This window comes from Thiomicrorhabdus arctica DSM 13458 (assembly GCF_000381085.1).
Lineage (GTDB): Bacteria > Pseudomonadota > Gammaproteobacteria > Thiomicrospirales > Thiomicrospiraceae > Thiomicrorhabdus > Thiomicrorhabdus arctica.
Genome location: NZ_KB905899.1, coordinates 1,730,140 through 1,787,810 on the forward strand (window position 1 = coordinate 1,730,140; position 57,671 = coordinate 1,787,810).

General features: G+C 42.4%; 51 protein-coding genes (1 of these 51 running past the window's edge). 28 read left to right on the forward strand and 23 right to left on the reverse strand.

What is annotated here, in order from left to right; all coding sequences use genetic code 11:
• The 8 genes from F612_RS0108060 to F612_RS12985 form a co-directional block, all read left to right on the forward strand.
• Positions 1–203, forward strand: partial view of a phosphoribosyl-ATP diphosphatase gene (locus tag F612_RS0108060; protein WP_019557256.1) — the 3' portion only. It extends 136 nt beyond the left edge of the window; the window shows 203 of its 339 coding nt (coding positions 137–339); the start codon falls outside the window, past its left edge; it ends in the stop codon at positions 201–203.
• A 65-nt stretch (positions 204–268) separates the two neighbouring features.
• Positions 269–589, forward strand: coding sequence for a histidine triad nucleotide-binding protein (locus F612_RS0108065; protein ID WP_019557257.1), 321 nt, complete (start codon positions 269–271; stop codon positions 587–589).
• A 250-nt stretch (positions 590–839) separates the two neighbouring features.
• Positions 840–1,088 carry a twin-arginine translocase TatA/TatE family subunit gene (gene tatA, locus F612_RS0108070; protein ID WP_019557258.1) on the forward strand — a complete coding sequence of 83 codons (249 nt, stop codon included), beginning with the start codon at positions 840–842 and terminating at the stop codon, positions 1,086–1,088.
• A 92-nt stretch (positions 1,089–1,180) separates the two neighbouring features.
• A complete protein-coding gene (gene tatB / locus F612_RS0108075; RefSeq protein WP_019557259.1) occupies positions 1,181–1,696 on the forward strand; it encodes a Sec-independent protein translocase protein TatB in 516 nt (171 codons plus the stop codon).
• Between the two features lie 24 nt (positions 1,697–1,720).
• Positions 1,721–2,791, forward strand: a complete 1,071-nt coding sequence (gene tatC / locus F612_RS0108080; RefSeq protein ID WP_019557260.1) for a twin-arginine translocase subunit TatC — start codon at positions 1,721–1,723, stop codon at positions 2,789–2,791.
• Positions 2,792–2,936: 145 nt separating this feature from the next.
• Positions 2,937–4,691, forward strand: coding sequence for a thioredoxin domain-containing protein (locus F612_RS13340; RefSeq protein ID WP_083917313.1), 1,755 nt, complete (start codon positions 2,937–2,939; stop codon positions 4,689–4,691).
• 98 nt (positions 4,692–4,789) lie between these two features.
• Positions 4,790–5,479 (forward strand): zinc metallopeptidase, encoded by a 690-nt coding sequence (locus F612_RS0108090; protein ID WP_019557262.1) that lies wholly within the window; start codon positions 4,790–4,792, stop codon positions 5,477–5,479.
• Positions 5,480–5,807: 328 nt separating this feature from the next.
• The gene (locus F612_RS12985) at positions 5,808–8,249 is read left to right on the forward strand and encodes a methyl-accepting chemotaxis protein (protein WP_019557263.1); all 2,442 of its coding nucleotides are present in this window, start codon (positions 5,808–5,810) and stop codon (positions 8,247–8,249) included.
• Positions 8,250–8,336: 87 nt separating this feature from the next.
• On the opposite strand, the gene F612_RS13255 is transcribed toward F612_RS12985, so the two are convergent.
• The 4 genes from F612_RS13255 to F612_RS0108110 are packed head-to-tail and all read right to left on the reverse strand — an operon-like array spanning position 8,337 to position 9,696.
• Positions 8,337–8,723: a cation diffusion facilitator family transporter gene (locus F612_RS13255; protein ID WP_019557264.1), complete on the reverse strand. Its 387-nt coding sequence runs from the start codon at positions 8,721–8,723 to the stop codon at positions 8,337–8,339.
• Positions 8,620–8,865, reverse strand: a complete 246-nt coding sequence (locus F612_RS13410) for a cation transporter (protein WP_083917318.1) — start codon at positions 8,863–8,865, stop codon at positions 8,620–8,622. Before F612_RS13410 ends, F612_RS13255 begins: the two co-directional genes overlap by 104 nt.
• Positions 8,795–9,010: a hypothetical protein gene (locus F612_RS13345; protein WP_019557265.1), complete on the reverse strand. Its 216-nt coding sequence runs from the start codon at positions 9,008–9,010 to the stop codon at positions 8,795–8,797. Before F612_RS13345 ends, F612_RS13410 begins: the two co-directional genes overlap by 71 nt.
• Positions 9,011–9,018: 8 nt before the next feature.
• Positions 9,019–9,696, reverse strand: a complete 678-nt coding sequence (locus F612_RS0108110) for a ComF family protein (RefSeq protein ID WP_019557266.1) — start codon at positions 9,694–9,696, stop codon at positions 9,019–9,021.
• A 159-nt stretch (positions 9,697–9,855) separates the two neighbouring features.
• Between F612_RS0108110 and bioB the strand changes: the two genes are divergently transcribed.
• From bioB to bioC, 4 genes are all read left to right on the forward strand, one after another.
• Positions 9,856–10,875, forward strand: coding sequence for a biotin synthase BioB (gene bioB, locus F612_RS0108115; RefSeq protein WP_033394625.1), 1,020 nt, complete (start codon positions 9,856–9,858; stop codon positions 10,873–10,875).
• 65 nt (positions 10,876–10,940) lie between these two features.
• A complete protein-coding gene (gene bioF / locus F612_RS0108120) occupies positions 10,941–12,134 on the forward strand; it encodes an 8-amino-7-oxononanoate synthase (protein ID WP_019557268.1) in 1,194 nt (397 codons plus the stop codon).
• A 61-nt stretch (positions 12,135–12,195) separates the two neighbouring features.
• Positions 12,196–13,002: an alpha/beta fold hydrolase gene (locus tag F612_RS0108125; protein ID WP_019557269.1), complete on the forward strand. Its 807-nt coding sequence runs from the start codon at positions 12,196–12,198 to the stop codon at positions 13,000–13,002.
• A 42-nt stretch (positions 13,003–13,044) separates the two neighbouring features.
• Positions 13,045–14,025 (forward strand): malonyl-ACP O-methyltransferase BioC, encoded by a 981-nt coding sequence (bioC, locus tag F612_RS0108130; RefSeq protein ID WP_019557270.1) that lies wholly within the window; start codon positions 13,045–13,047, stop codon positions 14,023–14,025.
• 53 nt (positions 14,026–14,078) lie between these two features.
• Here the strand turns inward: bioC and F612_RS0108135 are convergent, their stop codons facing one another.
• Positions 14,079–15,671, reverse strand: a complete 1,593-nt coding sequence (locus tag F612_RS0108135) for an FMN-binding glutamate synthase family protein (RefSeq protein WP_211209476.1) — start codon at positions 15,669–15,671, stop codon at positions 14,079–14,081.
• 478 nt (positions 15,672–16,149) lie between these two features.
• On the opposite strand from F612_RS0108135, the gene F612_RS0108145 reads away from it, so the two are divergent.
• The gene (locus tag F612_RS0108145) at positions 16,150–18,549 is read left to right on the forward strand and encodes an HD domain-containing phosphohydrolase (protein ID WP_019557273.1); all 2,400 of its coding nucleotides are present in this window, start codon (positions 16,150–16,152) and stop codon (positions 18,547–18,549) included.
• Between the two features lie 8 nt (positions 18,550–18,557).
• Complete coding sequence (locus F612_RS0108150) at positions 18,558–19,730, forward strand: DUF3095 family protein (protein ID WP_019557274.1); 1,173 nt, start codon at positions 18,558–18,560, stop codon at positions 19,728–19,730.
• A 210-nt stretch (positions 19,731–19,940) separates the two neighbouring features.
• Here F612_RS0108150 and F612_RS0108155 read toward each other — a convergent pair whose 3' ends face one another.
• The 4 genes from F612_RS0108155 to F612_RS0108170 form a co-directional block, all read right to left on the reverse strand.
• Positions 19,941–20,453, reverse strand: coding sequence for a DsrE family protein (locus tag F612_RS0108155; protein WP_019557275.1), 513 nt, complete (start codon positions 20,451–20,453; stop codon positions 19,941–19,943).
• A 145-nt stretch (positions 20,454–20,598) separates the two neighbouring features.
• Complete coding sequence (locus F612_RS0108160) at positions 20,599–23,274, reverse strand: cation-translocating P-type ATPase (RefSeq protein ID WP_019557276.1); 2,676 nt, start codon at positions 23,272–23,274, stop codon at positions 20,599–20,601.
• A gap of 14 nt (positions 23,275–23,288) precedes the next feature.
• Positions 23,289–24,050 (reverse strand): hypothetical protein, encoded by a 762-nt coding sequence (locus F612_RS0108165; RefSeq protein WP_019557277.1) that lies wholly within the window; start codon positions 24,048–24,050, stop codon positions 23,289–23,291.
• A gap of 86 nt (positions 24,051–24,136) precedes the next feature.
• Entirely contained in the window at positions 24,137–24,682 is a 546-nt protein-coding gene (locus tag F612_RS0108170; protein WP_019557278.1) for an HdeD family acid-resistance protein, read from the reverse strand.
• A gap of 281 nt (positions 24,683–24,963) precedes the next feature.
• Here F612_RS0108170 and F612_RS0108175 point away from each other — a divergent pair, with 281 nt between their 5' ends.
• Complete coding sequence (locus F612_RS0108175) at positions 24,964–26,340, forward strand: APC family permease (RefSeq protein WP_019557279.1); 1,377 nt, start codon at positions 24,964–24,966, stop codon at positions 26,338–26,340.
• 107 nt (positions 26,341–26,447) lie between these two features.
• Here the strand turns inward: F612_RS0108175 and F612_RS0108180 are convergent, their stop codons facing one another.
• Both F612_RS0108180 and F612_RS0108185 read right to left on the reverse strand, forming a co-directional pair.
• Positions 26,448–27,170 carry an LrgB family protein gene (locus tag F612_RS0108180; protein WP_019557280.1) on the reverse strand — a complete coding sequence of 241 codons (723 nt, stop codon included), beginning with the start codon at positions 27,168–27,170 and terminating at the stop codon, positions 26,448–26,450.
• Positions 27,167–27,565: a CidA/LrgA family protein gene (locus F612_RS0108185; protein WP_245539515.1), complete on the reverse strand. Its 399-nt coding sequence runs from the start codon at positions 27,563–27,565 to the stop codon at positions 27,167–27,169. Before F612_RS0108185 ends, F612_RS0108180 begins: the two co-directional genes overlap by 4 nt.
• Before the next feature lie 251 nt (positions 27,566–27,816).
• Here F612_RS0108185 and F612_RS12990 point away from each other — a divergent pair, with 251 nt between their 5' ends.
• The 4 genes from F612_RS12990 to F612_RS0108220 all read left to right on the forward strand — a co-directional run bounded on the left by F612_RS12990 (position 27,817) and on the right by F612_RS0108220 (position 32,652).
• Complete coding sequence (locus F612_RS12990) at positions 27,817–30,264, forward strand: methyl-accepting chemotaxis protein (protein ID WP_019557282.1); 2,448 nt, start codon at positions 27,817–27,819, stop codon at positions 30,262–30,264.
• Between the two features lie 284 nt (positions 30,265–30,548).
• Complete coding sequence (locus tag F612_RS0108200) at positions 30,549–31,343, forward strand: RMD1 family protein (RefSeq protein ID WP_019557284.1); 795 nt, start codon at positions 30,549–30,551, stop codon at positions 31,341–31,343.
• A 104-nt stretch (positions 31,344–31,447) separates the two neighbouring features.
• The gene (locus F612_RS0108205; protein WP_019557285.1) at positions 31,448–31,777 is read left to right on the forward strand and encodes a DMT family transporter; all 330 of its coding nucleotides are present in this window, start codon (positions 31,448–31,450) and stop codon (positions 31,775–31,777) included.
• A gap of 278 nt (positions 31,778–32,055) precedes the next feature.
• A complete protein-coding gene (locus F612_RS0108220; protein ID WP_019557288.1) occupies positions 32,056–32,652 on the forward strand; it encodes a DUF4136 domain-containing protein in 597 nt (198 codons plus the stop codon).
• A gap of 47 nt (positions 32,653–32,699) precedes the next feature.
• Here F612_RS0108220 and F612_RS12995 read toward each other — a convergent pair whose 3' ends face one another.
• Entirely contained in the window at positions 32,700–33,140 is a 441-nt protein-coding gene (locus F612_RS12995; protein ID WP_019557289.1) for an NfeD family protein, read from the reverse strand.
• 41 nt (positions 33,141–33,181) lie between these two features.
• On the reverse strand, positions 33,182–34,093 hold the full coding sequence (locus tag F612_RS0108230) for an SPFH domain-containing protein (RefSeq protein WP_019557290.1): 912 nt from the start codon (positions 34,091–34,093) through the stop codon (positions 33,182–33,184).
• Positions 34,094–34,423: 330 nt separating this feature from the next.
• Between F612_RS0108230 and F612_RS0108235 the strand changes: the two genes are divergently transcribed.
• The 3 genes from F612_RS0108235 to F612_RS0108245 all read left to right on the forward strand — a co-directional run bounded on the left by F612_RS0108235 (position 34,424) and on the right by F612_RS0108245 (position 37,224).
• Positions 34,424–34,969, forward strand: a complete 546-nt coding sequence (locus F612_RS0108235; protein ID WP_019557291.1) for a cytochrome P460 family protein — start codon at positions 34,424–34,426, stop codon at positions 34,967–34,969.
• Between the two features lie 66 nt (positions 34,970–35,035).
• Positions 35,036–35,755, forward strand: coding sequence for a response regulator transcription factor (locus F612_RS0108240; protein WP_019557292.1), 720 nt, complete (start codon positions 35,036–35,038; stop codon positions 35,753–35,755).
• Complete coding sequence (locus F612_RS0108245; protein WP_019557293.1) at positions 35,755–37,224, forward strand: sensor histidine kinase; 1,470 nt, start codon at positions 35,755–35,757, stop codon at positions 37,222–37,224. Before F612_RS0108240 ends, F612_RS0108245 begins: the two co-directional genes overlap by 1 nt.
• A 10-nt stretch (positions 37,225–37,234) precedes the next feature.
• Here the strand turns inward: F612_RS0108245 and F612_RS0108250 are convergent, their stop codons facing one another.
• Positions 37,235–39,526 carry a primosomal protein N' gene (locus F612_RS0108250; protein WP_245539516.1) on the reverse strand — a complete coding sequence of 764 codons (2,292 nt, stop codon included), beginning with the start codon at positions 39,524–39,526 and terminating at the stop codon, positions 37,235–37,237.
• A gap of 243 nt (positions 39,527–39,769) precedes the next feature.
• Here F612_RS0108250 and F612_RS13230 point away from each other — a divergent pair, with 243 nt between their 5' ends.
• From F612_RS13230 to F612_RS0108285, 6 genes are all read left to right on the forward strand, one after another.
• On the forward strand, positions 39,770–40,291 hold the full coding sequence (locus F612_RS13230; protein WP_157760477.1) for a hypothetical protein: 522 nt from the start codon (positions 39,770–39,772) through the stop codon (positions 40,289–40,291).
• 511 nt (positions 40,292–40,802) lie between these two features.
• A complete protein-coding gene (locus F612_RS12445; protein WP_019557297.1) occupies positions 40,803–41,378 on the forward strand; it encodes a TRAP transporter small permease subunit in 576 nt (191 codons plus the stop codon).
• Positions 41,378–42,745 carry a TRAP transporter large permease gene (locus F612_RS0108270; RefSeq protein WP_019557298.1) on the forward strand — a complete coding sequence of 456 codons (1,368 nt, stop codon included), beginning with the start codon at positions 41,378–41,380 and terminating at the stop codon, positions 42,743–42,745. Before F612_RS12445 ends, F612_RS0108270 begins: the two co-directional genes overlap by 1 nt.
• A 204-nt stretch (positions 42,746–42,949) precedes the next feature.
• Entirely contained in the window at positions 42,950–45,076 is a 2,127-nt protein-coding gene (locus F612_RS12450) for a putative bifunctional diguanylate cyclase/phosphodiesterase (RefSeq protein ID WP_019557299.1), read from the forward strand.
• 264 nt (positions 45,077–45,340) lie between these two features.
• On the forward strand, positions 45,341–47,476 hold the full coding sequence (locus tag F612_RS0108280) for a putative bifunctional diguanylate cyclase/phosphodiesterase (protein ID WP_019557300.1): 2,136 nt from the start codon (positions 45,341–45,343) through the stop codon (positions 47,474–47,476).
• 521 nt (positions 47,477–47,997) lie between these two features.
• Complete coding sequence (locus tag F612_RS0108285; protein ID WP_019557301.1) at positions 47,998–49,824, forward strand: DEAD/DEAH box helicase; 1,827 nt, start codon at positions 47,998–48,000, stop codon at positions 49,822–49,824.
• 181 nt (positions 49,825–50,005) lie between these two features.
• Here the strand turns inward: F612_RS0108285 and F612_RS0108290 are convergent, their stop codons facing one another.
• The 9 genes from F612_RS0108290 to soxC all read right to left on the reverse strand — a co-directional run bounded on the left by F612_RS0108290 (position 50,006) and on the right by soxC (position 57,344).
• The gene (locus tag F612_RS0108290; RefSeq protein WP_019557302.1) at positions 50,006–50,521 is read right to left on the reverse strand and encodes a GlcG/HbpS family heme-binding protein; all 516 of its coding nucleotides are present in this window, start codon (positions 50,519–50,521) and stop codon (positions 50,006–50,008) included.
• A 245-nt stretch (positions 50,522–50,766) separates the two neighbouring features.
• Positions 50,767–51,087, reverse strand: coding sequence for a GIY-YIG nuclease family protein (locus tag F612_RS13140; RefSeq protein ID WP_019557303.1), 321 nt, complete (start codon positions 51,085–51,087; stop codon positions 50,767–50,769).
• A gap of 30 nt (positions 51,088–51,117) precedes the next feature.
• The gene (gene moaC / locus F612_RS0108300) at positions 51,118–51,615 is read right to left on the reverse strand and encodes a cyclic pyranopterin monophosphate synthase MoaC (protein WP_019557304.1); all 498 of its coding nucleotides are present in this window, start codon (positions 51,613–51,615) and stop codon (positions 51,118–51,120) included.
• A gap of 3 nt (positions 51,616–51,618) precedes the next feature.
• Entirely contained in the window at positions 51,619–52,824 is a 1,206-nt protein-coding gene (locus F612_RS0108305) for a molybdopterin molybdotransferase MoeA (RefSeq protein ID WP_019557305.1), read from the reverse strand.
• A 58-nt stretch (positions 52,825–52,882) separates the two neighbouring features.
• Complete coding sequence (moaE, locus tag F612_RS0108310) at positions 52,883–53,344, reverse strand: molybdopterin synthase catalytic subunit MoaE (protein ID WP_033394631.1); 462 nt, start codon at positions 53,342–53,344, stop codon at positions 52,883–52,885.
• Between the two features lie 23 nt (positions 53,345–53,367).
• On the reverse strand, positions 53,368–53,616 hold the full coding sequence (gene moaD, locus F612_RS0108315; RefSeq protein WP_019557307.1) for a molybdopterin converting factor subunit 1: 249 nt from the start codon (positions 53,614–53,616) through the stop codon (positions 53,368–53,370).
• A 66-nt stretch (positions 53,617–53,682) separates the two neighbouring features.
• On the reverse strand, positions 53,683–54,684 hold the full coding sequence (moaA, locus tag F612_RS0108320) for a GTP 3',8-cyclase MoaA (protein WP_026329690.1): 1,002 nt from the start codon (positions 54,682–54,684) through the stop codon (positions 53,683–53,685).
• A gap of 244 nt (positions 54,685–54,928) precedes the next feature.
• Positions 54,929–55,996: a c-type cytochrome gene (locus F612_RS0108325; RefSeq protein WP_019557309.1), complete on the reverse strand. Its 1,068-nt coding sequence runs from the start codon at positions 55,994–55,996 to the stop codon at positions 54,929–54,931.
• Positions 55,983–57,344 carry a sulfite dehydrogenase gene (soxC, locus tag F612_RS0108330; protein WP_019557310.1) on the reverse strand — a complete coding sequence of 454 codons (1,362 nt, stop codon included), beginning with the start codon at positions 57,342–57,344 and terminating at the stop codon, positions 55,983–55,985. Before soxC ends, F612_RS0108325 begins: the two co-directional genes overlap by 14 nt.
• Positions 57,345–57,671 lie beyond the last annotated feature (327 nt).

The following is a 57,671-nucleotide window of genomic DNA, read 5'->3' on the forward strand; positions in this document are numbered from 1 at the left end:
AAACCATTATGGCTGCAAAAGATCTCGAACATGTCAATAATCTAGAAAACAAAGAACATCTGGTTTACGAGATAGCCGACCTCTGGTTTCATACCATGGTATTATTAGCATCGCAAAATTTGTCTAGTGAAGACATTACCAACGAATTGCAACGGCGCTTCGGATTATCTGGCCACGATGAAAAAGCCAGTCGTGACCAATAACATCCACTGGTAGCCTATGAGCTACCTGATTAATAGGCGTTTATTCAGCCATAAGGAATTCACCCATGACAGAAGAAAAAAGTATATTCAGTAAGATCATTGACAAAGAAATCCCTACTGATATTGTGTATGAAGATGAAAAATGCATCGTCATCAATGACATCCACCCCAAAGCACGAGTACACTTATTGATTATTCCAAAAAAGCCGATTCCTAGCTTATTTGAATTAATGCCTGAAGATAAAGATTGCATGGGACACATGATGTTGTTGTTACCACAATTAGCTCAAACGCACGGATTAGATGGTTTTAAAACCCAAATTAATACCGGGGAGTCAGGTGGACAAGAAGTGTTTCACATCCACATTCACCTACTTGGAAATTAACATCGGATTAATTGTGTTAATCTTAAGAGTAAATGAATTAAAACACTCTAAAATACCTTTCTAATTCTGATCAAATCTGTATCAACCGTCAAAAGTCATAATGATTTTGGAGGCATTAAAAAGTATTTTTAGTGCACCCTAATCGGCTAATTTGATATGATTAGCAGTCTTAAAAATTCTTGATCTGAATGTGACGCCCGAAAGCGCCATTAAGATCTTAAAAACAGTTATAGAAAATGGAGTAAACCCTATGGGCATCAGTATTTGGCAGTTACTAATCATTCTTGCAATCGTATTAGTTCTTTTCGGCGCGAAGCGTTTGAAAAATGTAGGAGGCGATTTAGGTAGCGCAATTAAAGGCTTTAAAAACGCCGTGAAAGATGAAGAGAAGAAAGACGACGATTCTGCTGAGAAAACGTTAGAACAAAAAGACGGTGATAATGTTTTTGATGTTGCCGCAGATGAAAAGGTCGCTGAAGAGAAGAAAGACAAGGCATAAAGAGGTCGGCACTTGCTCTTGAACATCTGCCGTTATTTTTGTTTTAATCTAGCAATGCGTTCGCTCGCTTAACGTCTATGTAGGTCTGTTGTATGTTCGATATAGGTTTCCTTGAAATCATGGTGATTTTAATCATCGCGCTTCTCGTCATTGGACCGGAGCGTATGCCTGAACTTGCCCGCAAAATCGGTGGTTTCATGGGGCGTATGCGTCGTTTCATCAACTCGGTAAAAGAAGATGGTCAGATGCAAGAAACCATCAAAGACTTTAAAGATTCAATGAATATTGAAGAGCAGCAACAACAGATCTCCAACCTTAATAAAGAGCTCAAGACCAGTCTGGACTTCAGTGAAGACCTTAAGGATGAAGCGTTTCAACGCCCTACTTTTGGTGGAGAACAACCGCCTGTCGAAACGGATACTGGTGGACAATTCAATCGTGCACCTACTCAGCCAAATGTACCAACACCCGTTGTTGCAAATACAATAGAAGATGTTTCCGCGACTGAGCCTGAGTCTGCATCAGGAGAGACTCCCGTAGAACCCAAGACCGTTTCTACAGAAGATTCAGTAGCGGACACATCCTCCTCTGAAACCAAAAAAAGCTAAGCTTTGACATATGAGTAGCCCAGCATGAGCAATACAGCGCTCCCGCCTAAAGATCAAGAGATGACTTTAGTACAGCATCTGCTTGACCTAAAGACCAGCTTGACACGTGCAATTCTTGCTATCATAGTATTGTTCCTGTGTTTATTTCCATTTGCGAATGACATCTACACCTATATTGCGGAACCGTTGACACGCTACCTGCCGGAAGGCAGCAGCATGATTGCAACGGCTGTTGCCTCTCCTTTCTTAACCCCGTTTAAGTTAGCCTTTATTTTAGCGATCTATATGGCCATGCCCTACTTGCTTTATCAAGTTTGGCGATTCATTGCACCTGCACTGTACTCACATGAAAAACAATTAGTTGCACCCATTCTATTCTTTAGCTCCTTCTTATTTTATGCGGGTGGTGTGTTTGCTTACTATGTTGTATTTCCACTGGTCTTCGGATTTTTATCACAAAGTGCACCGGAAGGTGTCACCATTGCCACGGATATTTCACTCTACCTAGATTTTGTCATCAAGATGTTCTTTGCTTTCGGCATGGCGTTTGAAGTCCCTATTGTCACGGTTTTGTTAATTCTGACGGGCATGACATCCGCTGAGAAACTTAGCCATTCACGGCCCTACATAGTGGTTGGCGCATTTGTCATTGGAATGTTACTAACGCCGCCGGATATCATTTCGCAGACGATGCTGGCCGTGCCAATGTGGCTATTATTTGAGATTGGTTTATTGGTCGGTGGATACGTGTTTAAACGTCGACAGAAAAACAACGAAACTCATCCAAATGATACTGACCCTGATGGTCAAAGCAGTACAATGAGTGAGACTCAGCCTGAATATGAGTTCGATGATCGCTATGCAGATCAAGTGGATGATGATTTAGATTGGGATGCGGAGTTTGATAAGGTCGACTCTGAGATGAGTATTCTGGAAAAAGAGTATCTGAAATCACAAGAGGCGAAAAAGCGAGATGAAGCATCTACTGACTCTAAAGATCCACTCACTGAAAAAACGGATTCAAAACCAGATACAGCGGACGAACGTTCTAGCGATACAAAAAGTGATTCACCTCTCCTTAACGAGAACAAATAGCAACAGGCTCAACAATCCTCTTAAAAAATATCTATTTTCAAAGCGACCAGGCCTGGTCGCTTTGAAACGGCGTGTCAACAAACACTGTAGAACACCACAACCCCTACTTTTACACGCTCCGAACCGCTTCAATCCTTTAAATAGAATGGTATTATTGTTCGCCATCGGTTGTATCTTAGGACACCCGCTTTCTGGTGAAGCATCGACTTTACCCCCAGCTCAGACCAATCAACTCTATCAAAACCCAAGTCCTTATCTAGCCATGCATGGACAAGACCCCGTTGAATGGTATCTTTGGAGTGCTGCTGTGTTGAAAAAGGCTCAAAACGAGAACAAACCCATATTCATCTCCAGTGGCTATTTTTCCTGTCACTGGTGCCATGTGATGCAACGGGAAAATTACCATAATGTGAAAACTGCGGCCTATCTCAATCGGCATTTCATCTCCGTAAAAATTGATAGAGAACTCAATCCTGAGCTCGATAAAACCCTGATTGAATTTGCTGAAAAGACCACTGGCCAAGCAGGTTGGCCACAGCACGTCATACTCACTCCAGAAGGCTATCCTTTTGCGTCATTTATCTACCTTCCCAACGCTGTATTCAACGCCACGTTACAACGCGTTGTTGAAATTTGGAATAAACAACCGGGTAAAATCCGTACCTTGGCCAAACAATTCGTAGAGCCAGCAAGTCATCCTCATCCATTTAATGTCTCGCGCTCTATGTTTTTACAGCAACTATTACAGCAACTATTACAGCAATTAGAACGTGCAAAAGATGATTTAAGCGGTGGCCTGAAAACAAATGCGAGTAAATTTCCACAAGCACCCCTTCTGCAAACTGCATTAAGTATAGAACGCTTACCTCACTCCATTGAAGAGTGGTTATTGTTCACTCTAGATCAAATGCAGTCCCAACATCTTTTTGATCATATTAATGGTGGATTTTACCGTTATACCGTAGACCCAGAGTGGCAGACTCCACATTTTGAGAAAATGGCCTACACCAATGCCTTATTGGCTGATCTTTATCTACAAGCCGGACAACGTTTTAATCGCCCAGATTATCTCCAGACAGCCTTAACCACACTCAGCTATCTGCAAAAACATCTATACAACCCAGTCACTCAACTTTATCAAAGCAGTCAATCAGCCATTGATGCCCACAGTGTAGAAGGCGGCGATTATTTATGGCGTAAATCCCGACTTCAACAAGCACTCACCAAACAGGAGTTCTCTGCAATTGACCAGGCCTGGTCGCTTTCTAAACCCGCACCTTATGATCGGTTAGGTTGGCACCCCACTCCACTCACAGCCAAAAATAGCCTTTTATGGCCGACCATCCGAGCGAAGCTACAAACCAACCCGTCACAAATCCCGATAGACAGTAAAAGCATACTGGGATGGAACGGTTTGATTTTATCAGCGTTAAGTAGAGCGTATGCCGTTTTAAAGGATCCCATTTATCTCAGGCAGTCCAACCAACTGGCTAAAGTGTTGATGCATCAGATAATGCAAGAGCACCCTCCTCGCGCCTTATCAGTCGATGGGTTGGATATGGGAGAAGCGAACCTACAGGATTATGCGTTTATTTATCAAGGCATCACCCATTGGCAAAAACTGACACAGCAAACGACTTATCAAACGGATATGAGCCAACTTGAAAAGACCATCATCCAACGATTCTATACAAAATCAGGCTGGCAATATCAGTATGCGCCTCTTCTACCAGGCCAACAGGGTGAATGGCTGATGGCTGATAATGCGATACCAAGCCCAACTGCCATCATCAGCTGTCTTGAGCCACAATCTGTTCAATTTGCGGGTAAAGCCTTGTTGGGGAACCCGTTGAGTTATGCAACGTATCTCAAAACATTAGACTGTATTGAACGCCGTTAATAAAAGTCAAATACCGTAGAATAGGCTTTTCTTTTTTGACTTATTGGTAAGCTTATTTTTTCTCACCGCTTACCACGCAGTAATATGGACTTTATCGCATGGGCTTTTTAATCGTTGGTTTTATTTTGTTGTTTATTCTCACATCGCTTCCCAGCCTGTGGACTAAACATATCCTTAATAAGTACCGCACACCACACCCTGATATAGCAGGGAGCGGTTTACAGTTTGCCGAACACTTGGTTAATAAACTGGGATTAAAAGGTGTACGTATAGAAGAGACGGATCAAGGCGACCATTACGACCCCATTGAAAAGGTGGTACGCATTTCAACCGCCAATGCCCATTCAAACTCCCTAACAGCCATTACCACTGTCGCCCATGAAATTGGACATGCTCTACAGGACAAAGAAGATTATCCCGAGCTAAAGCAACGCACCGCGTTGATTGAGCGTGCAGCAATGATGCAAAAGTTCGCTGGTTTTGCGTTAATGCTCACACCAATTCTGATTCCCTTAACCCATTCGCCAATGGTCGGAATCATGACGTTTGGTGCAGGCTTTATCGCCATGGGTGTACCCGTCATTATCCACCTAAGCACGTTGCCGGTTGAGTTTGATGCAAGCTTTAAACGAGCTCTGCCTTTACTCGAAGAGGGCGGTTATCTTAGTAAAAAAGACCATAAAACAGCCAAGACCATCCTATTCGCTTGTGCGATGACGTATGTGGCAGCCTCTTTGTCGAGTCTATTTAATTTATGGAAGTGGCTTAAAGCCATTAAAGCACGCTGATATCACCACCCCCAAGCTATGTGATAAGTCTACAGATCACCTGAAAAATAGAAGGAATTATGGAGCAGAAACAGCTAGCAGACTAGGGTTCTATACTACAAAACCATCCCATAACTGGAAATATTGGTGCTTTATTAAATGCCAACAATGAAACGGTCATCATTAAAACTTTAGTTAGACTTAATAATATGAATAGCGAAAAATAGCTTTCACTCTGCCACTATATTCATTCTTTGGTATTATTCATGCTTAGGTTTCAAACATGCCTGACAGCAGTCGATACGCAAAATCAACTCAGAACGGCTCCCATAAATACAGGTGTACATCAATGTTAAACAAGCTGACCATTAAATCTAAACTATTGTTACTTGCTATAGTGCCTCTAATCACTTGTCTGTTTTTTGCCGGCAAAGATTATTTAAACCAATCTGAACTATTGTCAGAAGTGCACCAAAGTCAGATCCTCTTTGCGAACAGCATCGAACTCACTAATGTAATCAATGACTTGCAGTTAGAAAGGACCTATACGGCTGGTTATGTGGGTTCTAAAGGTAAGTCCAATGTAAATGAATTACAGGCTCAACGACAAGTCACTGACATAACAATGCAAAAATACTTAGATTCATTGGGTGGACTGTCCAGTGAAATGGAGCCTACGTTAGCATCAAAGATTGAGGCTCAAACAGATAAAATCGTTAATGCCTATTCAGCAGTGCAAGATATTCGACCTAAAATTGATAACCTATCGACTAAAAAAGGGGGCAAACTCTTTTCAGAACTCAATATCACTATTTTGGATTTGTTAGTCATTTATGGTCAAGGCGCCTCTAGCCCCGCCCTCTCGTCGACCTTTAGCAGCTTATATTATTACATTTCTGCTAAAACTCTCAACGGTGTCGAAAAAGCGGTTCTAAACAATGTATTTACGCGCGGTTCTTTCAACAAAACACTGGCCTTTAAATTTAACAAAGCCCTGTTTTCTAAAAATGTCTATCTCAATAACTTCATGATGAATACGACACCAGTAAACGTTAAATACATTAACCAAATGCTCAACGATGATGCTTTTCAAGAGGTCAAAAAATTCGAACAACTTGCTTTAGACAACCTGAATGGTTCGGCAATAGCCGTAGACTCAGACCAATGGCAAGCTCAAATGGATAATGCGCTGAATTTACTCGATCAGGGAGAAAAACACCTATTAACGCAAGGCGTTAATCTCACTGACACACTTTATCAATCTGCTAATAATGCAGTGTTAATAACCATAACGATTATCGCGATCAGTTTGATATTGGTATTCATTATGATGATTTCAATCATCAGAAGTATCCAAAATTCTGTTGCGGCATTATCGGATGCCATGAAAGCCGTCGAAACCGATGGCGACTTCTCCGTACGAGCCACAATCAATGGTTCTGATGAGCTTGCCGTTCTTGCGAAAACATATAATCAGCTACTCAGCTGTTTAGATGAGTCCATCCAAGATATTAACCGCGTATTGGGTGCGGTTAGCCAAGGAGATTTTTCTCAATCAACCGATGAGAATGCCAAGGGAAGTTTACTACTACTGCAGTCTGGCACCAATACGGCCACCGGCTCTGTTTCCATGATGATGACCGAATTAAATAAGGTCATGAATGCGATCGCTGACGGTAATTTTGCGATCCGCTTAAGTGAAGAAGTGCCTGAGTCCTTTAGAAGTAAAGTTGATTTGGCGATGGAGACACTTGAACAGTCCTTTAGTGAAATCACCAAAAGCATTGCTGGATTAGCGAAAGGTGACTTCACTCAACAAATTCACCTCCCTACTGCAAAAGGCGATATTAAGTTACTAATCGATGATGTCAACTTGTCCATTTCTGAAATTCTTGCGACCTTTGATGAGATTAACAGCGTTATGGCCACTCAAGCAAAAGGTGATTTAACCTTTAGAATCAATGGCCAGTATGACGGTTCTTATGATGTTCTTAAAAATGCCATTAATGTGAATTCAGAGCAAATGTCTTCTGTCATCAGACAAATTCAGGAGGTTTCGCAAACGGTCGATAAAAATGCATCAAACTTAAGTGCATCTAGCGAATCGTTATCTGAAAGAGTTCAGCAACAAGCCGCCTCGCTAGAAGAGACTGCTTCTGCTCTAGAAGAAATCACCTCTACTGTGGAACATGCTACTAGCTTAACTAATGAAGCCAACATTAAGACGAGTGAAGTAAAAAAACAAGCAGAACGAGGCGAACAAGTTTTAAATGAAACTGAACATGCGATGCAAAAAATTAAACAGATGTCCAATAACATTGCCAGCATCGTAGAACTCATCGATTCCATTGCCTTTCAGACAAACCTACTGGCCTTGAATGCCGCCGTTGAAGCCGCAAGAGCAGGAGAACATGGCCGAGGGTTTGCCGTGGTAGCGAGTGAGGTTAGAAACCTGGCAGGACGATCTGCAGGCGCGGCTAAAGAAATTAAGGATTTGGTTGATAAAACCAACCAAGAAGTGACTAATGGTGAAACGCTCATGCAATCATCGGTCAAAGAACTCCAGAAAATCAACCAAGGCGTTCATCTGGTCAGTCAAACCATTCAAGATGTGAATAGTTCTGCCCAAGAACAAGCGATAGGGGTGAGTCAGATCAATTTGGCCGTAAATAGCCTTGATAAGGATACCCAAGAAAATGCGACTATCGTCGAAGTGACCTCTGAAACGGCAAAAACATTAAAGCAAGAAGCTTCGCAATTGTCGGCTATTGTCTTAAAGTTCAAAGTGTAATACGGATGAGTTATCTGCTAATGATCTGTTATCAGATAACTCGCTTCCACAACCCGTCATTAAATGGGCTTTCATAAGAATGCCCCTCTAACAAAAATTGCCCGCTATCAGCACCACAACCGCCCCCTCTTTTAGCATCAACTGCGCCTTAATCAACATCTCTTTTATTGAATTCGTTCCGATTTGACTTTCCAAGCGCAAGGTTACATGCTGTATTTTGTGAACGTCTAATAAATACTGTTTAATCTCGGACAAGGTGACATTATTCACGTGATCTAAATCAATTTTTGCGTGCAAAGTTATCATCACTTGGTCTTCGTTAATTGCGCTCAGAAAATAGAAGTGCTTTTCTAAATTTTCTGCAATGTATTTAATTTCGTATCCTGCAGGCACACCTTCCAATAAAATATGCCCTGATTCTTTCGTGAGACGATAAGCTCCAACGCCAATAATGGCCGCCTTGAGTATCGACAATTAATAACCGTGTAAACCCATTGACAAACGCGGTCAGTATTTGAAAACGGTGACAGCCAAACGACATCCGCTCAGTCACAGGTTTTTGGCTCAAGTAAAATCCCCACCAGGCCATTCCTAAGGCCAAAGCATCGGTCATCATGTGCACCCCATCGGCCACCAGTGCGATCGAGTTGACCCACAATCTCCACAAACATATAACTGGCTGTAATCAGTGCGGCAATCAAGATTTTCTTTTGGTTGTGTTTATCAGGCTTAACAGTATGGCTATGATGATGTGAAAGCACTTACCCTTTCACTCCGTTTTAGCGACTGACCAGGCCTGGCAGGTTTTTATAGCTGTCTTTTGATGAATTAATTTGGCCACTTGTTGCATGGTGGCACCCGTGGTAATCACATCGTCCACTAATGCGATATGCGACATACCTTCTAAGCGTTCTGGATTGACTTGAAATGCATTTTTGAGGTTGTTTTTACGTTGACGAGCGGTCAAATGTGTTTGAGATGGCGTATTTGTTATGCGAATGACCGCCTGCTTGATGACTGGCCGTTGCAGTAGTTTACTCAGGGCTTCGGCTAACAATTCCGCCTGATTATACCCACGGATTCGCCGTCTTAATGGATGAGTGGGAATCGCGACTAATGCCTCAACCTGGTCTAACTCTAATCGATCGACCATCAGGTCTGCAAACAACCGCGCATAACTGGCTTTACCATGGTATTTAAAATCATAAATAAGCCTATCCAATGGCTCTGCAAAATAAAAACCGACTTGAGTACGAGAAAAAGCCGGCGGGTTCGTTAAACACGCGCCGCATAAATCGGACTGTAAACTCGGTTCGCAGCAGACAGGGCAGACTTGCATCGGTTGTTTAAGGGCTTGAATAAGCGTTTCAGCCAAATCGGTTTCACCTCCAACCTCTCCGGTGAGGACACAACGTGGGGGTATTAGCCATTTTTCTAAGTTATGCATACTGACTCCTTACTGTGGGGAGGTGTCTCAAGTCATCTCATAAGGGAATCTAATCGATATCCTTTAGATATCAGTTATAATACGCCTTATTCAGTCAGTATTCATTTACTGAGATCATCACCGATAGTACACCGAACAATGGATAAACAGCATATGAACATGGAAAACGTAGGCCAGGTAAGACACGATTGGACGCTTGCAGAGATTCGCGCCATTTTGGACCAACCTTTCAACGACCTTATGTTTCAGGCACAATTGGCGCATAGACAGCATTTCAATCCGAATACCGTGCAAACCAGTACACTGGTCAATATCAAATCGGGTGGTTGTGCTGAAGATTGTTCTTATTGTTCACAAAGTGCGCGTAACCATACCGGGCTAGAAAAAGAGAAGATGATGGAAGTACAAGAAGTCATCGAGCAAGCGTTGGTGGCTAAAGAACGTGGCGCAACTCGTTTGTGTATGGGTGCCGCTTGGCGTAACCCGGGTAAAAAAGATTTCCCACGTGTATTAGAGATGGTGCGTGTCGTTAAGGATCTCGGTCTAGAAACCTGCCTGACGTTAGGCATGTTATCGGACGAGCAGACTAATCAACTAAAAGAAGTCGGCTTGGATTATTACAACCATAACCTTGATACTTCAGAAGCGTTCTACCCACAAGTCATTACCACCCGTAGCTTTCAAGATCGTTTAGACACCATTGATAAAGTACAAAAATCCGGTATTAAAGTCTGTTCTGGTGGCATTATCGGCATGGGTGAGCAGCAAAAAGATCGTGCCGAGTTATTGCGCACCTTCGCAAACATGCATGTTCATCCAAATTCTGTCCCAATTAACTTACTGGTGCCGATTGAAGGTACACCTTTAGCGCATATGAAAGGTAAAACCGACTCTTTCGAATTTATCCGGGTGATTGCCGCGGCACGTATTGTTATGCCACAAACGTATGTCCGTCTATCAGCAGGTCGTATGACCTTGACTGACGAAGCACAGTCTTTGTGTTTCTTAGCCGGTGCTAACTCGATTTTCTACGGCGATAAGTTACTGACCACCGAAAACCCAGAGTCCGATCATGACATTCAACTGTTTGCCAAATTAGGCATTACCATGCAGCACAATGTCAAAGCCGAAGCCGCCGCAAAAAAGATGGCTGAGCAAATCACCGAACTCTCAGCTTAGAGAGATCTTACTCGGGTTAATCAACTTACGTCCTGTAAATCAACTAACCTGAGTAACTTAATTCCATGTCCATAAAAGACCGCTTCCAACCACTGTTAAACGAACGTCGTCAACAGCACCTCTATCGTAGTCGACCTTTGGTCACCTCTGCACAAACCGTCCGCATGCAAATCAATGGCTTACAGGTCATTAATTTTTCCTCCAATGATTATTTGGGTCTAGCCAATCACCCAAAAATTAAACAGTCCTTAAGTCAGGCCTTGCAAACGGATGAGATCAGTTATGGTTCTGGTGCCGCGCATTTGGTGACGGGGCATCACCTGCAACACCATATTGCCGAAGACGAACTTGCCGACTGGTTAGGCTGCGAGCGTGCCCTGTTATTTTCTACCGGTTATATGGCTAACCTCGCGGTGCAACAAGTATTAATGCAACCGGGTGATACAATCTTGGCGGACAAGTTAAATCATGCGTCCTTGATAGATGGTGCATTACAATCTGAAGCCACCTTGAAACGCTATCCACATTTAGATATGGTCGCCTTAGAACGTCGTTTGCAACAAGCCTCCTCTCAAGGTGGTCAAGTCATGATTGTCACCGATGGCGTTTTCAGTATGGATGGAGATTTAGCGCCACTGCAAGATATTCAAAGGCTCGCACAAACTTACCAGGCCTGGTTATTAGTGGATGATGCCCATGGTTTTGGTTGTTTGGGTGAACACGGCAAAGGCTGCTTTGAATACTTCGGTTTAGAACCCGATCAAAATACCATTCTAGTCGGCACCTTAGGCAAAGCCTTTGGTTGCTCAGGTGCATTTGTCGCGGGCAGTGCAATATTGATCGAAAGCCTTATTCAATTTGCACGACCTTACATCTATACGACCGCCATGCCACAACTCAATGCACTCGCGATTAGAGAAGCCTTAAAACTGGTACGCTTCGCTGAGGAGGGTGGCGCTTCACGTGAAACGCTTAAACAGCACATTAAACAATTCAGAACGGGCGCCAAAGCTATTGGCCTCACCTTATGGAATTCGCCCACGTCCATACAACCCATACTGTTGGGCAGCAGTGAAACAGCCTTGATGTGGAGTGAAAAACTCAAACAAAAAGGCTTTTGGGTAAGCGCTATTCGCCCGCCCACGGTTCCGGCCGGACAAGCCCGTTTAAGAGTCACCCTCTCAGCGAGCCATAATAAAGCGCAGATTCAAGATTTGCTTAAAGCTTTAGAGCAAACTCAGTTAGAATTAACAGGCTAATGTACAGCAATACAGAACAACTTAAGAGAATCTTAAGCTAAAGAAGAAAGATGATACAACGATGCTAAACACAGACACCTTCGGTCAAGGTCCAAACCTGACACTGTTACATGGCTGGGCGGCACAAAACAGCGACTGGAAAAATTGGGCAGAAACCGAATTGGCACCATTTTTCACGGTCACTTTAATCGAATTACCTGGCTTTGGTAATAGCGATGCCCTACCCGATTCCAAACATATCGAAGCGGATTGGATTGCCGCGATTACCGCCGAGCTCCCTGAAAAAACCCATCTACTGGGCTGGTCGTTGGGCGGACTGCTTGCACAAAAAATTGCTAAGCAGTCTCCCGAACGCATCCAAAGTCTAATTTGTTTAGCCAGCACACCGCGTTTTATCCAAGCCGATGATTGGAAGTGGGCTGTATCGCCGACTTTAATTGCTGATTTTATCCAAGCCATCGGCACAGACACCGCGGCGACCTTAAAACATTTCTGGAAATTACAGATTCAAGGTTCGGATGGCGCTCGCAAGCTCATCAAAGAGTTTATGAGCAAAATAAAAGACAGTCGCCTTCCCTCGATAAAAGGCCTTTTACAGGGTTTAGAACTGCTTAAATCCATCGATTGTCGCCCCTGTGCCCAAGATATTAAATGCCCGGTTCTCTGGCTACTTGGTGAAAATGATCCTTTGATCCCGGTGCATTTTATACAGGACTTTATGACAGAATTCAGTACAATACAGCCCATTGCTAAAGTAGAAATCTTGTCTGGGGCAGCGCATATGCCTTTCATATCGCACCCAAGTGAGACGGCTGAACAGATCATCGTCTTTCTTCAAGATCAATCACCCCTTTTGCAAAGTACATAATCGCTTACTCCCTAGCGACTTAACAAACAAAGCGATCTTTGCATGCATGAAACGTCTTCATTACACTTAAACCGTGTTAACCGCCAGCACATTAAAGCCCATTTTAGTCATGCTGCTCCAAGCTATGAAGCCGCCGCAATTCTACAAAAAACGGTGGCCGAGCGAGTCGATGAACGCCTCGATCTCACCACCATTGAAGTCCAAACCGTTTTAGATATTGGTTCAGGTACAGGACTCTTAACTGAAAAAATCATTGCCCGCTATCCTGTCGCTCAATGTTTTGCGGTCGACTTATCAGAAAGCATGTTATTGCAATCTCAACCCCGCCTGCAAACGCCTCGTTTTCCGGTTCTTGGTTCTTTTATTAATCGGTTTTTGAGTGCCTGTTCTTTAACCAAAGGCGTTGCTAATAAAACGGCGGCGACCCGCATCAACGCCGATGTCTATCAGCTACCATTTGCTGACCACAGTGTCGATCTGATTGTCAGCAACTTAATGTTGCAATGGTGTGATGATTTGGATGCAGTATTTGCCGAATTAAGACGAGTACTACGTCCTGAAGGACTATTGATGTTCACCACCTTTGGCCCAGACACACTCAAAGAGCTGCGCCAAGCCTGGCGCGCCACCGATGCCAATTACGAGCATGTGAACCATTTTATTGACATGCACGATATTGGTGATGCTCTGATTCGAGCAGGTTTTGGCCAACCTGTGATGGATATGGAGCTGTTCACCCTCACCTATGACAAGCCGATGGGTGTATTGAAAGACCTCAAAGCCATTGGTGCCACCAATGCCAATCAGAACCGCAGTCAAGGATTGATGGGTAAAACTAAGTTTTACGCTATGCTAGAGGCTTATGACGCTTTAAGAAAAGACGGTAAAATCCCTGCTACCTATGAAGTGGTGCATGGCCACGCATGGGCCGCTCAAGAGGTGATGAAAGGTCCGAACCGTAATAAATCAGGACATATTGAGATTTCGCTTGAGCAGTTTGCTAAGCAAACTAAACAGCTCTGATGAATAAAACAACCAGGCCTGGTTATTTTATTCATTTTTCGAATGTCATTCGTTTACCAGTCACTGGCGTGAGCGCGCGACCAGACTCTCTTCCAACTTTCTGGCACTGACGCTTCGTGCAGTAAGCAGCCTTTCTCTAAGCTTGGAAAAATGTCTTCATAGGTTTTTATCTCTGTCCCACTAACTCTTCGATTAAGATCCTTAGCCTGAATCTCTTTTGGACTTGAAAGCCCTACCGCGGCTGTAATTTCCCTAAGGTTTGTCACCACCTTTTCTTGGTAACTGGCAACGCGTTTTCCCTTTATATCGATATTCAAAGCTTTATAACGACTTGGATCTTGCGTCGCAATACCCGTAGGACATTTATTAGTATTACAACTTCTTGATTGAATACAGCCTAACGCGAACATCATACCTCGAGCCGAATTGATCGTATCTGCGCCTAACGCTAACAACCTAAAAATATGAAATGCTGAAAATGCCTTACCCGAAGCGATTAAACGAATCTCTTCTTTCAAGCCAAAACCCACCAAAGCAGAATAAACGATATTGACGGCTTCTCTTAAAGGAGTGCCGATTGAATTGGTAAATTCAATCGGGGCTGCACCTGTCCCACCTTCTCCGCCATCCACCGTTATAAAATCAGGTTTGATACCAGTTTCAACCATCGCTTTGCAGATGGCAAAAAACTCTTCAGTCTTGCCAACACTTAACTTAAAACCAACGGGTTTACCCCCTGATAAAGTGCGCAGTTGTTGCACAAATTGGAGTAACTCAATCGGTGTTGAAAATGCAGTATGCGCAGGAGGAGAGACAACATCTTCACCCATGTTAACATTGCGGATTTGAGCAATTTCTTCTGTTACTTTTGCAGCAGGTAATATTCCACCATGCCCTGGTTTTGCACCTTGAGAAAGTTTGATTTCAATCATCTTTACATTAGGGTGACATGCATTTTTTGTAAACAACTCGGGATTAAAATCGCCCTCAGAGGTTCGACACGAAAAATACCCCGTGCCAATTTGCCAAACCAAGTCGCCGTTTTCTTGCAAATGGTAAGGTGATAAGCCACCCTCCCCGGTATTATGAGAAAATCCGCCGATCTGTGCTCCTCTGTTTAGCGCGATTATCGCATGCTTACTTAAAGCGCCAAAACTCATCGCTGAGATATTAAAGATGGCTGAATCATAAGGTTGCGAGCAGTCTTTCCCACCAAAGGTAATACGACAGGGTTCTTTCATCACTTTTTTAGGTGCAATTGAATGGTTAACCCACTCATAACCTTCACGGTAAACATCAAATTGAGTACCAAAAGGACGTGTGTCGCGCGCGCCTTTAGCGCGCTCATAAATCAAAGAACGGAACTCTCTGTTTACAGGTGTGCCATTAAGGTTGTCTTCCACAAAATATTGTTGAATCTCTGGTCGAATGGATTCAAACACATATCTTAAATGCCCAACCACCGGGTATAGACGCAAGAGAGTATGGTGCTTTTGGGTGACGTCGTATATTCCGAGCGCGATAAGTGGCACTATAAAAATATAAGCCCATGACGCTTCAGGCCAAACCAAAGAAATCAGATAGACAAAAAGTAGCGATATAACTGAAACAACTACAAATAAATGTTTTACGGTTGACATATTCACCTCGACTTAACTTTTAAAACCTTTTTCGAGTATACAGAAACAGTCCACAAAAGTGAGCATGTTTTATTTGATAAGGACGTGAACCTTTGGAGAATTATCATGAAGGTTGCAAGGCTAATGACAACAAATCTAATCACAGTTGTAGTTATGTCAGTTATTGCCATCATGGCATCCTTAATAGGCATGCCTCAAATGGATTTCAGAACAATGTTAAGAACCTATCACCCAAATGATGCCAATAATAGTCAATGGTTCTTAGGCAGGCAATGATATTATGATCATTATGGATAACCTGATTAACCCTATCGTTTGAGACCGTTTTAGGTATCACCTATTAAAGAACACGAATAGACGTATAATATAGCAAACCTTATTTATTATTTTGGTTGCGCCTCTCGAATAGGTAAGTCCTATGACATGGCCGGATCGAATATCGACTTAAGAAGAGCCTTTGTATACGCACTGGTTAGGAAACAAAATGCTAGGAATAGAAATTCTAGGCGCTCATGGCAGTGCTGCACAAGCACACCATTGCACCTGTTTTAAACTGGGCGAAAATATTCTGCTTGATGCCGGTGATGCGATGGCCTCACTCGGTGAAAAAGTCGTTTATATCGAGCATATCCTGCTTACTCATTCGCATTTTGACCATATCAGAGATCTGCCTTTTATCATAGAAACATACTATGAAAAACGCCAAACGCCCCTGAAGATTTATGGATTGCCACGTACACTTGAAGCCCTTGAAAACCATCTATTCAATGGTGTAATCTGGCCACCATTCCACCAGATAATCCACCCTAATTTTAAAAAAAACAGCATAGAGTTCATACCTATAACGTTCGACACGCCCTTTGAGTTAGGTGTTTTCCAATTTACTCCATTTCCTTCAAATCATACCGTTGATTGCTGTAGTTACCTCATTCGCCATGCCAACAGTGCCTGTATCATCTCATCGGACACCTACCTTACTCACCATCTTAATGAGGTGATCCATCAAAATCCAGATGTGACGAGTCTCTTCATTGAGTGCTCTTTTCCTTCTCGATTGGAGGCGTTGGCTAAACTCAGCAAACACCTGACACCTAAACTTTTAAAAGAGCAACTGAGCGGTATTCATAGGCCTATACATACCTATCTTTATCATTTAAAACCTAATTTTGAAGCAGAAATCACCCAAGAGATTGCCCAAAACTTTAACTCTGAAAGCTTGCATCAAATTTCAGGGTTTTTAGAAAGCGGTCAGAGTATCGATCTCTTTTCAGAGAAACCCGTGGTGACTCGCATTCCCTCAAGTATTTATTGTGCAGGTCAGCAAAAGCAATTAACCGCGTTACTAAACATTTCCCAAATTCTCTCAAGCGAACACAATCTAGAGCATTTGTTAGACATGATTATTGATGAAGCCATGAAGTTTACCCAAGCGGATGCCGGCACACTTTACCGCTATAACAAAACTCAACAGCAGCTTGAGTTTACGGTTGTCAGAAACAATACGTTAAATATTCATATGGGCGGTACGCAACAAGAGATTACTTGGCCAAACGTGTCACTGTATCAAGACGAAGTGCCTAATATCAGCATGGTAGCGGCCACTTGCGCGTTAGAAAAACGTCCTCTGAAAATTACCGATGTATACAGTGAGACGCATTTTGATTTTAGCGGCACACGAGCGTTTGATAAGCGCACGGGTTATCAGTCTAAATCGATGTTAGTGATCCCATTGCTCACCAAAGATAATGAATTATTAGGGGTCTTGCAACTGATCAACAAACATAATGAACACCAAGAAAGCATCGCTTTTTCTGAGCAAGATCAAACCAATACGATGGCATTGGCTTCTCAAGCCACCCTCTCACTCTCCAATGCCTTACTCGTCCATCAGATGGAAGATTTATTTGAGTCTTTTGCGACCGCCATTAACATCGCATTTGACGAAAAATGTAGTTTTACAGGCATTCATATTCGGCATGTCGCAAAACTGGCCGAATTGATTTCCCATGCCATTCACCAAGATGACACGGTTTATGCCGACATCCATTACAGCCATGAAACCCTGCACAGTATCAAAATTGCTGCTTTGGTACATGACATCGGTAAAATATCCACACCTGAATTTATTTTGCATAAAGCGACTAAGTTAGAAAAGAACATTGACCGAATCCATCTAGTGGCATTAAGAATTGAGTTAGCCAAACAAGCGATTTTAATTGAGGGGTTGAGCCAATATCTACCGCGTGGCTTAACTCTAGACAACTTGTTAGAAAAACATCATTCAGCGATGCAATTATTAGAGGAGGATGGTGCGTTTTTACACAAAATGAACAGTGGTCGAGAATCTTTGGCGCCCGGATCTGCTGAGCGGATTCACCAAATAGCCCAACGCCAATACCCTTTTAAGGGTAAAAATAGACCACTCTTGGAAAGTGATGAAGTGCTTAATTTATGTATTCAACGCGGCACACTGAACGAGACCGAACGCCAAATTATTATGAACCATGCACGCTTATCGTTAGAGATGCTTCAAACGCTACCTTTTCCAGAAAAATACGGTCAAATTGTCGACATCGCTTCCAACCATCATGAAAAACTTAATGGTCAAGGTTATCCGCGTGGTTTAACCGCTCACGAGTTAACACTTGAGGATCAAATCATGGTGTTGGCAGACCTATATGAAGCGCTCTCATCTAAAGAACGTCCTTATAAAGCACCGATGGCCATTAACCAAGTCGTGGACATTTTGTGCGATATGGCGAATAAAGGTGAAATTGATAAAACCCTGTTACGCTTCTTCTTTGAGAAGGGTATATACAAACAATACAACACTTATCTTAATCCTGAGCAAATCACTGATTTTGAACTCAAATTTAACGAGTGATCGACTGTATGCCATCCCAAAACAGCTATTTTGAAGAGTCTATTCCCTACCAAAACCTGTTTGCCAATGCCTTACATCAGACGGCTTATCTACCTCTGCCAAAAAATTGGTTTGTCGTGATTACTGATATCCAAAATTCCACTAAAGCAATTGATGCCGGCCAATACCGTGACATCAACTCCATTGGGGGAAGTTCGATAGCCGCAGTGGTTAACGCGACTAAACCTAGAGCCATTCCTTACGTATTTGGTGGCGATGGAGCTAGTTTTTGCGTCCCTCCGGAACTGCTCGAACCGGTTAAACAAGCCTTACGAGGGTGTCAACAACTGGCGCTTGATTCAGCACAACTCGTATTAAGAGTCGGCATCATTCCCTGCCATGAATTAGACAAGCCCGTGTTTATCAGCCGATTTAAACGAACAGAAAACTTAAAACAATTTTTCTTTATGGGCGGCGGGCTGGAAGAAGCCGATGACAAAATAAAATGCAATGACCAGTATGAATTAGCGATTGATACACCTGTTAAGGTGGATTTTTCTGGATTTGAGTGTCGATGGAATGAAATTCCGAGTCCAAAAGAAGTCACCTTTAGTTTGATTGTAAAGTCTCGGTTGATGAACACTGAAAAGACATTAGCGTTATACCAACGACTAAGCCAACAAATTGTCCATGACCTTGGCTCGTTACAAGACAGTGCACCTTTGAGCCAAGAAGCCCTGACCTTGAGCTTCAATCGAGATTCGTTAAAAATAGAAACTGCGAGCAAAACGTTTCAACAAGGGATTTGGCATAATCGGCTCGAACTGTTACGCATTCGCTTACAAAACATCGTTGGTATTTATTGGATGAAGATCTCAAAAATCTATAAAGGTTATAACTGGGGGAACTACAAAAAGGACCTTATTAAAAACAGTGACTTTGAGAAAGTGGATGATGCTTATCGTACCGTTTTATCAGCTGAACAAACACAGCTGGATGCGTTGTTAGCATGGTTAGACAAGGCCCATTATCAGGGATTGCTGTTCTATGGTTGTCATCAAACCCATTCTGCGATTATCACCTGTCTCATCACGGAAACAGGCCAGGACCATATTCACTTTGTCGACAGTGTCAATGGGGGTTATGCGGTGGCGGCTAAACAGTTGAAACAACAGATGGCAGCAGAGAAAAACGCCTTTTAGAGTCTTTAAAGGAGTTGATTTTCATCTTGTATAAGGTATTTTGAACCTTCTATTTATGCATTCAAATGCCCTATGAGGCTCCCTCGTTGCACTTATTTATATTCGACCAGGCCTGGTTGTTTATTCCGAACCCAATCCATTCTGTCCATTTTATGCAACTCCTCACCGCCAAGTCTTTGGAGCAGTTAGGGCACTACCTTTAAAACTATTTTAAAATTTAATATAACTATAACCCTGCATTTGCAGATCGATCATTCTCGTATAAGCATCAAAGACCATCTTAACGCCGGGCAATAGATTGCTTGCAGTCCAGTGATGAGCTTTCATGGTGACATGACACATCTCAACACTTACGCCATATCCTAAGAGCTCTGAAATGACCTTTTTATTGGGATTCTCATCAAAAGGATTGCCGGTAACGGCTTGATAAGTTTCATCATTTACTAGCCAATATCCAGCCGCGCCATGAAGCACAATACTGATATGGACTTGCTTTAAAGGAATTTTTTGGTTTTTGTACGCTTCAATTAACCCGCGAACATAATAAAGCCCCTTACCAATCCCGGCTTCCATATCATTTTGATTAATATCATAAACGACTTTAATGTCATTCTTGTGTTGAACCGTCAAAATTTCAGGTGTTGATGCGTAGGTAAGGGATGAAATGAGGGTTAAAAAAACCAAACTGAACAAAATTGAAAAACGTTTAAATTGCATAAACATGGTGATTCTCCTGGAGGACAGTGGATATTTCAGTTTTATTGTAAAAGATTCAACGTCTTTAAAGCGTGTATAAAGGATGACGTTTTAAAGACCTCTTTTGCATATTAAACATATTTGAAGCAAAAAACCAGGTCAGGTTAACCCCTTATTGCCAATGCGCTTTTGCTTTCTGATGTGTTTTGTACCACTCATGGTACAGAATCAAGACAATAGGGAAAGGTATTAACAGCCAAAGATTTTCAAAGGGCACAGTGGCTGTATTAAATATGCTCTGTACCGCAGGGATATATAAAATGGCTAAAATCAAAACAACCTCCATCATCACACCAAACCAGATCATTTTATTGGTTCGGGTTAACCGCCATAAAGAGTCCTCCCATGAACGCAAAGTAAAAACGTTTACCATCTGACAAGTGATTGCGCCCAATAGAGTCATCGTCATGGCTTGGCGATGAAATTCGTCATTAATGCTCAAATCTCCATATTGCCAACCATTGAGAAATAAGAAGCCTAAAAAAGCGAACATAGCGGCTATGCCTTCAATTAAACCTATCATAAAATAGCCACGCTTAAAGACTTCCCAATCGAGAATTTTTTCATTTTGACCAACAGGAGGACGTCGCATAATATGTTTTTCGGGCTTTTCCGCCCCTAACCCCAAACCTGGAAGTTGATCCGTCCCCAAATCAATTAAAAGAATCTGTATGACCGATAGTGGCATTGGAATTTTTAAAAAGAACTGCAAAACATAAGGCACTATTTCAGGGACATTAGAACTCAGAATATAGGTAGTAAGCTTCTTGATATTAAAATAGACTGTCCGTCCCTCTTCAACGGCAGCCACAATTGACTTAAAGTTATCGTCCAGTAAAATCATGTCGGCGGCTTCTTTGGCAACATCCGTCCCTGAGCCCATCGCAATACCAATGTTGGCCTGTTTTAATGCAGGAGCATCATTGACACCATCCCCCGTCATGGCGACCACTTCTCCATTGGCCTGCAATAATTGCGCGATACGCAGCTTTTGTGCCGAAGCCATTCTAGCAAAGAGGAGATGCTTGCTGCTTAACTTAGCCTGCAAATCGGTATTGGAAAAACCATCGAGTTCATGCCCGGTAAGCACTTCATCTACTTTTAATCCGATTTTTTCTGCAATGGCTTTGGCTGTTATCGGGTTATCCCCCGTAATCATCATGACTTTTATGTGCGCTGAATAGCATTCTGAAATCGCTTGTTTGACATCCTTTCTCGGCGGATCGATCATGCCCACCAATCCTAAAAAGACGAGATTGTCTTCTCCATCGCCGGATTTCATAGCAATGGCCAACACGCGGTAAGCCTGTTTAGCCAGCTGGAGGTTTTGTTGTTCTATTTGTGATTTATGCTCTCGTGTTAATGTCTGCTTTGACGCTACTTGTATTAAAGTACATAAAGGTAAAACGGATTCCACTGCACCTTTCACAAATAACTGCGTTTTCTCACCTTGCGTGACCAAACTCGACATCATTTTGCGCTCACTAGAAAACGCATACTCTTTGACCTTTTGCCACTCGACTAAAGGTTCACTTTTACACTTTTGCGCGGCCACCACTAAAGCCGCTTCAGTTGGATCACCCATAACAAGGTGTTCTGCATGATTCACCGTTGCATGGGTATTCACTGCTGCGACGGTCAGTAACTGCTGTAAGTTCTCAATACCTTGCTTGCTTGATGGGGTTTTAAATTGACATTCACCTGGTTCAAAATAGCCATTACCCGTAAGCTCTACTTGACTGCCATCGGCTAAATAAATAAAGTGGGCGGTGATCTCATTTTGCGTGAGAGTACCGGTTTTATCAGTACAAATGACCGTTGCTGAACCCAATGTCTGTACTGAATTTAAGTTTTTAATGAGCGCCTGTCGTTTTGCCATGCGTTGTGATGCCAAAGATAAGGATAAGGTAATGGTCGGCAAAAGTCCTTCGGGGACATTGGCGACAATCAGAGATAAGGCAAATATAGCGGATACGAGCAAACCTCTGTCTGAAAACCACCCTAAGAAAAAAAATACCAGACCCGCGGCTAACGCTAACAAGGTCAACACAGTTGTCATGTGCTTTATCTCTTTTTCAATAGGTGTTTCTAGAGTAATGACTTCAGAGGTCATACTTGCAATCTTACCAAATTCAGTCGTATCACCTGTAGTGGTGACAACCGCTAACCCATTGCCGTTAGTGATGACCGAGCCGGCAAAAACCATATTTTTGGCATCCAACTCTCTTTTCGCATCGCCTGCCAATAACTGACGAGAAGCGGGGCTTGATTCACCATTTAATACTGATAAATTCAGGTAAAGATCATTTGCACTGAGCAAAATTGCATCCGCAGCAATCTTATCACCCTCCTCTAGTTGTAAAATATCCCCTGGCACAATCTGCGTGGCATCCACTGTACATAAGATACCTTGGCGAATCACTTTAGCTTCCGACTTCACCAATTTCAGCAGCGCTTCCATTGCTTTATCGGCTTTAAACTTCTGCCAAAAAGTAAAACTGGCATTCAAGACAACGGCACCAAAAACGGCGTAGGCTAAAATATCGTTCCCTTCTCCCGGCTGGAAATAATCTGCAATGAGGGCTAATACCGCGGCGACTTCTAACAAGATAGGGAAAAAGGAGATGTACTCTTTCAAATACTCAATTCGATAATCTTTTTTGGCTTTTTGTTTCAGCTGATTAAGACCAAAGGCCTCTAAACGATGCACGACTTCTTGCTGTGATAGTCCAGATTCACTACTGTGCAGTGATTTTAATACCTGCTCAATGGGCTGTTGAAATAACATCTTAAGTGGCCTATTCAAACTTTCCAGGAATAATATAAAATGCTGTTGATGGAGGATTCATCACTGACTTGATTTAATATCCGCTTTGAATACGCATGGGCATCATAGATCACCAAGTCTAAATTATTGGCAATCAGATAATTATTCATCGCTTCGGGATTGACCGGCTGTAAGGTATTGACGACCTCGACCGATTTGTGCAACATCTTGGCCATTTGTACAAACGGTTCGGCTTCATATTTCAACCCCGATGTTGTGGTGGTCTTAAAGGCTGACCGATTGTTTTGCAGATACAGTTTACCCAACGCTTCATTGTCTTTAAGCAACCCTAGCCAGAGCATGTAAGCATGAACATTGATTGAACTGCCTGCGGCAAACAATACCCGATGATAGGAGCGTACATGCGAGACATTTTTGACCTTGACCACGGCAATGTCCATTTCGAGTCTCGCCGCTACAATTTTATCGCTAAATGAATGGCTTGAGGACTGTTTGCGTGTCGCGCAGAATAAAGTGTCTATCGCATACAGTTGCGCAAAATGATGCAAGGTGTCGAGGATATCTCCCGCCAAGATGATGACTTCAATGTCAACGTCTTGAGCTTTTGCAAGCTCTTTTAAAGAGAGTTCTGATAAACGAAAATGTTCTATCGATTCAAGGCCATTGTCAATGAACAAGAGCGTAAGTGGTAACTGCACAGATTTTGCATACGTAATCGCATATAAACTCGCCGCTTCTGAAAGCAGTGAGCCATTGACTAAAGATACAATACGCATGCGCTTTCTCCTTTTCCAACATGAGTTTTCTAAATTGACCAGGCCTGGTCAATTTATGTCTGATTGATGCTCAATCATTCATGATTTTAACGCTCTACCTTGTTTAACACTCGACCCATTAAAAAGAACGAGAGGCCATCAAAGAGTAAACTTATGCCAATAAACAATCCTACTAGCCAACCTGCATTGAATGGCCATTGCCAAAGAAAAATAATCCCCAAAGCCAGCGATAGAACGCCATTGGCTAACCAAACCTGCCAACCTCTATGGGGCCGAAGGTTGAAAGCTAATGAAAGTCCACTGAATCCATCCACAAAAAAGTAAATGGCAAAAATAAGGCCTAACGTAGCCACCCCTGGCAACGGATAAAAAATTAAAAACGCCCCCATAAAAAATAAAACAGCACTTTTTAACCATCCTAGCCAACTGCGGGGATTGAGTTTCCAGGTAAAAAAGCCAGACACCAAACCCGCTAACAACATAAGCCATGCAACTAGCATTACCACCACCACAGACATCACCTGAGGGAAAATGATGCCTACTGCGCCTAATAACATTAAAACAATGCCCACTATTTTGGCGTGTTTACTGAATGCCTTAAATCCATCTTGTTCAAATGTATCACTCCACACAACTTGCTCCTTGAATCATTACTGACTTATCTAGTCTTTCATGACTGTTATTTTATATTACTGAAAAAAAATGAAGTTTGACAATAACTTATGAAATTTTTATCTAAAGTTACTCTTAGATAAACAACCGTCATGAGGTTAGATCTAACTCCACCGAAGTTCGCCTAACTTACTATGCAAATTACGTACTTCGTTGTAAAATCAATCGTACTTTTAACACTCTTCAACAAAATTGGCAAATCGTCATCCCCTCAAAAGACTATTCAACCCAAGAGCAGCAGATGATATTTCAAAATAACCAAAACAACACTATTCACAGAAAACGTAATAAGGCGTTGGGTGTTCCTGAATTAATTGCGATTGCCCTTGGAGGCATGGTGGGCGGCGGCATCTTTACCATTCTGGGAATTTCAGTCTCCATGATTGGTGCTTTTACCCCTTTAGCAATCATTATTGGCGGTGTGATTGCCACCATGGCGGCCTATTCATATATCAAACTGGGGGTGTACTACAAGGATGAAGGCGCAACCTATTCATTCTTTAAAAAGACTTTTTTTAACTCACCTTTTTCAGCTTCGCTCATCGGTTGGTTTGTTATATTTGGTTATATCAGCACACTCTCGCTCTATGCCTATACCTTTGCATCTTACGCCATCAGCAGCTTTTCGTTTGCAGATAATGAATGGATCCGCAAGTTGGTCGCTGGCGCGGTGATTATGGTCTTCACTCTGATTAATCTTTGGAGTGTCAAAGGCATGGGAAAAATCGAAGACATTATGGTTTATACCAAACTGGTCATACTGGTGGTCATTTCATTTATCTTGATTAATCATACCCAGACAACCCTGCCAGTGTTGATACAGAATGAAGGGAATGTCAGCGTGTTATCTATATTGATTGTGGCCTCTCTTACCTTTGTGGCTTATGAAGGCTTTCAGCTGGTCATCAATGCTGTCAATGAAATGAAAGATCCCGACAAAAACATCCCGAGAGCCATCTACTCTGCAATATTTTTGGCAATTTTGATCTATGTGGTCATCTCAATTGGTGCGATACTCTCCATTCCTTTTGATGAAATCATCCAAAACAAAGAGTATGCCTTAGCCTCTGGTGCCGATCGAATATTAGGCCATTGGGGGACAGATCTTGTTATTGCAGGTGCCCTACTGGCTACCAGCAGTGCCATAAGTGGGACACTCTTTGGTGCATCGAGGCAAATGGCCGTCATTGCCAAAGATGGCTACTTCCCGAAAGCACTTGCTAAACGCATTAATCACATCCCTATCTTGGCGATTATCAGCATGTCTCTTATGGCCTTCTTACTGGTGTTATCGGGTAGCCTGCAGGTCATCCTTGAATTTGGCAGTGTGACTTTTCTACTCGTCTCGTTATTGATGGCTTACGCCAACTTTAGAATCCGGCATCTAACCCACTCATCTTTGATGATTACTCTTTTCTCTATTATTGGACTTTTGGCAGGAACCCTACTGATTTTTTATTATGAGTTCCAAAACCAGCCTCAACAGCTGCTCTTTATTGGAGGAATTTACTTATTGTTAACAGCAGGTGCTTGGCTTTATGCCAGAAAAAAAGCCAATAGTGGCGTCCCACATTATGAGTCAACTCCCTTTGCCAAAAAGGATAGTACAAATTTTTAATGTCATTCAAAACGTAACGCTCATGCTGTAGTGGATAAAGTTCAATTGAGTGTCGGTAAAGGTGGCTACCAAAAGCAAATGGGTTGTAAATCAGACTCACCTGATGATTAAGTCTTCTGAATAAGTGACAAAACCAACGGTAAGATCAATGCCGAGACGGAGGCCGATAAGGCCATGGCCAGTCCAGCAAAGGCCCCCATTTGCGGACTGATCTGAAACGACCTTGCCGTGCCCAAACCATGTGCAGTCACCCCCATTGCTACGCCTTTAACACTGTCATCTTCGATTCTAAAAACTTTAAATACCCAGCCACCGACCACCGCTCCAATCACACCTGTAATCACCACAAATACCGCAGTTAACGTCGGTAAGCCACCATTCTTTTCTGATATGCCCATCGCGACAGGTGCGGTCACTGACTTGGGAATCAGCGATAACATGGTCTGCTCGCTCGCGCCTAAAAACTGCGCAATATAGTAGGCACTGAAACCGGAAAAGCTGATGCCTAACACTAAAGCAAACGACAATGGAATCCATACTTTTTTCAACTTACCTAACTGAAAATACAAGGGGATGGCTAAAGCGACCGTCGCGGGTCCCAGCAAGAAGTGAATGAACTGTGCGCCTGAAAAATAGGATTGATATGAGATATCAAACAGACTCAAGACCATGACAATCATCAAAACTGAGAGCGCAACGGGATTGAGCAACGGATTACCATGACCTTTATGATAAATTTTTACAGCCAGTAAATAACAAATCAGCGTTAAAGCTAAGCCGAATAACGGACTGGCCGACAGATAGACCCAAATAGCCGATTGATGAGTCATGATTGGGCCTTTTTCCAGTTAAGGAGTTTACAGATAGCCATCATGCTCCAAGCCGTGACCAGCAACCCTAAAACTGTACTGACAATCAGGGCAATACTGATGGCGAGCCACTCTTGCTGCAAGCGAACCAAATGCACCATAACACCCACGCCAGCAGGAATGAAGAGCAAAGACAGATGAGACAATAAAAATCCTGTGGAAACTTCTAACTGAACCGCAAAAGGGTTTTTAATCATCAAACTTAATAAGAGTAATAACATACCTACAACAGGTCCAGGCACAGGTAAATCAAGGCTGAGTACAATCAACTCTCCCACTAACTGATAAACCAATAAAATTGTCATCATCGTTAAAAAAGGCATGTTGTATTCTCTATTTTTATCTATTAAGTTCATTGCGGATATCCCACCCTATTAAGACCATACCCAAGACTTTATCTAGGATACTTTCTCTTTAGGAATCATTAAAGTACCTTGCAAAATTTATCGTAGTTTCAACATTTGAATTCTAAACCCTCTACCGATACATCTATAGCAGTAATTTTATGTAAATTTAGACAGGGGTGTGATAAAAAATACTAGCAGGACTATTTTTCAACAGCCTGCTAATATTATACTTCGCCTACGATTACACACAGGAACGACCTTTGAAAAAGATCAGCACGAAAATCATAATAGGGTTCTTATTAGCGGGATTAATCCCTCTCATTGTATCGACCTTTGCCACTGAAAGTATTTCCAATAAGGCTGTAAAACACCTTGCTGAAGCTGAGTTTTCTGCCATTCGCGATATTAAAAAAGGTCAAATTGAAGGTTATTTTTCAGAACGCATGGGCGACATAAATGTCTTGTCAGCCTTGGCCTCTGACCTTTATCAAAACGGATCAGGTATCGAAGGTGCCATCAATCGGAAAGTGGTCGGTGATCAGAATTTTTTTGAATACTACATGGCAGAGTATGGTTATTACGACCTGTTTTTAATCGATCCTGATGGTAATATTTTTTATACCGTTGCCAAGGAAGCCGATTATCAAACCAACCTATTGAACGGTGCTTACAAAGATTCGAATCTAGGAGAGTTGTTCCGCACAGTAACTCAGCAAGAAGCTCCAGCACTGGTTGACTTTACCCCTTATGCACCATCCAACGGTGATCCAGCCGCTTTTATTGCCAAACGTATCATGAATGGCAATCAGCTGCTTGGCGTGATCGCTCTGCAAATACCACTGGATCCTATTAATGCCATTATGCAAACTCGCTCTGGCATGGGGGAAACCGGAGAGTCCTACCTAATCGGATCGGATTATTTGATGCGTTCTGACTCCTATTTAGATCCAAAAAACCACAGCGTTTTAGCTTCATTTCAAAAACCTGAAACAGGCAAGGTGGAGACCGAAGGTGCTAGACAAGCTTTGGCGGGTAAAACCGATGTAGAAATCATTACCGATTATAATGCCAACCCGGTCATATCAGCCTATTCACCTATTAATATCCCCGGTCTAAACTGGGCCATATTAGCTGAGATTGATGTAGCAGAAGCCTTTGCTCCTATCTATCAGATTCAGAAAATGGCGCTACTGATTGGTATCATCATGGCGCTCATTATTACCGTGTTTGCACTATTTTATGCACGTTTATTGAGCCGTCCTATTACACAATTAACCGATACCATGAAACAAGTAGGTCTAAATTTTGACTTCTCAAGCCATTGTAAAATCAATTCACAGGATGAAATTGGCCAGGCTACGGATGCCTTCAATAGTTTACTGCAAAAAACCTCTCAAGCATTTACCGATGTAAACGCCACCATGACAGACATCGCCAATGGTAAATTCGACAGCCGCATCGTATCCGATCTCAAGGGAGACTTAGGCACCCTTAAAGATGGGGTGAATGCCTCGGCAAATAGTGTGGACTTCACTATGCAAGCATTGGGTACTGTTATGAACGCCATCAGCAGTGGTGATTTTAGCGTGCGCATGGACAAGAAAATTCCTGGTGAATTCCGCACGACGGTAGACAATGCCATGCAAAGTATGGACACGGCCATCACCGAATTAGGTGCTGTCATTACTAAATTAAGCCAAGGTGAGTTTGATGGACGCATCGTCACCGAACTAAAAGGCGACATGGACGGTCTTAAGATCAATGTGAACCAATCAGTAGAACAACTTGAAACGGCAATGAGCGAAATCATTGCGACAATTGTTGCTCAAAGTACAGGCGATTTAACGGCCCAAGTACAGGGTGAATACAAAGGGGAACTCAACCGTCTGAAAATAGCCTTTAATGAAGGTGGGTCTCAGTTAAATCAAGTGATGAATGGCGTAATGCAATCGGCCGATTTAGTGAGCCAAGCCAGCCAGGAAGTGGCCAGTGGGAGTATGGATTTAAATCAACGCACTCAAACTCAAGCGGCTTCTCTAGAAGAAACAGCAGCGGCGATGGAAGAACTCACTTCGACCATCAAACAGAACACCGATAATGCACTTAGCGCAGACCAACTTTCAATGAATGCCCGCAACCAAGCCCAAGAGGGCCAAACGGTTATGTTAGAAAGCATTGCTGCTATTCATGAAATCAGTGATTCAAGCGCTAAAATATCAGAGATAATCGGACTGATTGACAGTATCGCCTTTCAGACCAATTTACTGGCATTAAATGCGGCCGTTGAAGCCGCTCGTGCTGGAGAACATGGACGTGGTTTTGCGGTTGTCGCAGCTGAAGTACGTAATCTGGCGGGTAAATCAGCTGATGCTGCCAAAGACATTAAAGGGTTGATTGAACGATCTGCTCACAGCATTAAAAATGGTTCGCAAAAAATTGAACAGACCAGCAATTCATTAAAAGAAATAAATGAATCCATCTTGCAGGTTAGCAGTATTGTCAGCGAAATCTCAGCGGCTTCTCAAGAACAGCAAATTGGTGTTGAGCAAGTCAATCAAGCCATTACTCAAATAGATGAAACCACTCAACAAAATGCGGCTTTAGTAGAAGAAACGACTTCAGCGGCAGAATCCATGAATCAAGAGAGTGAACGACTCAAAGCCGCCATATCAGGCTTTAAAACCAACGGAAATTTATTGCCGCGATAAAGTTCCTCTTATCGGAGTGAAGGCGGTCTTAGATAACTTACAGCTCTTTAAGACCGTCTTAACAACAGATATCAACAAGCTTTGATTTAGCGTGTCAATGATCGACTGTATTCCATTCAAGATATAAGATAGATGGATGCCATTCGCTCAATTCAATCCGCTAAACCTAATACACAACATCCTCCCTAATTTTATAATCACCAGACCTGGTGATTTTGCTATTCTTTACCTTATTTTTTACGTACAATTTCAAAAATTATTCCAACGGCTGAGAACTGGACAAAATGACTTCTAAAAACGAGCTATACGCTTTGTGCTATTGCGACAATTTCGATTTTGATGCACTGCAAAAATACCTTTTGGGCAACCTGGATGGTACGGCCTATCGTCAAGTTTTTAATATCGAATGGCAACAAGGCGAAGTATTTATTTTTGAATATGGCGTCGTGGTATTTTGGGGGATTGAAGCGATTGATCGTCTATCTTTTCTTCAAAAACTCATGCCTTATGCGTTGGAGCCATTAACCCATGTCATTGAAGATGAATTTACGTTTACCACAACGGCAGATGACTTTGGCATCAAGAATGACCACATCTCCTTGCGTAACGGTGAAATCATGACGCGCTTGGCGATTTCTCATGGCCTGGCCCAATCAATCAAACTGGCTAAATTCGAATATCACATACAGCAAACCATCAATGACACAGCCTACATTCCTAAAAACATTGCGGATACAGGTAGCTCAAAACTGTCGCGCACTGAACTCGCTAAACTGCGAGGGAAACTGTTTATAGCCCAAAGTAATATTATGCTTAATTATGACTTGCTAGACATTCCCGATTTTTTCTGGGAATACCCTGAATTAAGCTATCTTTATGAGCGAATCTCTGAATACCTTGAGATCAAACAGCGCATACAAGTACTCAGCAAAAAAATGGAAACCATCCATGAATTATTTGACATGATGGCGGAAGAGCAAAAACACAAGCATTCAGCCATACTTGAATGGATAGTTATCTGGCTAATTGCATTTGAAGTGGCCGCAACCCTCTTCCACGACTTATTAGGTATTATTTAGCGATTAATTTGGTCCTCAATTGAATCCTTCTACAATTCATCCTAAGTTACCAGGCCTGGTGTATTAAAATAGCCCATTATCGTCAACATTGAAGTGAGAACATAATGGGTTACTGGTACCTAGCCATCGCAACCATTGCAGAGGTCATCGCGACCAGTGCACTGAAATCCTCAGAAGAGTTCACTAAATTAGTGCCGAGCCTTATTGTTGTCGTCGGCTATATTGTGGCCTTTTATTTTTTGGCTCTCGTTTTAAAAACCGTGCCTATTGGCATAGCATATGCCATTTGGGCCGGCATGGGCATCGTGTTAGTCGCTATTGTAGCCGCTGTCATCTATAAACAAATACCGGACTTGCCTGCGCTGATAGGCATGACGTTGATCATCACAGGCGTTGCGGTCATGAACATTTTTTCCAAAACCGTTAGCCACTAGAATACCTCATGGCTAACGGAATCCATGGGTTCCCCTAGTCAATCACTCAATACCATCATTAAAGGCATCACATGAAACAACTTATCACTTTAACCCTACTCACATTTATAGCGCTTATTTTTGCAGGCTGTTCATTGATTCCAGATCTTCCAGGGCCAATTGGTATTCCAGGTTTTTAGATTTTATGCGGTTTGACAGAATGGCCTTTCTTACCTAAAGCCTTTTTCTGGTAAAAGGCGTAGAATAATTCTATTACGAAGTAAATTAGGAGGTTCGTCATGTTCACTTTATCGCTTTTTAAGCCACAGCGTTCAGTTCCCAGTCTTTCTTTAGTCTTATTAGGGTTAGTAGTGGCCAGTTTGTCCGGGTGTAGCAGTATTCCCGTGTCACAAGATTATCAAGCGAAATCGGTTTTAAAAAATTACGCGACCTATCAATGGCTACCCGTTGAGATGCAGACAGCGCCCACCACAGCCAGCCTGAAAAAGGCCCATCCATTTATAACGCAACGTTTTGAAAAAGCCATTCAGGAGAATCTGCTTAATAGAGGAGCGATCTTTGTTCGCCAGGCGCCAGAGGCTTATGTGACTTATCATTATTCGGTTACGCAAATCCAGACTGTCGCTCCATCCAGTACAATTGGATTTGGATGGCATACGCGATCCATAGGTTTAGGTACTCGTTTTCCGATGGACTACACCACCGAAGTTTATGAAGAAGCTAAATGGCGAATTGATATCCTTAATACCGTCGGAGAATTAATTTGGCGCGGTGAAAGCGTCAAATCAGTAGACAACTACGCCTCGCCACAAGAGGCTGAAAAAAACACTCAAGCTGTTGTCGATGCTATTTTGAGCCAGTATCCACCGAAGTAAGGCCGTGATGCCCCCCCTTATTAGGGGGTGTTTTTTCCGAACTCGATTTAAGGTAGTTTTTGAATAAAAGCGACATTATTTTTCAATTCTTCAACCAGAACCTCATCACCTGCCTTAATTTCAAAGTCCCCCTTCTTTTTGAAGCCCCAGGTCGTGCCTTTATAATCAATTCTTAAGTGACCGTCATTTTCGACAATAATACCGGTGTCACCAGCTTGCATGGTTTCTAAGGGTAGATTCTTCTGCTCCATGCTCTGCATAAAAAAGCCCCGTAAGGCAAAGGTCAAAATACCTCCTAACACCATGGCAAGTAACAATTGCACTTCCCCTGATGGCCAGTTCACAAAAAAACCGACGACACCTACTAGCAGAAATGCGATGCCAAAAAACAGCATCACAAAGGTCGCACTTAATAGTTCTGCTGCAAGTAAGAGAGCCCCCAAAGTTAACATGATCCAAGCTGGAATAATCGGCAGTATATTTTCCATTTTATAACATCCCTTCGTTTTGGTTCACTTCCATTAAAGACCTAAGAGCCTGAATTATTTTGGCCCAACAGCGCTGCAAACGCAGTTAAAGAACCCACCATTTCTGATGTTTCAATCGGCACAATCACCTTGTTCGCCGAATCGCTGGCCGCAAGTCCTGCGAATGCGGCAATACGGTCTTTTGCTAATAAGAAACTGGCGGCATCTTTATTGTTCATCATGGCATCGTTAATCAATTCCATGGCTTTTTGCTCACCCATTGCCAGTTGCTCTTTTTCATACTTCACAGCATCCGCCATACGCTCAACCGCTTCCGCTTGCTTGAAGGCTTGTTGACGCTCACCTTCCGCTTTCAAAATCAGCGCATTCTTATCCCCTTCGGCTTCGGTTTCAGTTGCACGACGACGACGTTCGGCTTCCATTTGTAATTCCATCGCCGTTTGCACCGCTTGGGGAACAGAAATATCCGCCACTTCTACACGGGTCACTTTCGCCCCCCAAGTGCTGCTGGCGAGGTCTAGGGCAGTGAGTAATACTGCATTCAAATCAGCGCGTGAACTCAAGGTCTCATCTAACTCCATTCGCCCAATTTCGGCACGTAGGGTAGTTTGCGCTAACTGTGCTATGGCGACTTTCAAATCTTTTATTTCATAGGTTGCTTGCTTAGCATCGTTAATCCGGATAAACACGACGGCATCGATTTGAATACTGACGTTATCTTTTGTAATAACCGCTTGACGGGGCACATCAATAATCTGCTCTTGGGTATCAAACTGTGAGCGTTTTTGATCAATAAAAGGAATAATAAAATTAATCCCCGCCCCTAAAGTTCGGTGATATTTTCCTAAGCGTTCAATCACCCATAACTCAGCTTGAGACACTATTTTGACGGCTAAAAATAGATAGATCAAAATCAACAGTGAGACGGTTCCAACAAATCCTAAAAATTCCATATGATTCTCCTTTTACATTTGAAGAAACGTGCTTCAAATGACTGAAATAGTGATGACAAAAATCTTAAAATCATCATACCTGACCCTTTCTCTGAAAAGTAGTGAAATAACGAAGCGACGCTGAGCTTGAATTCATTTAAGTGGTTACATGAGTTTTTAGTAAACGGATTCGTAAAATTTATCGGACCTGTAATGAGTGCTTTTGCAGCTTAACGATGATGTATTTATATGGATATTTAGAAAAAAGTACAGCATATGTGAACCTTTTGTGAGGACTTTAAACATTCTATTATTCACAATGTCCTTGAAATAAACCAATAAGGAAATACCATGAAAACTCATTTAATATTCGGCAGCTTACTCGCATTAATTCTGACGTCATTTAACGTGGCCGCCGCACAACCTGCGTCTGACCAACCATCATCGATCCCTGCGGATACGGCAAATGGAATTGCTTTTCCTGTCAACTATCAAGATTGGGCAGTCGTTTCAGTTGCACATCGCGAAGATAATAAAACCCTTAGAGCGATTGTTGGCAATCCTGAAGCGATTCAAGCCATAAAAGATGGCAAAACCAATCCTTGGCCAGATGGTGCCATTCTAGGGAAAATGGTTTGGAAAGATCGTCAAGATGACCATTGGGCAGCTGCAACGGTTCCTGACAAATTTATTCATGCTGAATTCATGTTTAAAGATCATCAAAAATGGGCGGATACTGGAGGTTGGGGCTGGGCTCGTTGGGTAGGAACAGAACAAATTCCTTTTGGTAACGATACACTTTCTGCATCCGCTTCATGTGTTGCTTGCCACACGCCTGTTAAAAACCAAGACTGGGTTTTTCACAAACCAGCCATTATGCCAAAACGTATCCGATAGTCTTCAATACGACACTTTTTATCGTTTAAAATAGAAAGTGTTGTTTCCCTCTCGAGTAGCCAATCTATGCCAGAAAAATTTCATGCTTTAATCATTGAAGATGACCCGGACATTGCACGATTGGTCGCTATTCAAATTGACTCCTTACAAGGTTCAAGCCATCATGTTGGTTATCTGGATAAAGCACAACGTTATTGCCAGTTGAATTCTGTGTCTATTTTAATTCTAGATTTGTCCTTACCGGATGGCGACGGTTTAGATTTCTGTCGAATGTTTCGTCAAACGAACACGACCACACCGATTCTCATGTTGACCGCACGCTCAGATGAAATTGATCGGGTGTTAGGACTCGAGTTAGGCGCAGATGATTATTTAGGTAAACCTTTTGGGCTCGCCGAATTGAAAGCTCGCATCAAGGCGTTGCTCAGACGTTCACAGATCCAAAAACATCCCACAAAAAAAAATGAATTGATTCAGGTCGAAGGCCTAACAATCAATTCCATAAAACATCAGGCGCATCTCCATACGATAAACCTTACCCTGACTTCTAAAGAGTTTGAGCTTTTAAAGCTGTTTGCAACCTATCCAAACCAAGTCTTTAGCAGAATGGATTTACTGGAAAAGGTTTGGGGCATCGATCATGATGGTTATGAACATACTGTAAACTCCCATCTTAATAGATTGCGTAAAAAACTGGAAACGGATCCCGCTCACCCTAAAATATTGGAAACCGTTTGGGGCGTGGGCTACAAACTTAATTCAGAACAACTCAAAGAAAAAATATAATGCGACAAACCATGCCCTCTCATTTATTTAAACGCTATAGCCTATGGTTTATTTTGGTTTTTTTCATTATGGGAATCAGCTATTTATTTATCAGCTTATCCCTGTCCAATCATTATTTACAAGAAGTACAAACTCGCATCCATATTCACGTGGCCGATTCGATTATCCAAGATCATCAGTTCGTCAACCAAGAGCAAATGAGTCAAGCAGCAATTGCCTCTACTCTTAACCGTTACATGCAGTTAAACCCACATTTAGAAATATACCTAACAGACTTAAATGGCAACATTCTCCAGTATTCTGCAGATGCTAAGAAGATTAAGCGACACAAAATTGATACTTTTCCTTTGCTTAAACAACTCAATACGGACTCTGTTGATAACTCTGAATTCCCCATGGGAGATGACCCTAGAAGTTTCTCTGGACAAAAACCTTTTTCGGTCGCCTACCTACCCAATAAAGCACATCCCGAAGGCTTTCTTTATGTCATTATTCAAGACAGCATTGAACAAGAAGCCAACCGACAGTTACAAGAGAGTATTCTGCTAGAGCTCAGCGCATGGTCATTTTTATCAAGTTTAGTCATAGGGCTTTTATTAGGTGGCGTGCTGTTTTACCACTTAGCCAAACGCATCAGTAATTTATCACAAACAATTACTCAATTTAAAGAGCAACCAGAGCGGCCCATCCCCCCCCCTAAACAGATTAAGGATGAGATCGATTTACTCGAAACCACGTTTATAGAAATGTCAGTACAGATTCAACAGCAGATGAGACAGCTTTCACAAACCGATCAACAACGACGTTTTATGATTTCCAGCTTATCGCACGATTTACGCACCCCTCTCACTAATATGATTGGTTATATGGAGCAACTTTTACAAACGCAGCCTAATGAATACCTGCACATTGCCTATCAAAATGGTTTAAAACTCAAACACTACTTAGATCAACTCTTTGAATTTGCCAAATTAGATATGAACAGCTTTAAACTTCATCAACAAGAGCTCTCATTAAGCGAGTTCTGCTTTGATATATTTAAACAATACGAAACCACTTACCCAGGACAAAACTGGCACATTGAGATGCAGCAAAACATTATTTATGAATTTGATGTGAATCAACTAGAACGTGCAATTCGTAATCTGGTAGACAATGCGATTAAACATGGTCAAGGTATCATTACATTAGGACTCAAGCAGAAAGAAGACTTTATCGAATTCAAGGTTTGTGATCAGGGTATGTTATTGAAACACAACGATGAACCTTTTGAATTTGATCTATTTAAACCCTCTGCGTTCGCTTTCAATAAAAATCAGAGCGGCCATTCAGGAGCGGGGTTAGGATTAGCCATCGTTAATTCCATTGCTGAAAAACATCACGGCCACCTGAGTTATTGTCGAGATAACAACCAAAACTGCTTCAAAATTTCATTACCGTTAACCCTGGAGCAATCACCCCCAAAATAACCAGGTCTGGTTACATCATCTCCTGGGGATCAACATCAATGCTCCAACGCACTTTGCGTGCCAGAGGACTCTGATAGATATGCGGTTCTAATTCACGTAACACACGATGTACTTGACCACGCTCAGCTGATTGTAGCAGTAACTGAAAGCGATAACGTCCTTGACGACGTAACATCGGGGCGGCGACTGGCCCCCAAAACTCAACTTCTGAAACATTTCCTGACTCTTGTATGAACTGTTGTTGATTAAGTTCAAGGCCGGCTTTAAGCGATTGTAAGAATGCCATGACATCATTCGGATTCGAGGCTTCTGCCCGAATCAATATTTGATAGCGTGTTGGGGGTAATTTGGCATGAACCCGTTCCTCTAAAGCTTGCTGAGCAAAGGCATCATAACCTTCGCGAATCAGAGTAATCAGCAAGGGGTGGTCGGGGTGGTGCGTTTGAATGAGGACTTCGCCCTGTTTTTCCGCACGGCCAGCACGCCCAGCGACCTGTAGAATCAATTGTGCCATACGCTCCGGTGCGCGGTAATCCGCACTAAACAGACCTTGGTCAACATCGAGAATACCGACCAAGGTAACATTTGGAAAATGATGGCCTTTGGCCAGCATTTGCGTACCAATCAAAATATCGGCTTCACCGCGCTGTGCAATGCCGGTTAACTCCGCCATTTTGCCTTTTAATCGGGTGGTATCGCGGTCGATACGCAAGATGCTATTTTCTGGAAACCAATCCGTAATAGCTTCTTCTAGTCGTTCCGTACCTTGACCCAATTTCACAAATTCTTCGCCATCACAACTCGGGCACGATATAGGTGCGAGCTCTTGCTCACCGCAATGATGGCACTGTAGATAATCATGAATTTTGCCAGTATGTAAAGTCATATTAGCATCGCAACTTGGACAACTGGCTTGCCAACCACACTCGTGGCACATTAAGACAGGGGCAAAACCGCGTCGATTCAAAAATAGCAGGACTTGGCCTCCTTGCTTCAAATGCGAGTCCATAGCCGTTTGTAACTTTCGAGAAACCCCTTCTTGAATTTTTTCACCGCGAATATCGAGTAGTTTTAAACTCGGTAATGTGGCATTACCAGCGCGTTGTTTTAACTTGAGATGGTAATAGCGTTTGCTTTTGACATTATGCAAACTCTCTAAGGAGGGTGTAGCCGATCCCATGACCACGGGCACTTTTTCTTGGAAAGCTCTGCGCACCAGCAAGTCTCTAGCGGAATAACGGAAACCTTCTTGTTGCTTATAGGAGAGATCATGCTCTTCATCAATAATGCAGATACCTAACTCTTTAAATGGCGTGAACAGGGCCGAACGCGTTCCCAGAAGGACCTTAACTTGCCCAGTTCGTACCAAATGCCAAGCACAGTGACGTTCCGCATCATTTAAACCAGAGTGCAATGTGGCCACCCGAGTTTGCAGTTGAGCTTCAAAACGCGCCACCATTTGCGGCGTCAAGCCAATTTCAGGCACCAATACCAAGGCCTGCTTACCCAGCTTCAACACCGCCTCAATCATACCTAAATAAACTTCGGTTTTACCGCTTCCCGTCACCCCCTGTACCAGAAAACTCGCAAATGGATTCTCTGTTTCTAACCATTTCGTCACGTTATTAACGGCATCTTGCTGCTCTTCATTCAGACGGTGATTGGGAGATGGCGGATAATCAGATTCCAATAAGCAAGGCCCTTTGGACTCTTCCACCCAGCCTGACTCGATAAACTTATTCAGTGCCGGCCGCCAATTGTCAGAGTCTTGTGACAAATGGGTTGAACTCAACAAAGGCTGTTGTGCATTCTGGAAACTTGCCAATACAGACTTCTGACGCTTGGCGTTACCGGCAAGATCTGATTGTTGAATCGTTTTACCCATTTCCGTCAATTGCCAATGTGCCACACCTTGAATATGGCTCGGCTCACCTTGGCGTAGTCGTTTTGGCAGCGCCGCCGAAATAACCTCGCCAATCGGCTCGTGATAATACTGGCTCGCCCACTGGAACAGGCTGAGATCTTTAGCAGAAAACAGCGCGACTGAATCAATGGCTTCACTAATCGGTTTGATTTTAGCCAAATCAAAATCGGCACTCTCAGTGATCGCCATTACCAGACCGACAATTTTTTTATTTCGAAACGGCACCCAAACTCGTCCACCGACGACTGCCACTTGAGTGAACTCGCCCTCCGAGAGCAAATCTTGGGCAGGTTCAAGCAGATAGTCTAACGGAAATAAAAATGGGCCTGGAACGGCCACTTTGGCAATTTTTAAATTGGGCATAAGGATAGACAACACAACACTCTTTAGAGGAGAAGCTTTTAAAAATAATGGTGCCATTCTACCCAAAATTATAGTTGACGACTCAATTCAATGCCACTGACTGATGATTACTAAGAGAGGGTGATCACTCCGCTGAAAATTAAAAGTCTGACGATGGCTTCAGACTCAGGACAGAATCCTTCATAGGTTTATTCAATCTATTAACGATTCATCAGCGTAACCTAGACCCTGAGTAAAGTGATTCAAAAGGAATTCAGCATGTTAAAAGTAATCTCAACCAGCGTTTTATTCGGTTTATTAGGCAGCACCTTACCGGTTTATGCCGAAGAGTCTCGACATATGTCATATAGAACAATGACGGACGATAGAAAGGGATTTACAAAACAGCACAACCGTCACCAGAACAGTAAGCACACCCATCAACATTCAAATACACCTGAACACGTGACTTTTATAGAGACCAACTCGTATCAACCTCACTATGCTCAAAATCGCGACCCTCATCATCCAATAACCACTTACCACCGACAGAGCCAATATATTCAATATGTCCACCCCCGAAAGAACAGACATTATCAGAGCTCGCATCAAGGTCAAGCACACCTTAAACGTCACCATATTTTACCAAAGCATCTCTCTTATGGTCGGGTGCCTAGGAAGGTAGAAGACAGGCTCGAGCACTTACCGGCTCATTTAATGCGGGTGCGTATTGGAGACGACATAGCCGTCATTTATATTAAAAACCGCATGATTCATGAGATGATTCGCGGACTATTTTAGTAAAGGGTCTTACTCTAAATAGGTCACCACACCCTGTGCTTGGGATATTTAAATGTTTTGCTTTTAGTGAGACTAAGCGTCGTTGAATCAAAGGTAATTATGTTTAGAATCGCTCTTATGACAAATCAATATCACATTGTGATGGAAAAAGATATTCGCCTCACGACCGGCACCATCAAATATTGATTGATGACATACTTAATGGTCTTTTACCATACCTTTTTACAAAGTCGCTTACTGAGACCATCATCAGGCAATAGCTGTATTATGACCGAGGGAGATGTCTGATCGCCACGGTCATAAATGGTTGTTTTTTGAGATCATTTTTGAATTAGAACACCCTGCCAATACCATGCTCTATTGTAAATGTGCGCTCACATTATTATGGATTTGTATCAAGCCTGGTTGTTTAAAACCATTTCTTGAAATCCAGTTTTGATAAACATGCCTTTCTCCTGCCAAAATCGTTAAAATGCTTACATTATCCTTAAGCACTTAAAAAAACATCAATATGTCACATACCAACTCTTTCGCCGCTTTTTTAGCCTCCTTTGTCCACCATCAAAACGCACTCCAAAATCGTTTAGGCCAAGTCATTGCGTGGGGAAACCTCTCTTTGGTGTTCATCGCAGCATTGGTTGTCATCCTGCGTTACGGTTTTGACACTGGCTCGATCGCTCTTCAACAAAGCGTCATGTATAACCATGCCTTCTTATTTATGTTGGGCATTGCTTATACCTATCAACTTGATAAACATGTACGGGTAGATGTTTTTTATGCGGCCTATTCGGAGCAAAGAAAAGCTTGGGTCAATTTACTCGGCACACTACTGTTCACCCTACCGGCCATGGCTTTTATTATTTGGGCTGGTTGGGACTACGTGGCGATCAGTTGGCAAATTGAAGAAAGTTCGGCTGAAACAGGTGGGATCGCTTATCTCTACCTTTTAAAGAGCCTGATCATTATTATGGCTGTTTTAGTCATTTCTCAAGCTATTTCGGTTGCATGTCAATCAGCATTACAACTGTTTTCACCAAGCTATGCATTGTCACAAGATAACGCTGAAGATCTGGGAGGAAAACTCTAATGGAATGGTTAGCACTTGTCTTATTTGCCGTTATTTTTATCTTCTTATTAGCGGGTTTTCCTGTCGCCTTTACCTTAGCCGGCGCTTCTTTGTTGTTTGCCTTAGTTGCCAATTTATTTGGTGCTTTCGACATGGCCTTTTTACAGAGCATTCCAAACCGTATCTTTGGCATTATGAGTAATCAAACCCTCATCGCCGTACCCCTGTTTGTCTTTATGGGTATTATGTTAGAACAGTCTAGAATCGCTGAAAACCTGCTACAAACGATGGACGAGGTTATGCGTGGCATTAAGGGTGGCTTAGGGATCGCCGTTATTTTGGTCGGTATGTTATTGGCCGCTAGCACCGGAATTGTTGGCGCAACAGTGGTCACGATGGGATTACTCGCCTTACCAACCATGCTCAAGCAGGGCTACTGCCCTAAAATTGCCAGCGGCACGATTTGTGCATCGGGTACCTTAGGTCAGATCATACCGCCTTCCATTGTGCTGATCCTACTAGGAGACGTTTTATCCTCCTCTTATCAGCAAGCACAGTTGAATCAAGGCATATTCTCGCCTGAAGCGCTTTCGGTTGGAGACCTGTTTATCGGAGCCTTACTCCCGGGTATGTTATTGGTTGTTTTATATATGTTATATGTTTTTTATAAAGCAATGACTCGTCCGGATCTCATTCCGAACAATGTTGGGCAGCCCGTGGCACCCGGGCTGCTTCTACGCGTCATTAAAAGTATGATTCCACCACTGGCTTTGATTTTAGTGGTATTAGGTTCAATTTTGGGGGGCTTTGCCACCCCAACCGAAGCCGCCTCTCTTGGGGCTTTGGGTGCTTTAATCCTTGCCAGTCTCAATCGCCAGCTTTCCATGGGTAGACTGAACGTGGTAATGCGTAATACGCTGCAAGTCACTAGCATGATCTTCTTAATTTTTATCGGTGCGGCATTTTTCTCCTTGGTCTTTAGAGGCTTGGGCGGCGATGATTTGATTACCGAACTGCTTACTGACTTGCCTGGTGGTGTTTTTACAGCGATGTTAATTGTGATGGCATTGATGTTTGTTTTAGGATTTTTTCTAGATTTTATAGAGATCACCTATGTTGTCGTTCCAGTGGTTGCACCTATTTTATTGATGATGGGTGTCGATCCAGTCTGGTTAGGCATAATGATTGCTATAAATCTACAAACGGCTTTTTTAACCCCTCCGTTTGGTTTTGCGCTATTTTATCTTAAAGGCGTAGCGCCACCGGAACTCAAAACATCGGATGTATACAAAGGTGTGATACCTTTTATTATCATCCAATTAAGCGTGTTAATAATGATTGCTATTTGGCCAGGACTCGTTACTTGGTTACCCAGTCTTATTTACTAAGATTTTTTAGAAGATGATGCAAAAAATTACCCTTGCGTCCTATCTTACAATAGCCTAATATCGTTTAAAAATCGTTATGCAGCGATGGGCAGGGATGGGTAACTCTGCCAATAGATACACTCCTAAATTAAAGGGAGCACAAGATGCGTCAAATTTCGCTGATAATCCATTAATTCATTTTTAGATTAGGCATTTATTACTTCCATGAGCTCAACCCCAGAGATCACTCAACTTGTAAAGAGTACCCGACACTTACGCGATGAACGTGAGAGTAAGCGGGAAATTATTAATGCTATCGAAAATGGCATCATTGTCCTCAAACCAGATCTAAAAATTCAATTTATTAATGACCAAGCAATCTACTTATTAGCCTGTAATACCCGCGAACAAGAATTTTTGGGCAGATTAACGCTTTTCAAAAACAAAAAGTGCACGATTCCTTTTAAGCTTGAAAGCTGGCTCAAATCCATCATAGAAACCCTTTCTGAAGAACCTCTAGAGCTGAATATCTGGTATAGAGATCCAAACAGCTTAAAGTCTCACCCTCGGTGCTTGCAAGGCAAACTCATTTTCAGTCGAAAAGGCAAAATTAAAAGCCTCCTTTTAAGCATTTATGATCGAAGTCTACGTGCGCGCGCTGATGAACAAAAACGTTTAATGCAAGCTGCTTTCAATAATTTTAACGGTCAGTTTATTGCGAATGAAAAGGGATACATCATTCATCCCAACGACAGTTTCATCTCCATGAGCGGTCTGAGTGCTAGACATCTGAAAGAAATGACTCTCATGCATTGGCTTGAGCTGCAAGTAACCCTTAAAAGTGACACGACGGGTTTATTAAGAACTCTGCTCGAAACTAAATATTGGAGCGGAGAGGTAGAATTACACCCAAGTCCCGACTTAACCTTTCATGCAATATTAACCATATCAATGATTGCTGATGATGACTTCAATATCGAACACTATATTGTCACGTTACAAAACATTACTGACATCAAAGAAGCGCAAGCCCAGCTTCAACAGATGGCTCTTTATGACACTCTGACGGGATTGGCAAATCGTAAGCTTGCTAAAGAATTGATTTCTAATTTTCTTAAAAGTCATCTGCGCTCTAAAAACTTTTCAGCCATTTTGTATATAAATTTAGAGCGTTTTAAAAGCATCAATAATGCATTTGGCCGAAAGACAGGGGATCAACTACTCGCTCAAACAGCCTCACTGCTCAAAAAAATACTTCGTAAAGGCGATGCTCTGGCACGTGTTGGTGGCGACGAATTTGCTGTGATTACCCAAGACAAAGCCACCGAGACAGAAGAAGCCACTCGCAGCGCCCTAAAATTGGCTCGTAAAATAACGAATAAACTCAATCAACACTACTTAGTAGGTGAGTTAACTCTGTATAGTTCAGTGCGCATAGGGATAATCGTCTATCCTTTTTCTGAAGACGATAATGCAGACAGCTTGCTAAACAGTGCGGATTTAGCGATGTCTGAAGCTAAAAACCTTAAAGCTAATGAAAAAATTTATATTTACGAACCAACCTTATCCGAAGATATTACCCATCGTCGCCAACTCGAAATTGACTTAAACTCGCCTGAGCTAGATACTCAATTACAACTTTATTATCAAGCACAAATCGGCAAAGACGATGTTCTCCACGGCGCCGAAACACTTATCCGTTGGCAACACCCTACTCTTGGGCTAGTGCCTCCCAATAAATTCATACCCATTGCTGAAGAGAGCAGACAAATTCTTAAAGTAGGTGCTTGGGTGCTTTATCATGCTTTTATGCAAGTTAAAAAATGGGCTGCGATCCACCCTAACTTTAACCTCTCTATTAATATTAGTCCTGTTCAGTTCCATGAAACCGAGTTTGTAAAACACATTCGTGAATTACTCAACCACACAGGTGCTAACCCGAGCAATATTACCCTTGAGCTGACAGAAGGTGTGCTCATTTCGGATACTGAGAGCGCGCTCGATAAGATAGAAAAGCTCGATCGACTGGGTTTTAAAATATCCATTGATGATTTTGGAACAGGTTATTCCTCTTTAAGTTACTTACAAAGGCTGCCCATCCATGAACTCAAAATTGATAAAAGCTTCATTTTTCGGGTGCCGGACAGTAAAGAAGATGTTGCAATCGTTGAATCCATTATCCGCCTAGCACAAACTAAAAACCTAACCATCGTGGCTGAGGGCGTTGAGACTCAAGAACAAGTTGATTTTCTGCGCAAACAGCCCGGTAACATCCTGATTCAGGGCTATTTCTATAGCCGCCCAGTTGAAACTGAAGTCTTTGAAAACGTTTTTCTAACTCTAGATCCTTAAAAATTCCTGCCAAATATCTCAGCTATCGGTCAAAATCGTTTTCTTTCGTCTATAAAACAACCTCGACACACTTTTTAAACACCTTAATCGATCATAAAATCAAAATTACCTATTAAAACTGGTAACATTACTTAGATAAAAGAAGTACACTCTAAGCTATTATTTGATAACCGTTCTTATTTAAGATTTTGCGCTCTTTTATCAATGATTTTTTTGTGTATGATGAATAAATATTTTCAATAAACTAAGCATTATCAATTTCTTATGCGAGAAGCACTCCCCAAGACAGAAGCCACTGACCTGATTGACCAATTAAAACAGGCCCATCAGGTACAAAAGCAACAAATTGTAGACCAGTTCCACGATGGTCTATTTTTGCTGACCGCGCAATTAACCCCCCTACTCATTAATGAAACAGGAAAGTCTTTTCTTGAAGAAAACTGGTTCTCAGCTTGCCCCTTTTCGCAAATTCAAGCTTATGCACAAAAACAAAATCGCTTACGTTTTGATTTAAAGAGCTGGTGTCTACAACAGTTTGAGTCAGAGAGTGATGCAACGAGCCCTCTATTATGGTTACGAATTCCCGCGTTATCTAAAGATAAATGTACGTTAGTACCCGTACTAATTTCAGCGGTTGTGATTCAATCGTCCGAAGATGATGGACGCAATCTATTAATTCAAATTCAGGATCAGTCTTTACAAATTCAAGCAGAAGCACAAATTCGTTTAATGGAAGCCAGTCATGCTGGACAGTTCATTACCGATGCACACGGTTACATTACCCAGCCTAACTATGCCTTTTCTGCATACACGGGTTTAAATCCTGACTCGCTTAAAAAAATCACTTATATAGAATGGTTGCAAAACCAAGTTGTGTTTAGAGTACCATTTGGCTCTGTCATGAAAGCCTTGTTAGAAAACGGCTGTTGGAATGGTGAAGTCCAACTAACCCCTTCCAGTAATGTTGAATATCATGCGGTGCTCAGTCTATCCATGTTGACGGATTACAATCGAAATATCGAACACTTTATTGCGGTATTACAAGACATTACCGATATTCGTCAAGCCAATAACGAAATTAAGCGTTTAGCTTATTATGACAACTTAACCGGTCTGGCGAATCGCACTCTGTTACACAATCAGATTGAAACCACTTTAGATCATTATCCTATCTCGCAAAGTTATTCGGGGTTAATTTTATTGGATTTAGACAGTTTCAGAATGCTTAACGATACACTCGGCCTTGAGATTGGTGATCAATTATTGATTTTAGTTTCTCAAAAACTGACGAAACTCGCGGGACCTGAAAACCTTGTTGCACGCCTTGAAGGTGACGAATTTGCGATACTGGTCAAAGAGATAAGTCAGAACCAAGAAGAAGCTCACACCAAGCTCCTTAATCTCGCCTATAAAGCGCAAGAAGCGATTGATGATCGTTACACCATAAAAAACCGTTCGTTACACTGCACTGCCAGCATCGGCCTGCATCTTTACAATCAACCCGAAGTAAATGCCCATAGTGATGAATTAATTCGCTATACCAATATGGCGATGCACGAAGCCAAAAATCTTGGTGGCAATCAGGTTTATCAGTTTGAGGAACGCCTCTGCAAAATAGCACAACAACGTTTAGAAATGCTCCAGGCCTTAAACCATTCTGAACTCGACAACGAATTTGAGCTGTACTTTCAACCCCAGGTAGATGCACAAGGTAATACCGTGTCTGCCGAAACATTGCTCCGCTGGTTCCACCCAGTACTTGGGCTTGTGCCACCCGCCCAATTTATCCCCGTGGCCGAAGAGGGTCGACAAATTATTAAAATCGGCTTATGGGTCATGCACAAAGCCTTTATTCAGGCGAAGTATTGGAATGAAACTTACGGCCCGTTTCGGATATCAATCAATATTAGTCCGATTCAATTCCACGAGCAGAGTTTTGTTGAGTTAGTCATTGGTCTGATTAAGTTTACTCAAGTAAATCCAAAACACATCACCTTAGAGTTGACCGAGGGGGTTTTGATTCGCAATACAAACTTGGCACTGCAAAAAATTCAGCATCTAGTGAGCTTAGGATTCCACATTTCAATTGATGATTTTGGAACTGGATACTCTTCACTGAGTTACCTGCAAAAGCTACCCATTCACGAGCTCAAAATTGACCAGAGTTTTATTCGTCATATTCCGGATAATGAAAATGATGTGGCGATAGTGGATTCTATTCTAAAATTAGCCCACAATAAAAATCTTACCGTGGTCGCCGAAGGCGTTGAGCTTGAGAGCCAAGCAGCATTCCTACGAGAAGCAGCACCTGAGGTACTGATCCAAGGCTACCTCTATAGCAAACCCATTCCCGCCGCAGAGTTTGAAACAAAATTCTTAGCCCAACGGCCTAAGCTCTAACAAATCTAATATACCTTGGATTCATTTTAGATTTCGACTCAAATATTTCAGGACAGATAACATCTTCCAACTCTTTACACTCTCTAATTAAAATCAACATCGATGAGACTCGCTCACCAGGCCTGGTCAATCTGTTTTTTCGGTAAAATTCATTAAAAAAAGATGTAAGCTTGCAAAATCATTAAAGTTTTACTATAATCCGGCTCTCGCAATGATTTGCACTTATTTATATATAAAATAAGCTTATGTCAAAGACGTAACAAATCATGCTTCGCAGAGCCATTTGCCCAACGCTTATCTTAAATGATAACGCCATCTGATTATTCTGATGCAAAGGTGCTCTATTAGACGCAATTTGCCCCAGAATAACGACTCTATTCTTTCGTTAAACTTTATTTAAAATTGAGAGAACGCCACTCTTTTTGTTGTGCGTGTTTGCTTTGGTTTTCTATTCAGTCGAAAAGACGCTTATTTATTCACGGGCATTTTTATTTCTCACAATGAGAAAAAGGACCTACCTGATGACTGTTGAAGTAACCTTCAAAGATCTCAAACTTTCTGACGACGTATTAAAAGCCATAACTGATATCGGCTATGAAACTCCGTCTCCAATCCAAGCCCAAGCGATTCCTGCCCTTTTAGAAGGTAATGATATCCTAGGTATGGCACAAACGGGTACTGGTAAAACAGCCGCGTTTGCATTACCTGCCTTATCTAATGCAGACTTCAAACAAAAAGACCCTCAAGTATTGGTATTAGCACCGACGCGCGAACTGGCGATTCAGGTGGCTGAAGCATTCCAAGGTTTTGCTAAGCACATGAAAGGTTTCCATGTATTGCCTATTTATGGCGGTGCCGATTACGGTACGCAAATTCGTGCTTTAACACGCGGCGTTCACGTCGTTGTTGGAACACCTGGTCGTGTTATGGATCACATTCGTAAAGGTACTTTAAAGCTTGGCGGCTTAAAGACTATGGTTTTAGATGAAGCCGATGAGATGCTTCGTATGGGATTCATCGACGATGTTGAGTGGATTCTTGAGCAAACGCCTAAGACACGTCAAATCGCTCTTTTCTCAGCCACTATGCCGAAAGAAGTTCACCGTATTGCGACCCGTTATTTGAATAATCCAACAGAAGTGATTATCAAAGCGACAACGGCAACCGCCATCACAATTGACCAGAAATACCTTATGGTTAGCGGTGGTCACAAGCTAGATGCGTTAACGCGTATCCTAGAAGCGGAAGAGAAGCTAGATGGTTCTATCATCTTCGTGCGCACTAAAACAGCCACTGTTGATTTAGCCGAAAGACTAGAGGCACGTGGTTATGCAGCGGCAGCCCTAAATGGTGATATTGCGCAGAACCAACGTGAGCGCATTGTCGATAATATCAAAAAAGGCAAGATTGATATCTTAGTCGCGACTGACGTCGTTGCTCGTGGTTTAGATGTACCGCGTATCAGTCACGTATTTAACTACGACATTCCACAAGATAACGAATCTTATGTTCACCGTATTGGTCGTACAGGTCGTGCCGGTCGCTCTGGTACTGCTATTCTTTTCGTTACACCACGTGAGAAGCGTTTATTAAGCTCTATCGAAAGAACGACTAAGAGCAAGATTCCTGAAATGCACTTGCCTTCGACACAAGACATCAACGACAGTCGTGTTGATCGTTTCAAGGCACGTATTGTTGAAGCGACTAAGCAAGACGATACTGCGTTCTATCAGCAGATGATTGAGCAGCTTGAGACTGAACAAAATATGCCTGCCGTTGAGATTGCAGCTGGTTTAGCGCGTCTATTACAAGGTGATATTCCTTTCTTCATGTCTGACAAACCACAACGTGAAGAACGTTCAGAGCGTAATGCCGGTGATGCTGGTGGTCGTGGTGACAGAAATGAGCGTGGTGGCCGTGGTGATCGCCCTGAACGTGGTGGTCGTGGAGAGCGTTCTGAGCGTAAACCACGCCGTGATCGCTCTGCAACGCCTGATGAAGGCATGACTCGCTTCCGTATCGAAGTAGGTAATCAGCACGGTGTACGTCCTGGGAATATTGTCGGCTGTATTGCTAACGAAGCCGGTTTAGACAGCGAATTCATTCGCCAGTTAAACATTGAGGACACATTCAGTACTGTTGACCTTCCTTCAGATATGCCAAAAGCAGCTAAGGAAGATTTAGGTAAAGCTTGGGTATGTGGTCAACAGTTGAAACTGAGTGAAGCGACTGGCGGATCTGCAGGCGGCAGTGCTGAACCTCGCAAGCGTCTTTCTCGTAACAAACCAGCTGGCGCTGACAAGGATAAAGGTAAGCCACGTCGCACACCTTCTCCACGTCGTAGCTAATGATTTGGAATGAAATACTCATTCCAATCCTAAACAATCCCTTAATACCCCTGAATATCAGGCTCAGTATTAGGGGATTTTTTTATGCTTGAAAAATGACCCTCCTCAAAACTTATTTAAAAAAATAGCGCCTTTCGGCGCCATTTCAAAACGATTAAACATGTTGATTAATCAATAGAAGTTACTGCATTTCTAAATCTTCTAACACCGATGCAACACCTGCAATTGCACATTTTTCATCATCCTTACCATCGGGTGCACCACTCACACCAACCGCACCATACGTTTTACCGCCTGCTTGAATAGGTGTAGAACCCGCCATAAAGGCTAAACCTGCCCCAATAGATTGCAATGGGCTATTAGCTCGGCCTTCAAGCTGAGAGCCTTTGACGTTAAACATAGCTGCGGTATAGGCTTTATTCTGACTAATGCCTAATGAAACGGGCGGAGCGATTGTATCTCTTAATTGTGCTTGAGTAATTCCATTACGATCCACCACCGTCACACTGATTGGAATACCTTTCTCACGACAAGCGGCCACCGCGTTCAACGCAATTTTATTCGCTACATCCATGGTAATTCTGGAGACATTAACCGTCATGGGTTCTTCTGCTTGTACCAGGCCACTGTTTAAACTCACCAGCCCCAATGCTAAAATAGACAGACTTTTTAATTTTGGTAGGATTCTTTGAGGCATCACTTCTCTCCAAGTAGTTTAAAACTAAATTTCATCATATTCCAAAAACAACATATTTCAAGCTTTTATGTACTCTACCCATAAATATTGGTCCAACCATTTATGAAAAATTCAATATTTTTAACAGTTGTGCTTGAGTCATAATAGGTATTGTTGATGACTATTTACAGAGTTATTTAGATGGATGTTATCCGCTTAGACGTTATTAAACGTTATTAAACGTTATTAAACGTTATTAAACGTTATTAAACGTTCCCGAATGACCCTCTGCACTGCGTTTGAGTAGAGCTACTTTGAATCAAACACTCTTTAGCCATTTTGGTCAGTAACTTAATCGCGTACTCTTTTTGAGTTGCGTGACTCCTATTGTCTGCGGGCTCTGAATAGACTAACTCGCAAGGTTGGCGTATTTTGGTATATTTTGCACCTCCTACTAATTCACCGTTGTGCTGTCTGAGGCGTCTTTGGAGGTTGGTTGTGATACCACAATACAATGTATTGTCGGCACAGCGTAAAAGGTAAACTGACCAGGCCTGGTCAGTTTGATTTTTGAGCGTTTCAGTCATCTTAGAAGCATAGTCATAAACAAGGTATTTTTATACCTCATCGCCTTTACGTATCCAATACCCTGATTTACCGCCTTTTTTCTCAAGCAACTGTACTTGGTCGATAATCATGCCTTTATCAACCGCTTTACACATATCATAAAGGGTTAAAGCGGCGGCTGATGCGGCCATTAATGCTTCCATTTCAACGCCGGTTTGTCCGACTAATTTGCATCGTGCCGTAATGTCAACCGAACTGTTTTCCAGATTAGGCATTAGCTCAACCTTGACGGAGGTCAACATTAGTGGGTGGCACATAGGGATAATATCAGGCGTGCGTTTAGCAGCCATGATACCCGCAATACGGGCCGTAGCCATGACATCACCTTTCTTATGTTTACCTTCGACAATCAGCTGTAATGTTTCAGGCAACATACGAATCACGGCCATTGCACGCGCTTCGCGTACAGTATGCTCTTTGGCACTGACATCAACCATACGAGCTTGGCCCTTTGAGTCTAGGTGTGTTAAAGGATTCTCAGTTGTCATAAGTTACTCATTGATTGGGTGAAATGGATAAAATGCGACCTTGTCGCCGTGGCTGATTTTGGTGTCTTCTGGAATCACGACAAAACCTTCAGCCCATACTGCGGAAGTTAAAACACCAGAACCTTGGTTATGATAGATATCAACATAGGTTTTTTGATTTTTATTAATCAATTTTGCCCGAGCGAACTCGCGTCTAAAACCGATTTTTGTCCATTCGAAATCGGCTTCTAACCATAAAGGCTTCGCTTTGATTGCGGTAGCGCCCTGCATCTTCAGCAGAAAAGGGCGTGCAAATAAGTTAAAGGTCGCAAAAGCCGAGACTGGGTTGCCTGGCAAACCTATAAATGGCGTGTCGTGAATGTCGCCAAATGCGAGTGGCTTACCGGGTTTCATTTTGACTTTCCACATATCAAGAGAACCTAACTGTTCTATCGCCGGCTTAATATGATCTTCTTCACCGACAGAAACACCACCGGTAGTAATCACAACATCTGCAACGCTTGCGGCTTCTTTCATCGCTTTGACAGTCGCTTCAAGCGTATCTTGTACGCGACCCAAGTCAATCAATTCAAATCCCAAGCTAGGAATCATTCCTGCTAATACATAGCGGTTTGCATTATATATTTTGCCCATCTCAGCTTTTTGTCCAGGCTCTATCAGCTCATCACCCGTTGTGAAGGTGGCAATTTTCAACGGCAGGTAAACCTCAACTTCTGCAATACCAATTGAGGCTATCAAACCCAAATCCTGACCCCGTAACTTATGACCTACCTTTAGAATTTCATCACTTATAGCAATATCTTCACCTACTAAACGGATATTCTGTCCTTTGAGGTGACCGGCTGGTTTTATATTAATCTGATGATCACCGACTGACTCAGTCTCTTCTTGCATCACCACCAGATTAGCCCCTTCAGGTATGACAGCACCGGTAAAGATTCGAGCAACGGTACCTGCTTTTAGGGGAGTGGGCATACAACCGGCGGGAATGCGCTGACTTAAAGTCAAAGCACCACTATGCTCCAGATCATAGCTGTGTAAGGCATAGCCATCCATCATGCTATTGTTATGAGGAGGGACATTGACATCAGAGATAATGGGTTCGGCTAAAATACGTCCATACGCTTGATGAATGGCTATAACCTCTGTCTTATTCGTTGGCTTAACTTGGCTGAGTAGGTAATGTAAAGCTTCATCAAATGTTTTCATATGCTCTCTTAAAAAAATACCCGCAAATGCGGGTAGATACTATAAATCGGACCTTTCACTATACGGCCCAACGGGCTTCTGCTTCTTTATCACTTACGCGCGAATCAACCCAACGAACGTCACCATCGGGTAATGTTTCCTTTTTCCAGAAAGGGGCATTCGTTTTTAGATAATCCATAATAAAATGCGCGGCATGAAAAGCATTTTCACGGTGACGGCTTGCAACAGCCACCAGCACGATTTGATCGGCTGGATACATTTTACCAATTCTATGAATAATTAAACTCGCTTCCAGTGACCAACGATCATGCGCTTCTAAGCGAATTTTTTCAAGCGCTTTTTCAGTCATTCCAGGATAATGCTCCAACTCTAAAATTGCAACTTCATCGCCCTCGTTGATATCACGCACAGTACCCACAAATGAAACCACCGCGCCAATATCTTTATGGCCAGTACGAAGCTTTGCATTTTCAACGGTAAGATCAAAATCAGCTTGCTGAATTTTAATATATGGATACATCTCTTCTGCATTTTTCACCGTCTTTACCCACCTGTAACCGGAGGAAAAAAGGCCACCTCATCACCTGCTTTGATTGCCGTTTCACGTGAAGCAACATCGTGATTCACTGCGATCTGTAAATTAGTATTTTCAAGTAAAGCCTGCTTCCAAAGATCACCACGCTGCGCTAACTCAGAAATCAACGCGCCAACAGTAGAATGTTGTGCAGGCATCTGCTCATCTGCTTGCCCCAGCATTTCTCTAAAACTTGCAAAATATAAGATATTAACCATCTAATTGTCCCTTCACCAAATCTTTTTGAACTAAATAAAACATCAGTTAATTAAATCAATAGGCTTTTAGCCCCCTAATTCAACCATCTGTCTGAACTCTATATTATGAACATTCTCATTAAAGAAGTGTTTTTCTGGTTTTTTAAGAAGCGCATCTACAATCAACTGTTGCAGCCCTTCATCTGTTATCCCTTCACGTAATGGAGTTCGTAAATCCACTGAATCTTCCTGGCCTAAACAGAGTGCTAAAACACCTTTAGCCGTCAAACGTACCCTATTACAGGTTTCACAGAAGTGATCAGAAACGGCAGAGATAACCCCAATACGCGTCTCTGAATTCCCAATAACGAAGTTTCGAGCGGGCCCATCATGGCTTTTGCCTGAGGAAGGGATCAAATTCTTGCCAACATGCTTTTTGATGCGCGCTAGAATCTTATCGGCAGGATAGTGTTGATTCATCATACTCACCCCTGCAGGGCCAATCGGCATGGTTTCGATAAAACGTACTTCAACGCCTTTGGCCAATCCGAAATCAACCATGGCTTCAATTTCGTCGTCGTTAGTGCCTTTCATAACAACCATATTGAATTTGACTGGCTTCATGCCTATCTCTAATGCTTTATCAACACCCGCTAATACTTTCTCTAAATCCCCTCCACGGGTGATATGGTTAAAACGTTTTGGCTTTAATGAATCAATAGAAACATTAATACGGCTCACCCCCGCCTTATGTAAAGCTTCAGCTTCACGCGCTAAGTGATGTGCATTGGTTGAAAGTGCAATGTCTTCAAGACCTTCATAAGCACTTATTTTCTCCACAAGGGAGGATAGATTTTTGCGCACTAATGGCTCACCCCCCGTCAAACGTACCTTAGCAATCCCTAGATCAACAAATGCTTTAATAATGCGCGCAAGCTCATCATAAGAAAGGTATTCAGTATGTCGACCTTCAGGATGCACGCCTTGCTCAGGCATACAGTAATCACACCGATAATTACATTTATCCGTTACAGAAACTCGAAGGTAGTTTATTTTTCGCATAAAGGGGTCAATTAATTCATTTCGCATAAGGCAACCATTATTGAGTTTTGCCAAGCGTTATATCCTGGCGGGAATAACGATATTCTACCGCATTTAAATATTGGAATTCAATTATTTATTGCCTTATTAAGGGCATTAACCCTAGGATTTAAAAGGAGATATGCTAAATTTCAAACATAAAAAAACCCCATTATGAAAATCATAATAGGGCTTTAAGACCTGATAGTTTGTATGTTGAACAACAGCTAAGCCATCGTTCAAACACTATAAACTACATTCCAGAGTGACCAACACCAGGCGGATCTTCGTGCATACGCTGAGGAACGTTGTACTGAGGTGTTCCATCAGGTAATTTACGTGCTTCTCTATAGTCAGTAGCATCACCTTTACCGTTACCACCAACTTGCGCATCTGGACAGTTCGTCATACAACGTTCATTATGAATAACTGGACGGTGATCGCAGAAGAAGTTACCTTGGTTAGGCATATACTTGTTCATCTTCATCAGCATTTCAGAGTTGAAGAAAGTTTCATCATCTAACTCATTGCCTTCATCATCAATCTTGATGTAGTTCGACTGAAGAATATAACCAGTCATCCCTAGGTAACCAGCATCACCGATAAACGATGCGTTTGGCGTCCAGAAAGGCATAGTACGACGGATATAATCAAAGATTGTTGTAGCATAAGGCCAGTAGTTACCAACAGCCTTCATAGGTGCTGGATCTGTGAAGCTAGACGTTACAAGGTTTTGATCAACGGCTAGAGCTAGATAACCCTTAGCGCCTTCACCAAAATCACCGTGACACATACCACAGAACTGAACGTATACCTTACCACCTTCTTCAATGGTCATCCCTACGTCAGCTGATGGTAAACCTTTACCATCACCATCCACAGTGATATTCCACTTAGATAAAGCGGCTTCAGCGATAGGTGTACCAAAACCATTTGCCACGAATGAAGAATCATCATGATAGTGCTTTGCAGCACTCTCGTGAACCTCGGTGAACGCAGCAGGAATCTTACACTGCGCGTTACCATGGTTACCACCATCAATGCTATCATCTACTTCGAAAGAGTATGGGTTTGCAGGATCTAACTTGCCAACCAATCCATTACGACCATGAGTTTCATCAGAACCCAAGATTGCTTCGATAACTGCTTTATCTAGGTACTTACCATCTGCTTTTTTGATAATTTCTGCATAGTTTGCTGCATATTTACCATCAATTTTATCACCAGCTTTGCTGTCTGAATTTCCAGACATAGCAAGTGCTGAACCAGAGAATAGTATTGCAACAGAAGCTGCAACTAATGTTTGTTTAGTATTGAACATTTTCAATCATGCCTCCGTTTTTACCTTGATCCCAACCGTGTACTCTCCACGTTACCATCGCTGTGCGGTGGTAAACGTTGTTAGTACCTTCCAAGTTACGCATTTGCGGCATTGGAGGCTGAACATAACCCGTTTCATCTGTAACACGACTCATCAAGAAAGCTTCTGAACCATCCCATTCCCATTCCATTTCGAAACGAGTCCAAGCTTTATCCAATACAACTGACGTGAAGTGAGCTTCTTTCCAATTCTTACCACCGTCAATTGAAATATCAACGTTAGCGACTTTACCACGACCAGACCAAGCTAAACCACGGATGTAGTATTTACCAGGACCTTGCATTTTGAAGTCAGGTGATGGGTAAGTAATGACTGAGTTTGCTTCCATATACCATGAGAAACGTTGTGCTGTTCCATCAGGCATAAGCTCTGTGTACTTAGATGTCTCTTCACGGTGCTGAATTGGCACATCATGGACCATAATACGACGCAGGTATTTAACCCACATGTTAGCTTCACAACCAGGAACAACCAAACGAATTGGATACCCTTGCTCACGACGAAGCGCTTCACCGTTCTGAGCGTATGCAACGAAACAATCGTCCATCGCTAGTTCAACGGGTACTGAACGTGACATTCCAGATGCATCAGCACCTTCAGGAATAATCCACTTACCTTCAGGTTTAATACCCGCTTCTTTCAATAGGTCAGATAGACGTACACCTGTGTATTCAACACAAGACATCATACCGTGAGTCCACTGAACAGAGTTCAACTGAACCCCTTTCCATTCAAGTGCACCGTTAGCAGGACATTCAATGAAGTGAATGCGAGAAATCGAAGGGAAACGCTTAAGATCATCCATAGTGAAAATCAAAGGACGTTCAACTAAACCGTGAATAACTAAACGGTGATCATCAGGATTGATTGTTGGAACACCACCATGGTAACGCTCAAAATGAAGACCATTAGGAGTGATAATACCATTCAACTGATGGATTGGAGACATCGTGATAGATGCCATTGAATCTGGAGTTAACCATTCAAGCGTACGACGCTGAACTTCTTTCTCAAAAGGAGAAGGCATTCCGTAAGGGTACTTACGAACACCAAAACCTAGAGACTTACGCGCTGCGCCGTCTTGTAATACGTCAGTTATTTCTGCTTTACCAGCATAAGGTGCTACTGCTTTCTTAGGATCGAAGCCAGCGCCTCCTGCTGCGTTAGCTGCTGAAGTGAACATCACTCCACCAGCTACGGCCGCGCTACCTTTTAAAAAGGCGCGTCGACCTTGGTTGCGACTGTCTTCAGTCTGTACTGCAACCTTGTCTACGATGTTATCTGTCATTTTTGCTCCTTGATGATCTTGCTGCTTCCAGCAAAACCCCAAATTCAAGAGTTTTAAATTGGTTCAATAGCCTGAACCCTTTTCGACCGTTATTCAGGCCATGCAGTTATTACTAATTGTTAATGATAAATTTAATAGCCAACGACTGCAAGTCAAAATACACCAAAAATTAGCATTCTCTTATATAATTTTTTTTATGGCAGGACTGTATATATTCTATATTTAGTCATATCGCGCACATAACCACTCTATATAGTAGGTATGCCGATTCTGATACATATTGATCCTCATTTTGGAGTTTCAACAACCTCGATGATGAGTATTATT

Excerpts from the sequence above, each read along its gene's own strand:
- tatA (WP_019557258.1), top strand. The coding sequence starts at position 840 with ATGGGCATCAGTATTTGGCAGTTACTAATCATTCTTGCAATCGTATTA.
- F612_RS0108270 (WP_019557298.1), top strand. The coding sequence starts at position 41,378 with ATGGAATGGTTAGCACTTGTCTTATTTGCCGTTATTTTTATCTTCTTA.
- tatC (WP_019557260.1), top strand. The coding sequence starts at position 1,721 with ATGAGCAATACAGCGCTCCCGCCTAAAGATCAAGAGATGACTTTAGTA.
- F612_RS0108180 (WP_019557280.1), bottom strand. The coding sequence starts at position 27,170 with ATGACTCATCAATCGGCTATTTGGGTCTATCTGTCGGCCAGTCCGTTA.
- F612_RS12995 (WP_019557289.1), bottom strand. The coding sequence starts at position 33,140 with ATGGAAAATATACTGCCGATTATTCCAGCTTGGATCATGTTAACTTTG.
- F612_RS0108325 (WP_019557309.1), bottom strand. The coding sequence starts at position 55,996 with ATGTTCAATACTAAACAAACATTAGTTGCAGCTTCTGTTGCAATACTA.
- F612_RS0108175 (WP_019557279.1), top strand. The coding sequence starts at position 24,964 with ATGATATTTCAAAATAACCAAAACAACACTATTCACAGAAAACGTAAT.
- F612_RS0108160 (WP_019557276.1), bottom strand. The coding sequence starts at position 23,274 with ATGTTATTTCAACAGCCCATTGAGCAGGTATTAAAATCACTGCACAGT.
- moaA (WP_026329690.1), bottom strand. The coding sequence starts at position 54,684 with ATGCGAAATGAATTAATTGACCCCTTTATGCGAAAAATAAACTACCTT.
- F612_RS0108205 (WP_019557285.1), top strand. The coding sequence starts at position 31,448 with ATGGGTTACTGGTACCTAGCCATCGCAACCATTGCAGAGGTCATCGCG.
- F612_RS0108285 (WP_019557301.1), top strand. The coding sequence starts at position 47,998 with ATGACTGTTGAAGTAACCTTCAAAGATCTCAAACTTTCTGACGACGTA.
- F612_RS0108090 (WP_019557262.1), top strand. The coding sequence starts at position 4,790 with ATGGGCTTTTTAATCGTTGGTTTTATTTTGTTGTTTATTCTCACATCG.
- F612_RS0108125 (WP_019557269.1), top strand. The coding sequence starts at position 12,196 with ATGCTAAACACAGACACCTTCGGTCAAGGTCCAAACCTGACACTGTTA.
- F612_RS0108245 (WP_019557293.1), top strand. The coding sequence starts at position 35,755 with ATGCGACAAACCATGCCCTCTCATTTATTTAAACGCTATAGCCTATGG.
- F612_RS0108240 (WP_019557292.1), top strand. The coding sequence starts at position 35,036 with ATGCCAGAAAAATTTCATGCTTTAATCATTGAAGATGACCCGGACATT.
- F612_RS0108145 (WP_019557273.1), top strand. The coding sequence starts at position 16,150 with ATGCTAGGAATAGAAATTCTAGGCGCTCATGGCAGTGCTGCACAAGCA.
- soxC (WP_019557310.1), bottom strand. The coding sequence starts at position 57,344 with ATGACAGATAACATCGTAGACAAGGTTGCAGTACAGACTGAAGACAGT.
- F612_RS0108065 (WP_019557257.1), top strand. The coding sequence starts at position 269 with ATGACAGAAGAAAAAAGTATATTCAGTAAGATCATTGACAAAGAAATC.
- F612_RS13340 (WP_083917313.1), top strand. The coding sequence starts at position 2,937 with ATGGTATTATTGTTCGCCATCGGTTGTATCTTAGGACACCCGCTTTCT.
- F612_RS0108200 (WP_019557284.1), top strand. The coding sequence starts at position 30,549 with ATGACTTCTAAAAACGAGCTATACGCTTTGTGCTATTGCGACAATTTC.
- F612_RS0108230 (WP_019557290.1), bottom strand. The coding sequence starts at position 34,093 with ATGGAATTTTTAGGATTTGTTGGAACCGTCTCACTGTTGATTTTGATC.
- tatB (WP_019557259.1), top strand. The coding sequence starts at position 1,181 with ATGTTCGATATAGGTTTCCTTGAAATCATGGTGATTTTAATCATCGCG.
- F612_RS12985 (WP_019557263.1), top strand. The coding sequence starts at position 5,808 with ATGTTAAACAAGCTGACCATTAAATCTAAACTATTGTTACTTGCTATA.
- F612_RS0108220 (WP_019557288.1), top strand. The coding sequence starts at position 32,056 with ATGTTCACTTTATCGCTTTTTAAGCCACAGCGTTCAGTTCCCAGTCTT.
- F612_RS0108290 (WP_019557302.1), bottom strand. The coding sequence starts at position 50,521 with ATGCCTCAAAGAATCCTACCAAAATTAAAAAGTCTGTCTATTTTAGCA.
- F612_RS13140 (WP_019557303.1), bottom strand. The coding sequence starts at position 51,087 with ATGACTGAAACGCTCAAAAATCAAACTGACCAGGCCTGGTCAGTTTAC.
- moaE (WP_033394631.1), bottom strand. The coding sequence starts at position 53,344 with ATGTATCCATATATTAAAATTCAGCAAGCTGATTTTGATCTTACCGTT.
- F612_RS0108165 (WP_019557277.1), bottom strand. The coding sequence starts at position 24,050 with ATGCGTATTGTATCTTTAGTCAATGGCTCACTGCTTTCAGAAGCGGCG.
- bioB (WP_033394625.1), top strand. The coding sequence starts at position 9,856 with ATGGAAAACGTAGGCCAGGTAAGACACGATTGGACGCTTGCAGAGATT.
- F612_RS0108235 (WP_019557291.1), top strand. The coding sequence starts at position 34,424 with ATGAAAACTCATTTAATATTCGGCAGCTTACTCGCATTAATTCTGACG.
- bioC (WP_019557270.1), top strand. The coding sequence starts at position 13,045 with ATGCATGAAACGTCTTCATTACACTTAAACCGTGTTAACCGCCAGCAC.
- F612_RS0108305 (WP_019557305.1), bottom strand. The coding sequence starts at position 52,824 with ATGAAAACATTTGATGAAGCTTTACATTACCTACTCAGCCAAGTTAAG.
- F612_RS0108150 (WP_019557274.1), top strand. The coding sequence starts at position 18,558 with ATGCCATCCCAAAACAGCTATTTTGAAGAGTCTATTCCCTACCAAAAC.
- F612_RS12450 (WP_019557299.1), top strand. The coding sequence starts at position 42,950 with ATGAGCTCAACCCCAGAGATCACTCAACTTGTAAAGAGTACCCGACAC.
- F612_RS13410 (WP_083917318.1), bottom strand. The coding sequence starts at position 8,865 with ATGATGACCGATGCTTTGGCCTTAGGAATGGCCTGGTGGGGATTTTAC.
- F612_RS13230 (WP_157760477.1), top strand. The coding sequence starts at position 39,770 with ATGTTAAAAGTAATCTCAACCAGCGTTTTATTCGGTTTATTAGGCAGC.
- F612_RS0108110 (WP_019557266.1), bottom strand. The coding sequence starts at position 9,696 with ATGCATAACTTAGAAAAATGGCTAATACCCCCACGTTGTGTCCTCACC.
- bioF (WP_019557268.1), top strand. The coding sequence starts at position 10,941 with ATGTCCATAAAAGACCGCTTCCAACCACTGTTAAACGAACGTCGTCAA.
- moaC (WP_019557304.1), bottom strand. The coding sequence starts at position 51,615 with ATGACAACTGAGAATCCTTTAACACACCTAGACTCAAAGGGCCAAGCT.
- F612_RS12445 (WP_019557297.1), top strand. The coding sequence starts at position 40,803 with ATGTCACATACCAACTCTTTCGCCGCTTTTTTAGCCTCCTTTGTCCAC.
- moaD (WP_019557307.1), bottom strand. The coding sequence starts at position 53,616 with ATGGTTAATATCTTATATTTTGCAAGTTTTAGAGAAATGCTGGGGCAA.
- F612_RS0108280 (WP_019557300.1), top strand. The coding sequence starts at position 45,341 with ATGCGAGAAGCACTCCCCAAGACAGAAGCCACTGACCTGATTGACCAA.
- F612_RS0108155 (WP_019557275.1), bottom strand. The coding sequence starts at position 20,453 with ATGTTTATGCAATTTAAACGTTTTTCAATTTTGTTCAGTTTGGTTTTT.
- F612_RS0108185 (WP_245539515.1), bottom strand. The coding sequence starts at position 27,565 with ATGAACTTAATAGATAAAAATAGAGAATACAACATGCCTTTTTTAACG.